We start from the raw sequence: 43,341 nt of genomic DNA on the forward strand, positions 1-43,341 counted from the left end.
TCATCAATAATTCGTGTCTTGACAACGGGGGGCATTACAAAAGCAGTGGTCTAACCGATCAAGGTTCGATGCCAGACAAAACAAAAGTTTCGATTGAAAGCGTAGAGGCATTTACCAAAGAACCGGTTAAATTAACGTTCTTTAATAACGGTGCGGGCATCAATAATGCAAATGATTTGCAAAAAATTATATTGGATCCGGTACAAAAGATGTACCCCAATATTACAATCGAATTGATAACAGGACAAAAACTCGAAGATCTGATCGCAGCCGGAGAAACGCCTGATATAATCTCGACAAGCAACTTTTCTTTGGACACCTTCATTAGTATGGGATTAGGAACGGATTTGAACGAATTCGTAAAAACTTACAAAATTGATCTTGGCCGTTTTGAGCCGGAGACGATCAAAAATCTTCAACTCTACGGAAAAAACGGTGAACTGTATGGGTTTCCGTTCGCGATGAATTACGGCATGATGGCCTATAACAAAGATATATTCAATGCATTCGGCGTTGCTTATCCGAAGGATGGTATGTCCTGGGAGCAAGTAATCGATCTGGTCAAAAAGACGACTCGTACGCAGGGTGCAACGCAAATTCTCGGAATCGATCCGGGATTTCCTCAAGTTTTTTCACGCGCATATTCGCTACCAGTGACGGATAACGGAAACAAGGCGGTACTCGCTACGGATGGATACCAGAAAATGCTCTCCATGCTGCGGGGTATTTACGACATTCCGGGCATGGTCGAATCCAAAACCAATTATTTGAGAGACAATATCGATTTTTTCCTTAAGGAACAGAGAGTTGCGATGAAGCCTTATTGGATCTCCGCCTTTACGACACGCGTTCTGCCGCTTGTCGAGCAAAACCAAAACTTTAACTGGGATCTGGTTTCATTCCCGAGTTTTGCAGACAAACCGGGGTACGGACGAGAGGTCGATTTCCATCTGCTCATGGTCACACCATCAAGCAAAAACAAGGATGCGGCATATCGTGTATTGCAAGCGATGCAGACGTCGGAAGCGCAGACGATGATCAACAAGTTCGGGCGATTGACCGCATTGAAGGACCAAGCGATCAAAAAAGATTATGCAGCCGATCTGAAAATATTCGAGGGTAAAAATCTGGCAGGTATCTTCTCCGTCCAGCCAGCACCGGTTCCGCGGGGAAGCATGTATGATTCCAAAATCTACTCCTATTTGAATGAAGCAAATAGAGATATGATTTTGAACGGCAAGGATATCCATACCGCAATTCGCGAAGCCGAGGAAAAATCGAATAAATACATTGAAGAAGAAAAGCAAAAGCAGTCAAAATAAGCTGTGATACAACCTCCTTCACAGTCGTCCGGCTTCCGCTGATGGCTCGGAACAAGACGATCTCCATTATTCTTGAGCATTGGGCACTAAGGGTGGCTGTAGTGCAATGTGTCAGAAGAGCTTGAAACGATTTGGAATAATAACCGCATATGAAAAAAGCCATGAACTTCTGGTCTCAATTGAAACTGCGGGAAATTATTTGTCTAAAACGTCAGGGGCAATCCCTTTTGGAGTGGAATGAGTCTGTAGCCGCCATCGTGGGTACGATGCAGCACAAACTGCGTGCTATGGTGAAGAACGAATGGTCAACAGATAAAAGTCCGGCTTTAGGGACAAAGATTTGGAACCCATTTGTTTCTACAATTGGGGGGAAACCAAATGTGGGGGGAATCATCCATGAAGCTTGGTGTAATCGGCTACGGCAACCGTAGCAAGCAAGTTATTGAATGCATACAAAAGGAAGAGCCCGCGTGCATCGTGAGAGCGATCGCCGACGTCCGCAATGACAGCATGCAGGCCGAGAAGGACGAAGGGATCGGCTTGTACGATACGCCGGAAGCGATGCTGGCTTCAGAGCAGTTGGACGGCATTCCGGTAAACAGATCGGCACCTATGAGTACTGGTGCGAGCTTATGAACGATGCTGGGTTGCCATCCAGCACAAAGATGTTGGTTAACATTGTCAGCTAAACGATCTGGAACTGGGAGTCGAGCCATATAACGTTTACAAGGAAAGTACTTAACGCGTGTGCAACTTGTTTTCTGTCGCAGATGAACATTATACAGTGTCGTTAGACAAGATACAAAAAGTTACGTCGATCACTAAGTATCCAGGCTTACAATTTAAGAAGACAATTATTATTGTACAATTTTGAACCCAATCGTCAAAATTAAATTGGCGATGGGTTTTTTGTCTGTCGGGAATGGGATAAAGTTCTTGTCATTTATGGTGTCGGCTGACAAGAAAAATATAACATTAAGAGTCGCGTATATCGCCGAAGAATGGATGAAAAACAGCGATGCAATAAAGAATTGCATCGCTGTTTTTCATTATGGTGCTATATCATTTGTCATGACGAGCGTAATATTTTTATCAGTACTACCAGGTGCGAAATGTTTGACATAGAAAAATGGATCAACATTATATAGCTCTTCGCCGTAGCCAATAGTGGCCTGTTTGGTATAACCTGTTCCATCCGTACGTATTTTATTGAGATCAATATGAGAATTGCGACTTATTTTCCCTTGTAAAAAGTAAAGCCACCCATCTCGGTATTGTAAAGAATTAATGGAGCCGTTGCTGTCCCAAACATTAACGCTGTAGAGCTGGATTGAGGTTGATCCGTCAAGACTCGTTTTATAAATCCCAACCCTATAATTTATCATCTTAGTATGATAAATCCAATCATCGACTATTAAGGGATTACTGAATAGGGTTTTATCCGCTTGTTGTTTCCCCGAGCCAGTTAAATCGGTTTGAAATAAGTCAGCTGTTTCGTTTTGCTGGTAAAAAAGCCGATTATCAGTGATAAAAAAGGTTTGAATATGGTTTTCGGGAATGATCTTTTCGCTTGAGGAACCATCCGTTTTCACACGACTGATACCGGAATCATTGGTTTCCAGAAAGTAAATCCACTCTTGGTTAACTACTATCCGAGATGCGGAAACAGGGGATAACTTTGTCTTCTCCGTTCCATCTTGACGAATTTTGTAAACGCCTCCATACTGAAGCACTCCATCGGTGTAGTTCCCTGTAGCAACCGTATAGTACAACCAATCTCCTTTAGCATTTATCGATGTGGCATTGTCGTCGGTCAGTTTGATTTGGGTCGCCCCGTCTTTCGACCATTTTTCCAAGGAAGGTTTCCTATTATAAGGATTCGTGAAAATCCATTCCCCACTCCAGGCAAGATTCCCGCCCATAAACAGATTACGCTGAGCGGCTAACTCCTCTTGCTTTTTAACGGTTGCCTGTGTTTCTTCCGCACAAGCTTCAATGGAATATCCATCTGAAGAATCCCAAGCTGTCTTCCAATTGAATTCGTTATTTGTAAATCTCCAAGTCATAGGGAAATAAACAATATTGTTAAGAAACAAGATGGGGTAAGGCTCTGCATCATTATTGATGGTCTTCCCATTGACTGCAACAGGGAAAGGAGGCAGATCGGCTTGCATAGTTGTAAGTTGGACTGGTTCAGATTGGAGGTTTTGAGCCAACGGTTGGCATGCAGGCAGCTTGGAAATTTCAAGTCCCCGATTCTGGTCCCAGTGCACTTCTAATCCCAATGCGGCAGCGTTATTCCAAGTCATAGGAAAATAAGTTATAGCTTCATGGAGAAATAAGGGATACGGATTGTGTACGTTATCGAGCGGTGATCTATTAACTGTTACAGAAAAAGCAGGAGAGGTAATTCCGTAACGGAGATCAGAGCTGGCTGCAAAAGAGGTTTGGGCCAACAGAGGAAGCGTTAATACAACTGAAAGTATGCACTTAATTAGTTTCATATGTTGAAAAGTCCTCCTGTATTAAGAAAAGTAAGTTTCTTCGTATACAACTACTTGTGTTGATAAACTCACCAACCCACCCTTCCTTACCGTTCCCTTTTCTAACTATTGCTTATTTTTCGAAGGATCAATTACATATTTTTTCATCTTTTCCACTCCTTTTATATTCTCAGTATCTGAGACGTTTTAAGAAAAATAAAGTTGCGGTTTATTAATGATGTTACAAATGGCAGCAAAGAATAACGGATTACGACCATGGGCCTAATTAAAGTAACGAGCACGAAAGCACAATAGGGTATTCAGCAGGCTGCCGGCGATCGGCAGCCTATTGAAGTAACTGGCAGGATTGCGAAACGAATCGACACTTAAAGTTGATAAAAAATGACATATAAAAAATATACATCTATGATAAAATTATGTATAAAATGACTGTTCATTGCCTTTAGCAGGGGTGATTAATACGAGCCAAAGTGCAAAAATGCATTCGACGGAGTATCGAGGGAAAAACTCCGAAGGTTACAAGCCCAGCCTAGTTCCAGCTGCATTCAAAGTGCTTCACAGTAACCAAAGTAGGGAGGAAGCGAATGTGACTGAGCAAATGAATAATGTCATTACCGGATCGCAGAATAAGCTGATCGAGTGCGTAGATCATGTTCAGTTACCGGTGAACGATATTGAAAAAGGAACCGAGTGGTACTCAAAAATGCTTGGATTAGAGGTTATGGCTCCAGGATGGTTAAAATTTGGTCAGGGACCACTATTAATGCTTCATCATAGCAGTAAAGACACGAAAGTTTCTTGGTTATCGGAAGATGACTTTCCAATGCCCGCTTTTATGTTTTTGACCAAAAATATTAAAGCATTGCACGCTGCATTAACCGAGAACAATACGTTGATCAGAATGTATCAAGATGAAGGTTTCGGTTGGGTGATTAAGTTCGTGGATCCGTTTGGAAATGAACTGGGCGCGTATGAACCGAAAGAATAGCTGAGTGCTCATTGAGCTAAAGGAGTACACTAGTTCAACAAATTAGTTCGAAGACGTGGGTTAAACCCTCCCAAACTTAGTGAAGCTAATAATAATTAGCCTTGGGAGGGGTTTTGTTTTATGAAAATGACTGATCTCTGGACGTTGTACGAGGCCGATAAACGCATTTTGGCTTTCGTCATACATATGCTTGTCACTTACTTGATAATGGTGCCCCGTTAGATTTTATTCAAGGAATGCTGGGTCACGAAAAGGCATCAACAACACAGATCTACGCTCAACTACGCGGGGAGCGCCGACGGGAATTATATAGACGGTACTTTTAGGGGCCATAGGCCCCCACTGAACTGCTGGCATTACCGCAACCTGTTCAACTAACTTCCAGAAAAGATTAATTATTCCATATTATAGTCATGTTATGGTTAAGATGTGGCGTCTAGCAGTTGAAATCTTACAAAGGAGATGATCGGAATGGTTGAAAAGGTAAAAGAAGAGGAACTGTCACAGAAACAAGAGTGGAGACCATTATTGAAAAGAGTGTCATGTATTTATTTGCCGTCATCTGATCCAAAGAGATCTCATGAATGATTCGATCATTATTTTGGATTAAACAATAATGGATGGACGAAACTCCGTGATGGGACTCTAATTTTTATTAAGTCGAAAGAAAAACCGCATTTGAATTTTATAACGGAGCGCTGGCCGGGTCATATCAGAAGAAAGGAAGGCGAAGGTCCGGAGTTTGAAATGTTTGTACTTGCGTTTGAAGTGGAAAATACGGAAAAGATCTATCGATCCATGAAAGAGGCCGGTGAACGGGTTGAACTGATCGATAACGGTGGTAATGGTGTTGAGATTCATTTTTACGATCCGGATGGAAACAAATACATAACATGGGAATTACAGGTAATTTTGAAGGCGAATCCCGAGGGAGCCAATAGCACGAATTGGAAAGATAGATTCGAGTTTAGTAATTGTTGTTTTAGATGTGATGTTGATACTTTTTTGAATAAAATTATCGAGGATGCGCCAGGGGCAAGGCACCCACGTATTCAGATTGCTGATCACGACAAATTACGCGAATCCGATCCGGATGGATTAGAAAAGCTTTTGGAAACATTAGAACAGTTTACTGGGCAGCACCCGGAACATACATTTCGGTTCGTTTATGGAAAGTAGGCAGTATTAAACCTCAGTTTAGCGCTTATTGGGGTAAGCAGTTTACCGTAGCGCTAAAGTGCAGCATCATAATTACTTTTTAGCAAACTGTCCGATGCCCTTTAAGCTAACGGGTACAAGAGCTACACGAAGGCAACCGGTCAGATCGATCGGCTGCCTTCGTTCACCTAACGAAGCAGTATTGCTTAGGTAACATTAGGTGGGAAATCGATGTTAGGGAGGAATTAGTACCAAATAACGAAATGTTGTTATTCGCTTAAAAAGCGAGGTTCAGCAACATAGTCGCGATCGGTGGGGAAGCCCCAGTCACGCAGCGGTAGGCTGTAGTTGTAGATTCGAAATCTTTTTTTGAAAATGTCCGATTGCGCTCGGCACTTGTGTCTATGTATTAGGCATATGTGGACAAGAACATATATGCTTTGCCGTATCAATATCGTCGTGTGGAAAGTCAGAGCCGGTGGAAGGACAACAGCCTATGTTGGCATGCGGCGGGATGTGGGGTTTGCCGACTCGGCTTGAACGCGTTCGCCTATTCGGCTGCTGTTGAGCCGACTGTATATTAAGCGGCATTAAGGAAAATAGCCAGCCCCATGAACAATGTCCATGGGGCTACTCGATGAACGGAATATTTGATACCAACGAAGTGGTGAGCAGATTTATGCGACTTCCGAAAGCGCATATGTTTGTATCGTGATCCCTGAGCAACATGGCTCGAAACGCTGCTTCGATGGAGCCGAATATTCTATTGCGAATGCGAATGTTTCAAGAAGCTTAGTTGATCTGCTTCCAGTCTGTCGAAGATGTGGAGCCGGCCGCCATGTACAGGTTACCCGATACGATCGCCTGTTGCCCGGCGTAAAGCGGCGTACCCGTAACGTCGTCGGTGAAATTGACGGTGCCGGGCAAATTGCCGATCAGTACGTTCGCTTCCCGGCTGACCTCCATCAAGGTCGCCCGGTTGCCGATAATCGTGTTGTTGGAGCTTCCGTCCGCCGTCAGGCAACGCAGCAAACCGGAAGTAACCTGCTCCTGCCCGATATTGCTCGAGATTATATTATTATTGCAATTAATTAACTGAATGCCGTACGTGTCGATATCGCGGACATAGTTGCCGGTAATGACGCTATGCGTTACGTATTGAAGCCGGATGCCCTCCCGAGTCTCGGACACGAAATTGTTCATGATTTTCAATCCGCTGACCGGGGCCGACTGCGGGCCGACGATCAAAATGCCGAACGAACCGGAGCAGTGGTGGAACGTGTTGCCGCACACCTCGGTGTCGACCCCGGCGGTCATGCGCACGCCCGCATAACCGCCGCCTTCCGTTGCGCAATTGATAAACGTATTATTCACAATCTTGATATTCCGCGGCAGATACCCGTCCTGGGCGTTCATCAGCACGCCGTCCCTTCGGCAATTTTCCGCCACGCATCCTTCCAGAATCGTGCCGTAGCCATTGTAGCCGAGGGTGTCCGGCGTCGCGCCGTTCCCTGTTATCGTAAATCCGATCAGGCAATCCTGAATATGGCAGTTGCTGACGATATGCCGATGTCCTCTTGCTTTGACGCCCGAGCCCCCGGTTTGCTTGACCGTGACATGCTCTATCAGATTCCCTTTGCCCGACGATACGTAGACCCCGTTGTCCCACATATTTTCAAAATAACAGTCGCTGATATGATGGTTGGTTCCTTCGGCGCCGACAAGAATGCCGGAGCCCATATCTTTGCCGACAAGGCCGCGTACGCTGTTGTTCAATCCGCCGCTGATATAGCAGCAGGAACAATAATTGGCGCCAGCCTTGCCAACGTTCAAGAACCCGACGACGTAGCAGTCGGTCACATGGCATTCCTGACAGACGGACAGCAGGAACGGATACGTTTTGTCTTTCACGGAGCAGCCGGAGATGATCGCTTGGTTGCAGTGGTCCAACTGGATAAAGGCGTTGAACAGACTGCTCGCGCCGGCAAAACCGGCATACGTCTCCGCGCCCTGGCACGACAAGCCGGTTATCGTAGAGCCGTGTGCATGGAGCAGCTTCAGCACGGGGATGCCGAATACGGACGCTTCCTTGATAACTGCCTTCCCGGTCGCGAACAGATGAATTTCTTTGTTGCTAACCGTAAGCTGAGAGGTAATCAGGTATGTCCCCATCGGGAAATAGACGGTGCCGCCGGTTGCGGTCGCGTTCAATGCGCTCTGGATTGCCGTCGTGTCGTCGGTCGTTCCGTCTCCGACGGCGCCGAAATCGGTCACGACGTTCCATTCCAGCGGCAGCGGATTGGCATGCGCGAAACGGGGGGCGGGGGAGAACTGTCCGAGCAGCATGCCGGCCCCGGCCATACCCATTGATGCGACCAGAGTTCTCCTGCTTATCGTTTTCGTTTCAATAGGTTCGGTTGGGTTCATAAACTTTGCACTCCGCTTCGTTTTATATTTGGACTACTTTCCCGACTTGGCCGTTTGAATGCTTTGATTGGTGAATTCCGTTGCCTCGCGGAGCGCCGAGTTGATGTCTTTTTGCTTGAGCACATAATCGATCATCGCGTTGAGCAGCCCGGTCGTCCCGTACCCGTTGTACGCGGTGAACGAAATCGAATCCGCGTATTTGGCAGGGACCAGCGCCTTCACATTTTTACCTTTGTAAAGCGGCGAATCCTGGCTGAACGCCTGAAGGAACGCCGGGTTCTGAAGGACAGGCAGCATCGTGCCTGCACGGGACTGTTGCATCTGGAATTCGTCCGATGTCAAATAAGCGATCGCCTGGAACGCCTCATCGGCATGGGGCGTCAAGGTCGTTATGCTGAACAAGGTCGGATACGCCTGGGGGCCGACGCCGTGAGCTTCCTTGAATGTTGGGATGGCGGCGATGTCCCAACTTAGCGCGTTCGTGATTTCCGGCTGCTTGTGCAGGTTCGTCAGGGCGATCCACATGGCTGCGCGTTGCTCCTTGAAGAAGAAATTCCGCTGGAGCCCGACATCGAGCGCTTTCAAATCGTTGTCGTAACCCGGCAGCAAAAAATTCCGGGAAATATTCGTGATGAACGACTTCCACGGGTCCGTTTGAAAGTTAGCCTTTTCGCTCGCCGGATCGACCAGCGGCAAAGAGAGCGAGTTCAGCGGATTCAACGTGCCGACCGGGGCAGTCAGGCCGAGATAATGCATGCCGCTGTCCGTGCGAGTCAGCTTTTTGCTGATCTCGTACAGATCATCCCAAGTCATATCGTCCTTCGGGTAAGCGACTCCGAACTTGTCGAAGATGTCCTTATTGTAGTAAATGGCCGAAGGGGGTACGTAGATCGGCAGGCTGTTCATGCCGCTGTGCGCCAATGCTCTCGCTACGCTTACAAGTCCTGGATTTAACCGATTCAGATCGTATTTGTACTTTTGAATGAGAGGCATAATGTCGTACTGGATCCGATAGTCCTCCAGCGTTCTAGTCGCCCCCGGCGAGCCGAAATAGATATCGATCCGTTGGCCGGCCGCCAGCAGTTCGGGCAAACTCGCCCCTTTCCCGTATTGCATGAATACTGGCGTAATATGCGGAAATTTTTTCTTGATCGGCTCCCCGAATGTGTCCATAAACGTATCCGCGGTCCAGTCGTTGGCGGAAGGGTAATAAAAGACCAGCTCGACCGGCTCCTTCTTGTCCATCGGGGTAGGGGAATCAGGCGTCTGCGCACCGTTGTCGTCCGCCGAACTGTTGTTTTGCGAGCATGCGCCAAGCACCATGATGGCTAGCGGCAATAGGATCAAAGCCATTGCCCCTCTCTTACGCATCGTTATGCCTCCTCTGATTTGGTGTGTTACGTACTGCTTCAGTATAAGAGCGGTCCGGTCGGAATAACAGGGGAGGCTTATGCGCTTGTCATGTACTAAAATGACGATATTGTAAGCGCTTCATGTATTTTGATGATACCTGTTTGGCAGTTGTGATAAGATGCAGATAGGATAAAATGAATATTCATTCGATTCTGGGGGACTGGTACGATGGATAGGACGGATTCATCTCTGCAATTCGAACTGCCGGGCGGAAACTGGATGCGTGTTGAAGTCCTGGCAGCAGGCACGTTTCGCGTGCGGCTGAGCGATTCAACGTCGTTCGCAGAGCCGCCTTTGATCCGTTACGGCATATTGCGCGAGCCCGGCAGCGGGAGGAGATGCGCGATCCGGCATTTGAGCGACACGGTCGAGCTGGATACCGGGAAAGCCGTTCTGGCGGTCGATCTGCGGGACGGGAATTTGCTGTTGCGCGATGCAGCCGGGACGGAGCTGACCCGTACCGCGGAGCCGCCCCGCTTCGGCCCGGACGGCGGCTTCCGGGTACGGTTCGTTCTCGCCGCCGAGGAGAGATTTTACGGTCTCGGGGATGTGACTCGGGAGCGGTTGCAGAAGCGCGGAACGACGTCGGACATACGGGTGACCAATATTTCGGCATACGTGCCGATTCCGTTCGTGATGAGTAGCCGAGGCTGGGCGCTCCTGATGAATACGACGCGCAGGCATACGTTTGATCTGGGTGCTGCCAAGAGAGATCGTTTGCTTGTCGAAGGACCAAAAGGTGAGCTTGATTGTTATCTTTTTGCCGGCAGCGGATTCAGCGAATTGTTGGACGGGTATACGGAAATAGCCGGCAAGCCGGCACTGCTGCCGATCTGGGCATACGGCCTGACCTTTATTAGCCACGATACGCTGAACGCACGAGAGGTGGTCGACGACGCTCTCCGTTTTCGCCTGGAGGGCATTCCTTGCGATACGATCGGTCTGGCCGGGGGGTGGATGGAACGGCGCTACGATCATTCCACGGTTAAAGCGTGGCACCCGGAGCGATTTTATACGCCTAAATCGGCGCCTACCGGACCGCATACGTTTATCGGCACGCTGCAAAGCCACGGCTTCAAGCTCAGTCTGCTGCTGTACTGCGATTACGACTTGAGCGCGCACGAAGAATTCGAGCTCCGCGACGGCGGGCGTGAAGACGAGGAAGCGCCGGAGCCCTGGTACGCGCATTTGCGACCGTTTGTCGATCAGGGGACGGCTTCCTTTAAATTAATCGGCAGCCGGCAGTTGCAAAGTCATCCCAATCGGCAGTGGGCCAGCGGGTTGAGCGACGAAGACATGCACAATTTGTACCCCGTGCTGCTCGCCAAGCAGATGTTTAACGGGTATTTGGAGCAGACGGGAAGACGCCCCATGATGTATACACTCGCCGGCTATGCAGGCATTCAGCAATACGCGGCCACGTGGGCGGGACAATCGCGCAACGACAAGGAGGCGCTTGTCTCCATGCTCAATCACGGCATGAGTGGGCACGTCCATACGACCTGCGACATGTTTATTCATACGAAGGAAGGCATTCATTTCGGCTTTTTGCAGCCATGGTCGCAAATCAACAGCTGGGCGTATTTTCGCCACCCCGCTTTTCTGGAGGAAGGCGTGAGGGAATTATTCAAAACATACGCCCGGCTTCGCTACCGTCTGCTGCCCTACATCTACTCTGCGGCCCATGTAGCCGCACGAACCGGGATGCCGATTTTACGGGCGATGCCGCTGCACTTTCCCGACGATCCGGCGTGCGGTGATTTGCTGCATCAATATATGCTGGGGCCGTCTCTGCTCGTCGGAGCTTATACCGATTGCGTCTATTTGCCGGCCGGCCACTGGTTCGACTATTGGACGGGAGAAGCGCACGAAGGGCCGAAGCGGCTCGATTGCCAGCTGCCGGACGACGCTGGCGGGCCGTTGTTTGTCCGCGGGGGAGCGATTCTCCCGATGTGGCCGGATATAGACTATATCGGGCAGACGCCGGTCTCGCGCATCGCACTTCATATTTATCCGCACGGGCGCAGCGAATTTGCGATGTATGAGGATGACGGCGTCACGTTCGGATACAAGGAGGGCGAGGTCGCGGTGACCGTCATGCATTGCGAGGAAACCGCCGAATCGGTGAGGGTGCGGATCGAACCGCGTGCCGGCATTTACGCGGGTATGCCGGCCAAACGTGACTATGAGCTGATCGTACACGTCCGGGACAAGCCGACCTGGCTTTCGCTGAACGGCGTCCGGCTGCCGATGCAGCCGAAGCGCCCGAAGCCGGATGCGGCACGGGGCTGGCAGTTCGACCGGCTGCGAGGCACGCTGCGACTTCTGATTGAAGCCAGGGAGGAGGCGGAGCTTTGCGTGGAGGCGCTAATCCCGACGGCTGCGCCTGCCGCGGCGGTGAGAAGATCGATTCCGCCGACAGAAAGGAAATCCGTCTCCTCCGCGGAGTTTGAGAAGCGGCTTGAGGCGGCGTGGAAAGTCGGCAGACATGCCGAGGCATCGGGCGCATTGCGGCAGTGGTGGGCAAGCCGGACCAAGCAAGCGGCTTCTGCCGATGACGAATGGCGTATGCATCTGCTCGAAGGCTGCCTGCTGCTCGCCCGCCAAGCCTCGCATAACGGCTTGCTGGCGGCCGAGGTGTTCGGCGAGGACTATGCCGTCATGTTCAATTTGCAGTCGATCGCCGCGCAAGAGCAAGGGTTGGCGCTGTTGGAGACGTTGGCAGGCCATCTGGTGCGTTACGTGCACCGGCTGTCCGAGTCCGCGGCACATCCGCTTATCCAGGAGGTCATGCACATCCTGGAGCGCGAGCTCGATCGACAGCTGTCCTTAAACGAGGTGGCAGAGAGGCTGCACGTGCATCCGTCCCATCTGAGCCGGCTGTTTAAACGCGAGATCGGCCAACCATTTTCGGAGTACGTCTGGAAACTGAAGATGGAGCGCGGCAAAACGTTTCTGGAAAACGGGCTGAAGGTGTACGAAGCCGCTGCGAAAACCGGGTTCAAGGATGTCAGCTATTTTTCGCGCGTGTTCCGGAAATATTGGGGGGTTCCGCCGGTGGAGTTGCGCAGGTGAGGGCGTCAAAGTCATCATAATCCGGTATGCCTGCTAAAACCGGCATGAGAATCCATCAAACTGTCATCGGCGTCGCCTGTATCCTTGTTCCGGCGTTTGCTATTCTGTACGGGGCCGGAACAAACCGGCAGGTGCGTGTCCCGCCGGTCGGTCCGGAACGGACAATTCCTAGCAAAGGGTGACGAATATGACGGCTCCAGAAACTCGGAAAAAGCTGAACATTGGCATGATTGGTCTCGATACGTCCCACGTATTGGCGTTTATGAAGCTGCTGCACGACAAGGACGATCCGTGGTATGTGCCCGGTGGTAAGGTCGTGGTGGCTTATCCCGGAGGTTCACCCGATTTCCCCTCCAGCATTACCAAAATACCGGGCTATACAGCCACGTTGCGGGACGAATACGGCGTCCGCATCGTGGACAGTCCGGAGGAAGTGGCCGAGGCGAGCGACGCGGTATTGCTCCATTCGGTCGACGGACGTGTCCATCTGTCGCAATTTCACCGTATCGCCGTCTACGGCAAGCCGGTTTTTATCGACAAGCCGTTTGCGGTCAGCTCGGAGGACGCTCGCGAAATTGTCCGTTTGGCAGAGGCGCATCGGGTTCCGCTGATGAGCGCTTCGTCGCTGCGCTATGTCAAGGCGCTGCAGGGCGCGATCGAAGGTGGGGGCAAAAGCCCGGTAATCGGGGCGGACGCGTGCGGGCCGATGGCGCTAGAGCCCACGCAGCCGGGCTTGTTTTGGTACGGCATTCATGCCGTGGAGATGCTGTATGCGGTGATGGGGGAAGGCTGCGTGCAGGTGACGTCCGTCACCTCGAACGATCACGATGTCACTACGGGACTGTGGAACGACGGTCGGATCGGCGTCATTCGCGGCAACCGCAAAGGGAACGGCTCGTTTGGAGTGGCGATACATCGGGAAAAAGGCATCGAATGGGTTCACGCCCAGTCGGACCCGAAGCCGAAGTATGCCAGCCTGCTCGAAATCATCATGGAAATGTTCCGCACGGGCGTCTCGCCGCTGCCCGCCTCGGAAACGTTGGAGGTTATCCGCTTCATCGAAGCGGCCAACGAAAGCAGGAAAACCCGCCGATGCGTGAATTTGGCAGTCGGCAAGGCGGGTGACGCACGATGAGTGGTTCCATTCTGAAGGTGGGGATCATTGGGCAGGGCCGAAGCGGCCGGAACATTCACGCCGAGACGATCCGTAAGCTGCCCGACAGGTTTGCGCTTGCCGCCGTCTCCGACGAGCTGGAGCAGCGTCGGCAAGCGGCTGAACGCGACTATGGCTGCGAGGCGTACGCCGATTATCGCGACATGATGAAGAGGGACGATCTCGACCTGATCGTCAATGCGACGCCAAGCCATCTCCATGTTCCTGTCTCGCTGGAGCTGCTGGAGGCGGGCTTCAATGTGCTGTGCGAAAAACCACTCGCCCGCCGGTCGGAGGAGGTCGATGCCCTGATCGCGGCCCGTGACAGGGCGGGAACGCTGCTGACGATTTTCCAGCAGTGGCGGTTCAACCCCCTGTTCCTGGAAATTCACAAATGTCTGGATTCCGGCGTATTGGGTCGTATTGTGCAAATCGGTCTGACAGTCAACCAGTTTTCACGCAGATGGGACTGGCAGACGCTCAAAGCGTACAACGGCGGCAATCTGATGAATACCGGCGCCCATTTTCTCGATCAGGCGCTTCAGTTTCTCGGAACCGACGACTTGCCTTCCGTGCTGTGCCGGATGGACAACGCCAACAGCTTTGGCGATGCGGACGACTATTGCAAGCTGATCTTGACCGGCCCGCGGCAGCCGACGATCGATCTGGAAATATCGAACTGTTGCGCTTATCCGATTTCCAATTATTACTTGATCCAGGGAACGAACGGCAGCCTGCGAGCGTCCTTGACCGAAGTGGAATGGAAATACTTCAAACCTGAGGAAGCTCCCCGCCAAGAGTTGCAGCAGTCTCCGATGAGCGATGCGGACGGCAATCCGCTCTACTGCAAGGAGCAACTGAAGTGGTATGTAGGAGGCTGGGAAAAGGGCGATGGGAGCTCCTATCCGGCGCCGCAAATCGCTTTCTACGAGTCATTGCACGCTTCCCTTACGGAAGGAAAGCCACCTGCAGTCACGCCCGAGAGCGTTTGGCTGCAAATCCGGATCATGGAGGAGTGTTTCCGGCAAAATCCAATGTTTGCGATTGAACCGCAACACACTCGCCACTAATATTTTCCATACTAATGAGAAAGAAAAACAAATTAATATACAAACTAAAAAAGTAATAATAAAAGTAATACAGTGACATTGAGTAGGAGAAGGCCGAGGAACCGGAACCTCTAATAAAGGGGCGCCATCGTAAAATAGAAATGAAAAGTTTGGAAAAAGAGGCACTCACTAAGAGTACCTCTTTTTTATTTTGGTGGGAATCAGAATCTCTTCTAGAATCGTAACTTATTTTTTTTGGCAAGAATCATGCCTAACAATATATACAAATGTCGGGTGACAAGAACATTGTCCCATTAATTGTCGCGTAAATCGCGGCTTTTTCTTTTTATGGGATAAAGTTCTTGTCAATTTTCCGTGACAAGAACTTTATCCCATTCCCGACAAAACAACTGGTCCATGCGTTTCAGAAGTTGTAGTTAAGCGATTAAGCCCAATAATACAAGGGGCGGCTTGTGTATTCGGACACAGTATTGGTTTCCCGCTTGCAGCTCGGGCGGCATGTTTGTGCGAACACTTACATTCCAAAATGGTATTTCGAAAAAGCGTGGAGGCAGATGCCTGTGAGCGGACCAGGCGCGATTCACAAAAGTCTTATTGCGCCTTCATATTTGCGTGCGAGACTTTCAGATCCCGGGTCGCCGATCGCGCAGTGGCATCCTCATGAAGTTAATGTTTTGTGTCAACTGGCGCCTGATCTTCTCGAATGCCGGACGTATCAAGATCAGATCGTCATACTTGATGGCTTCATACTCCGAGCATGGAGATTACGTGTTGCCCAATTACGTCGACATCCGGATGCAAAAGCGCGATATTGAAGAGCATGGGGAGGATGCCAGTTGCAGGTCCGGACGAACTGAAGAGGCCGAGAAAAGCTCGGTTCTCTGACGAACCGGCTTGTCAAGCAACAAGAGTAACCCGGCCATCGTTGTATTCATTTCCTTCAGCCCCATCCATGCCATCAGCGGCAGCTTGTTTGCGACAACCCTTAGCCGGACGGTTTGCGGACAAGATTGTCCAGCGTTTCCCCTCCTTTTGCCTTTTCCGTCGGACGACGACTAATTGACCGTCCCCGCCCCGTTCGGCCTTAATGGAAAGAGGCGGGACAAGGATCTCTACAGGACGTCGTTGCTATTCCGTCGCTAGGCGCGCTTGTATAGAACACATGCAGCATGAGTGAAGAAAGCCCGCTTGCAGATCGCAGTCAGCGATCCGCAAGCGGGCTTCATTGCATTGCGCGCTAACGAGCGGCGGATGTACGAGTGCCGATGCAGCATTGTTTGCAGTCTGTAACCCTACAGCTTCTTCATAATATAGGAGGGGGGTGTCCCCATCATTTTCTTGAAAAGTCGACTGAAATAATAAATATCTTTGAAGCCTAGGCGTTCTGCCACTGCGGTTATGTTGTACTCTCCGCTTCGCAACAAATCGCTTGCTTTGCCGATTTTGATTCGGTTTTGATACTGAATAACTGTCATTCCCGTTGTTTTTTTAAAGATCAAGCACAAGTAGGAAGGACTGATGCCGATCTCACGGCTCAACTCCGCAATCGAAAAAAAATTTTGTTCGTTCGCATGCATCAGTCCCAACAGCAATTCAACCATCTTCAGGTGAGACGTTTTGTGCTCCAGAGAATCAATAATTAACAAATGCAAGATGTCCATAATGCGGCTACGGCATCGAATCCAATACCCCGTTTGTTTTCCGACCCAGGCCTGAAGGAGCTCTTGAAACAATAGACCAGATCGAGTCTGATCTATATTTTTGAATACAGGATTCAAACTTTCGAGCGCAGCCTGATCCGCGTCTCCTCCGAACTGAACATTAAACCTCACTATGATATGTCTCCATTGGTCCGATTCCCCCAGTATTTTCTTGCGCGGCAAAACTTTTGGAAAAAACAATATATCCCCTTTCGAGATGCTGTAATGATTGTCCGATATATAATAATTTGTCGATCCGTGAGTTGTCAGGGAAAGCACATATTCATTCTGAGAAACCGATTCTTGAGTTGGTTGGACATTGACGGAGCTTTTCGACAGCAAATCAACGACATAATGCAAATTTGTAATGGTGAAATCAAAATTGTCCATCTCATTTGGCAGATTCATTGACGTATTCCTCCATCAGGATGACGCTCATTTTAGTAGAAGATTGTACAAATATAATAGAGGATATTTCATGGCTAGGCAACCTTGCTCAACGATATAATATCGGTGTCGCGACAAATAGGAGGTAGAGATCAATGAAAGATTCACCTGTCTTAATCGATACCGACGTTCATAACCAGATCGGTTCGTTATTGCCTTATTTACCGAAGGCATGGCATGAAAGATATCAAACTGTCAAAGTACCCTACGGCGCGCACTATTACTCGTCCATAGGTACAAACCGCAAGGATGCGTTTCCGGACAAAGGCGGAGTTCCGGGCAGCGACCCGCAGTTTCTGATCAGCGATCATATGGATCGGTACGGTATCGATTATGCTATTCTCACTGGCTCCGGAGTTTTGGGCCTTTCCCTGGACCCGGACCCGGACTATGGAAATGTTCTTGCTGCCGCATGCAACAACGGTATGATCGATACATGGCTGAATGTAAGCCCGCGATTCAAGGGCTCGATCTTCGTCAATGCATCCGATCCCATGGAGGCAGCAGCGGAAATCCGTCGTCATGCCTCCAACCCTAATATGGTCCAAGTGCTTATGGCGAGCGCTGCGCGGATGCCGTATGGACAGCGCTTCTATCATCCGATCTACGACGCTGCGAACGAGTGCGGCTTGCCCGTAGCCATTCATCCTGGCACAGAGGGCAAGGGAATCTCCGGAGCGCCAACGCCTTCGGGTTATCCTACCCGTTACATGGAATGGCACAATATTTTACCAATCAACTATATGACCCATGTGAACAGCCTTGTATGCGAAGGTGTATTCGAGAAATTTCCGAAATTGAAATTCGTCGCCATCGAAGGAGGGATCTCCTGGCTGCCGCACCTAATGTGGCGGATGGACAAAAACTACAAAGCGCTGCGTGAATCGACTCCATGGCTGAAACGATTTCCATCCGAGTATATTAAAGACCACATCAAGCTGACGACACAGCCTGTTGAAGAACCGAATAATCCGGAGTATTTATTGCAGATTTTGCACATGATCGAGGCGGAGAAAACGGTCATGTTCTCTTCGGACTATCCGCATTGGGATAATGATAATCCCAAAATGGCCTTTCCGCGGATGCCGAAAGAAATGAAACAGCGTATTTTAGCGGGGACCGCGGCGGAATTGTACGGGCTGCATACGAGACCCGAAAGAAGGGACGACATTGCCAACGATCTGGCCGATCAAATCGCCGGAAAGTCGAAGCAGTCCCCCGAGCATGTTTGGGGAGAAGATGAGTGAGCAAGCATTGGGTCGGAAAAACAACCGATATCGAGGAAATGAAAAGCAAGATTTTTAAAATCGCAGGAATCGAGTTCGGCTTGTACCAAGTACGAGGAAGCTGGTATGCATGGAGTAATTTTTGTCCTCACCAAGGTGCCTCTATATGCAAGGGACTTGTTTGCGGAACGCGGCTTCCTTCTCTTGTATATGAGTACAAATACGGAATGGAAGAGCAAATTTTGCGTTGCCCTTGGCATGGCTGGGAATTTGATCTGACAAATGGAAAACTGTTGGTCGATTCGCATACGAAATTAAGGGGATACCCTGTGGAAATCGAGAATGACGACTTGTTTGTGATTTTGCCCAAATAGTAGATGAAGATACGTGGCTTAATCTTAGTCAAAAGGGGAAATCAAGCATGTTTATAAAGCGCTTTCAAATGAGGCGATTAATGCTGCTTGCAACCGCATTCACGCTGGTCGTCGGCTTTTTGCCGACGTCAGCTGGAGCGCAGGACAGAAGCACGGACCGTTTTGTAAACGCCGACCAGAACGCGAATTTTGGAAGGGCAGCTTCCGAAAATCCGAATGGCGGCTCGCTTGCCTGGGTAGAGAGCTACTATCTCGACAGCTACGTGACCATGTATGAAACAACAGGGGATCGTTATTGGCTCGACAAAATCGTAGACCACACCGACAGAATGATGGGCAACGCCACCGATTACAACGGTGACGGAGCGCTGGGCTGGAAGGATCATACTGCCGCTCACAATCAGGTGAAAAATGCCACCTTTTCCCTCGCGGGGCCTGCTGATTCTACAGTCCAAATGGACGTATACGGCTCATTCGAAGAGGATGCAAACAACGATCATATACCGGACGGATGGAATGTACAAGGTGCCGCCGGCAAAGCCTACCGTTCAACAGCTGCAGGCGCTGCTTTCAGCGGCTCGGCCGGCGTGATCGTCGAGAGCGACGGAATTAACGAAAACCGGCTCGTGCGGGACCTGTCCTATTCGCCCGGCATAACTTATGCGGTAGAAGCGTTCATGAGCGTGGATACGGAAATGACGCAAGCGCTCGTTGAAATATATAATGCGACTACGGGCGCGGTCGTCGCTTATGCGCGGGCTCATCATGTCGGTTTTGAGCGTTACCTCTTTACGTTCAAAGCGCCGTCCGGCGGCGTCCTTCAGCTTCGCCTTGCGCTGCAGAGCTATGAACAGCCCGGGTACAAAGCTTACTTTGATCACATATCGATCCGGGCTTTGGATGGGACGAAGCCGTTGCCGGAAAATGGCGGCATGGAGAAGCTGAATCCCGCGGACTCGACGTTGCCTGCCGGCTGGAATCGGGTCGGTTCTGCGAATGCATCAACCGTCCATACGAGTGCCGATTCCGCCTCCGGCTCCTTTTCATTGGCGACGACAACGGACGGCACTTCCTGGAAAATTGCGGAACAAATCATCGACTACGTGCCGTCGCAAGCTTACACGCTATCGTTCAAAGGAAAAGTGTCCAGCACAGCAGCTCAAGGAAGAGTGCAAATTTACAATGCGACAGACGGCGCGGTCATTGCCTATACAACCTTTAACTCCACCTCCTGGACATCGGGAAGCGTGTCGTTCACTGCGCCTGCCGCAGCTGGCAAAACCATTAAGGTCCGCTTGTACCAGACAGACTGGACCTTGTCCGGGTTTACAAGTTACTATGACGATCTTGTATTGTCGGCAGTCTCCACGCTTGTGAACGGCGGCATGGAGGAGCTGAATGCGGTTGACCCGACAATGCCGAACAACTGGACCCGAAACGCTGCTGCCAACTCATCCAGCGTATATATTAGCACTTACGCAGCTACCGGCGCCTACTCCTTGGCCACTACAACGGACAATACTTCTTGGAAAATGGCCGAGCAAACGATCGATTACGTGCCTTCGCAAACCTACACGCTGTCCTTTAACGGGAAGGTATCCAGCACCGACGCTTCCGGTAGGGTAGCTGTCTATAACGAAACAGACGGCGTCACGATCGCGAATACTACGTTTAAAACCACATCATGGGCTCCGCACAAGCTGACGTTCACCGCTCCGGAGGTTGCCGGGAAAACACTCAAGATCCGATTGTACCAGAACAGTTGGGCCTTGACCGGGTTCACCAGCTACTTCGACGATTTGCAGCTATACATGAGCTTACCGGCGTCCGCCATAAGCAATGCCGGGTTTGAGACGGTTGACGGATCAGATCCGACTCTTCCGCGATACTGGAGCCGATTGGCTGGCACAACATCTGCCGATGCGTATTTGGCTACAGGGATTAACAACTACTATACGGGGACAACCGGAGTTGTCATTCAGGCATCCGCATCCGCCGTTAAAGGGCTGGAACAGAATGTAGCCTACGTACCGGGAGCCACTTATGTGTTGAGTTACAGGGGGCGGGTCACAAACCCGAACGCTGCGGGGGTTGTGGAGCTGTTCAATGAAACCGACAACGTGGCACTGGCGGCCAGCACCTTTTCCGACCTCAAATGGACGAAGCGATCGCTTGTATTCACTGCGCCAAGCGTAGCGGGTAAGACGATTAAGCTTCGGATTTCGCAGGCTATATCGTCTGGCGGCGGATATGGTTACGTAGACGTTATCTCCTTACAGCGCCTGCTCCATACAGAAGCAGCAGGGTGGACACGCAGCTATCCAACGACGCTTGCCGAGGCTCACCGAACCAATGATTCAACCGTCTTTAGCGATGATGCCGGCCTTGAGCTCATCCATGGCGGCACTGCAGCGCCAGTCATCTTTCAGGAGTTGTACAACTACAGGCCGAATGTGGAATACGGCATTTCGTTCAGCGGGAAAGCCTCTTCCGGCGCATCCGGGCAAGTTCGCGTATACGACAAGTCGACCGCCACGACGCTTGGAAGCTGGAGCTTCAACAATACGAGCAGGCTGACCGGGATAAGCGGCGAGTTCCAAACGCCTGCTGCCGGGCATGAGCTGATCGTCGAGGTGTCCATTCCAACCGGAACAGCAGGGCATACAATCTGGGTCGATTCGTTTGAATTGGGAGAGCAATGGGAATATATGGTGCACGAGGGCGTGATCATGTCTCCCGTTTTGAGATTTGTAAATAAAGTGATTGCTGATCCTTCCTTGCATGCCGTTTACTTATCTAAGGCTCTGACTTATCGCGATTTTGCCGGAAATAATTTGTTTCACAAATGGGACCCGTATTGGAGACAGATAAGCGGAACAGATGGAGCCGATAACGGGACAGGCGTCTATTTACACCCAAAAGGCTTCAGCACAGAATGGTTCCCCGGCCGAAGCCTGCCGCATAATCAGTACCTGGCTTATGCCCAGATGCTGTATTTGCTCTACGATGCTACGGAAGGAGTGGCCTCATACGCTGCGGATCGTCCGTTATACAAGAGCAGGGCCAACGACATGGAGCGTGCGTTTAAAAGCACACTGATTGCACATCCGTTAAATGCGTTACTGGGAACCGACGCCTACTTGTGGAACTATTGGGACAGCTTTGGCGCTTGGGACAACGGGCATTATGCCAACTATCATCAAGAAGACATCTCCCATGCCGGCTTGACCATGGCGGGGGCAGTGGAGGCTTACCATCAAGGGCAAGTTTTTACCTTCGAGGATATGGCCAAACTGACCCGCACGTTTACGGATGTGATGTGGAATGGGAGTTTATCGGAACCTGTACTTTCGTATTATAATTCCAGGCAGCCTCTTGTTACGGCTGATAAAACAAATACGAACCGGTTTCATTTCTGGACTCATTTTGCCGAATTCGACCCTCTGGTCAAGGATATTGCGAACGCCGTATGCGAAGCAGACGGTTGCCCGACGGTAATGGCTTCAGGCGTTGCGAAATGGAGCGGAAACAAAGTCGTGAACTCCGGCTTCGAACAGGCGGATCCGTCAGACGTTACATTGCCGCAGCGCTGGACGAGATATAACTCGACATCGGCAACAGCAGCATTGACCGGCACCGACCCGGGCATGGACGATTCTTCCTTATCGATTACAACCAACGGCACAACATGGCAAATTGTGGAGCAGCGAATAGAGCAGTATGAGCCAAACACGCCTTATACCGTCTCATTTCTAAGCAAGAAATACGGAAGCGTTAACGGAAGAGCTCAAGTATATGACTACACGACTTCAACAAACCTGGGCCAGTTGGTTATATCGAATACAAGTTGGGCCAGAAATGCGTTCACCATACAAACGCCGGAAGCCGGCCATGATGTGCGGGTTAGGCTATACACCTCCGCAGTATCGCCTGCCGGCTCGTCGGTTGGATTTGACGACGTTCATACGTATCCATCGTTGTCGAGCGGAGAGATTGCGAACGCAGGATTTGAGACGCCGGACAAGTGGGATTTTACGCTTCCCCGTTATTGGCAGCGCGGTACGACTACGTTTCCTGCCCATGCAGCCATCGATGCTTCAGACCGATTTGCGGGGATTAACTCGTTCAAGCTGGTCTCCTCAGGCGACGGGGCGGGTCAAGAGCTGTCTTACGCTTGGTCGGGTTATCGCCCAAGTGCACTGTATACGGTTAGCTTTGCTGGTAAAGTGAGCGGAAACGCAGGTGGGAAGCTTCAGATTATCGATACCACTACAAGTACAGTGTTGCTCAATCAAACGATCACTTCAACTTCTTGGGCAACGCAGACGGCTACATTCACTGCGCCTTCCGACTACAAGGATAAGCTGAAAGTGATATTGACGCACAATAACTCAAATGCCGCAGGTACGGTGTGGATGGACGAGTTGAACATTGCTTATTAATTGCCTGCGGGGGAGGCGCAGCCAAGCCGAGAACGCGAAAAAGAAATTGGAGGCTAATTCACATGAAAAAGCAAGCGATCGTATATTCCTTACTCGCCAGTATGATGGCTTTGACTACAGCCTGTTCAAGCGGCAAAACAGATGGAATCGCTTCCATCGACGCCAAGCCGGCCGATAACAAAGCAGCGACAGAAGTGAAAAAGCAGCCGGTCGAGCTCGTATTTTATACGCCGGGAGCCGGCTACGACGAAACATTTATGGATATTTTCGGCAGTGAAATTCAGAGAAAGTTCCCTCATATCACGGTTAAATTTGTCTCTGCCGGAACAACCCAACTGCCCGACCTCGTCGCCACCGGTCAGACAGTCGACGTGCTGTTCATGTCTATCGGCCAAAGCGATATGCTGACGACTTACAACTACCAATACGATATTTCCGAGTTGATCAAATCCAAAAAGTTCGACTTGAACCATCTTGAGCCGTCATCGGTCGAGCTGCAAAAAGGATTTGCCAACAACGGGATGTACGGGCTTCCTGTGTTCACGAATACACTGGGGTTCTTTTACAACAAAGATATTTTCGACAAATTCGGCGTCGCGTACCCGAAGGACGGCATAAACTGGGATCAGCTAAAAGAATTGGCCGCACGGATGTCGCGGACGGACGGCGGCATCACCTATAACGGTCTCGTGATGTCGTCCTCCGCGAACATTGTGCTCAATCCATTTTCGGTGCCATATATCGATAAGGCAACGAAAAAATCGATATTTACCACGGAAAAATTCAAGCAGGCGTTCAATCTGCTGACGAGTGTAGCGCTGCTGCCGGGCAACGGATTAACGAACGATACATGGGCGCTTGCCGGACAGCAAAAGATGTTTTTCCAGGATCAAACGGCTGCGATGATGCTGCACTTCGTCAACACGGGGCTCACCACATTGAAGACGCAGTTCAACTGGGATATCGCCACATACCCGCAGTTGACAAGCAATCCGGGCGTAGGCCCGCAATCGTATCCGACTTATTTCTATATTACGCAGACGGGCAAGAATAAGGAAGATGCGTTTGATGCGATCGCTTACTTGACGACCGACGAGTTCCAAACGAGAATGGCGAAAAAGGGAATGCTGCCGATATTGAAAGACAAATCAAAAGGCTTGAGCGAATTCGGTAAAGACAATCCGCTGTTTAAAGACAAAAACGTTAATGCGCTCATTCCGGACAAGTACGCGCCTTCGGCGTTGATCAGTTCGGAAATCGTGAAAGCGCAATCACCAGGACATGCCGCCTTCTTCGAAGCGTACCAAAGCGTAGTCCTCGGCACGAAAGACGCCAACACGGCGCTGCGCGAAGCCGGAGAGAAATACGACGCCAAGCTGGCGGAACTGTTTAAATAATCGCATCTTACTGGGGCTTCAGGCAAAGCACCTGGAATACATTTCGAAGGAATGCTCCACTTTAGTACGAAAATCAGGCGCCGAAGTGACTTGATGCTGCGCGAGCGAAAGGCTGGAATGAAACTGGAGAAGCGATAGCGTTCGCCTTTGAAATCATGGTCTTTGTGGGGAACCGTAGCGATTGGAGGTTCATTCCAGCCCTGTAGCGGGCTTTTGCTGCGGCTCTATTTACAGTTTCATCCCCGGCGTTGTCAGTCAGGACATAACCGTTTGTGGGATATCGAAAGGAGCGAATCAATACTATGAAGAAGTTCAGAGCGGTCATCGTCGGAGCGGGAGCAATCGCGCGCGACCATGCCCGTGTGCTGGGGCAGGACCCGCGCACGGAATTGGCGGGCATCGCCGATATTGACTATAGTAAGGCGCAAATATTGGCCTCCGCTTCAAATACGGTCGCTTATGCCGACTATAAGACGATGGTCAGCGAGCTGCGGCCGGATATCGCGATCATTACGCTGCCCCATTATTTGCACAAGACGGCGGCGATCGATTGCATCGAGCGCAACTGTCATGTGCTGATGGAAAAGCCTATGGCGTTACATGTTGAGGAGTGCGCGGAGATGAACGCAGCAGCGCGCAAGCGCGGCGTCTATTTGGCCGTCGGCCATATTCAGCATCATTACGCGGCGAACCGCAAGGCGAAGGAGATTATCGCCTCGGGCAAGCTGGGGCAGCTTATATCGATATTTGAGCGCAGACATTATCCGTACTTTTTGCCGGAGCGTCCGGACTGGTTTCTCGATAAGGCGAGGTCCGGCGGAGGCGTCATGATCAATCTCGGCAGCCATTGTATCGATAAATTGCAGTGGATCGGCGGATCGCCGGTTACGAAAGTCAAGGCGTCGTTGACGTATCACGGGACGCGAGGCAACGTCGAGGGGAGCGGCAGCCTGCTGATGCAGACGGCGGCCGGCGTATCGGCGATGATCTCCATATGCGGCTACAAAAATGTGCCGGTCAATGAGACCGAATTTTTAGGCACGGAAGGCCAGCTGAAGCTGATCGGGTCGAATTCGCTCTGGATCGCCGGTGAAGATCGGGCCTATACGCAGGTCGAACTAGGCGAGACGGTGAATGTATTCGACGCGCAGTGGAGCGCTTTTTTGGACGATATCGAAAGGAACGGGCCGATGGACAATTCGGGCGAATACGGGCAGTCGGTATGCGCCGTTATCGATGCGATCTACCGTTCGGATGCAACCGGAACGGAGCAGGACGTCATCACAGTGCCGTCTCCTAACGTGCTTGTGTAGCCGATCCGGACAGCAGCCGGAGCATCGGGGATTCGGAGGAATCCGCCCCGTGCTCCGGCTGCAATCGTTATTACGGCCGCTCCCAGTCGAGTCGCGGTCAGGATTTCTATGAGGCATCGGAGAAACCGATGTACAAAACACCCTAAGGGCAACGACCACGTAAAGGAGCAAGAATCGGACCATAGCCCCATCGTGACATGGGAGGATAAGCCTGTAGGTAAATGCGGAGATCCATCGTGCGATCAATCCTATTAAGAAGCAATCCTGACTAACGGCGGAAGCGGGCTCACCTCACATTCATCATACAGTTTCATTTCCAAGAAGCAGAATCTCGCACAATTAAAACGGTCTTCATGACAACCGATTCAGACTCGCCTTCTTCGTTGCCGTTCAGGCAAACTGCATCAAGTTGTTCGATTATCACGGCGTACCGCAGAAGACGTACTATTCGTTCGAAGCCTTTGAAAAGCTCCGTAAGTCATATACGCGTATCTAAAGTGAAGTATTCATACAGCCTGCAGATGGTTTGTATGGTTTGGCAGGGACCAATGCGGAAGAAGGCTTCATGGTGATGATCAGCAACTTCAATGTAGCCGAGCGCCGGGTTACTTTGAATTTTGAAGGTGAAAACCTAGCGGGGAAAACGTACAAAGTAGATGTGATTGATGCCCAGAAGACTTGTGAGTTAGCAGATACCGGCATACTTAACTCCAACACATTGCTGCTAAGAATGCCGAAATATTCTGTGTTTATTGTGAGTGTACGCTAATGGCAGTCGAGAGCGTATTGGTCGGCGCTATTATACAAGAGAGCAACACTGCAGATGCGGCTGAGGTCCTGTGTGCGTATGAGTGGCGTTCAAAACGACCTTCATCGGATCAATTCCATGGGTGAGCTGCTGACAAAGATCGCTTGCTCCTTGCTGCATGTCGCTTCCTCCTCGTTTCCTGAATTGGTGTTGATTCACTAAAAAATCATGGCAATCCGGTGCTTATTTTCGATTTAAATGAAAAAAAATGCTCGGTAACGCGTCTCGGTGACACAAACATCCCAAATAATCCCATTCACATTCATCATGCCAATCATGAGGTTTAGGAATTAGACGCTTGTTTCGCACTATGCTTCAATGGATATGGTCAACCGACAACTATAATGTCGGGTGACAAGAACATTGTCCCATTAATTGCCGCTTGAATTGCGGCTTTTGCTTTTTATGGGATAAAGTTCTTGTCAATTCCCCGTGACAAGAACTTTATCCCATTCCCGAATTTGACAAGAACTTGATCTCATTCCCAACAAAGTCATCCGATGAATCAAATCGTTTTCGCTGCTCTCCGGTGGCAAAGTAAACTGTTTCATCCCCATTTAACCTAAGCACTAAGAAAATACTTTATTTTCTCAGTACAGCAGCGGAATGCGCGGTCATCGATGCAATCGCTCGGACGCAACCGGAACGGAACAGGACGTCGTTGCTGTTCCGTCATCAGGCGCGCTTGTGTTGGACACATGCAGCATGTGTGAAGAAAGCCCGCTTGCAGATCGCAGCACGTTTCAGCGATCCGCAAGCGGGCTTCATAGCATTTCACGCTAACGAGCGGTGGATGTACGAGTGCCGATGCAGCTTTGTTTGCAGACTGTAACCCTACAGCTTCTTCATGATATAGGAGGGGGGTGTCCCCATCATTTTCTTGAAAAGCCGACTGAAATAATAAATATCTTTGAAGCCTAGGCGTTCTGCTACTGCGGTTATGTTGTACTCTCCGCTTCGTAACAAATCGCTTGCTTTGCCGATTTTGATTCGGTTTTGGTATTCAATAACCGTTAATCCCGTCGTTTTTTTGAAGATCAAGCACAAATAGGAGGGACTGATGCCGATCTCGCGGCTTAATTCCGCAATTGAAAAAAATTTTTGTTCGTTTGCATACATCAATTCCAGCAGCGATTCAACCATCTGCAAATGAGACGTTTTGTGCTCCAGAGAATCAATAATTAATAAATGCAAGATGTCCATAATGCGACTGCGGCATCGAATCCAATATCCCGGTTGTTTTCCGACCCACGCCTGAAGGAGCTCTTGAAACAATAGACCGGATCGAGTCTGATCTATATTTTTGAATACAGGCTTCAAACGTTCGAGCGCAGCCTGATCCGCGTCTCCTCCGAACTGAACATTAAACCTCACTATGATATGTCTCCATTGGTCCGATTCCCCCAATATTTTCTTGCGCGGCAAATCTTTTGGAAAAAACAATATATCCCCTTTTGAGACGCTGTAATGATTGTCCGATATATAATAATTGGTCGATCCGTGAGTTGTCAGGGAAAGCACATATTCATTCTGGGAAACCGATTCTTGAGTTGGTTGGACATTGACGGAGCTTCTCGACAGCAAGTCAACGACATAATGCAAATTTGTAATGGTGAAATCGAAATTGTCCATCCCATTTGGCGGATTCATTGACGTATTCCTCCATCAAGATGACGCTCATTTTAGTAGAAGATTGTACAAATATAATAGAGGATATTTCATGGCTAGGCAACCTTGCTCGACGATATAATATCGGTGTCGCGACAAATAGGAGGAAGCATAACCAATGAATGATTCACCAGTCTTAATCGATACGGACGTTCATAACCAGATCGGTTCGTTATTGCCTTATTTACCAAAGGCGTGGCATGAAAGATATCAAACTGTCAAAGTGCCCTATGGCGCGCAGTACTATTCGTCCGTAGGCACAAACCGTAAGGATGCGGTTCCGGACAAAGGCGGAGTTCCAGGCAGCGATCCGCAGTTTCTGATCAGCGACCATATGGATCGGTACGGCATCGATTATGCCATTCTCACTGGCTCCGGAGTTTTGGGCCTTTCCTTGGACCCGGACCCGGACTATGGAAATGTACTTGCTGCCGCATGTAACGACCGTATGACCGACACATGGTTGAATGTAAGCCCGCGATTCAGAGGTTCCATCTTTGTCAACGCATCCGATCCAACGGAGGCGGCAGCGGAGATCCGCCGTCATGCCTCCAACCCTAATATGGTTCAGGTGCTTATGGCGAGCGCTGCGCGAATGCCTTATGGACAGCGCTTTTATCATCCGATCTACGACGCTGCGAACGAGTGCGGCTTGCCAGTAGCTATTCATCCTGGCACAGAAGGCAAGGGCATCTCCGGAGCGCCGACGCCTTCGGGTTATCCTACCCGGTATATGGAATGGCACAATATTTTACCGATCAACTACATGACTCACGTGAACAGCCTTGTATGCGAAGGTGTATTCGAGAAATTTCCGAAACTAAAATTCGTTGCCATCGAAGGAGGGATATCCTGGTTGCCGCATTTGATGTGGAGAATGGATAAAAATTACAAGGCACTGCGCGAATCGACTCCGTGGCTGAAACGATTTCCGTCCGAGTATATCAAAGACCACATCAAGCTGACGACACAGCCTGTTGAAGAACCGAATAATCCGGAGTATTTATTGCAGATTTTGCACATGATTGAGGCGGAGAAAACAGTCATGTTCTCATCGGACTACCCGCATTGGGATAATGATAATCCCAAAATGGCCTTTCCTCGGATGCCGAAAGAAATGAAGCAGCGTATTTTGGCGGGAACCGCAGCGGAATTGTACGGGCTGCATACAAGACCGGCAAGAAAGGATGACACTGCCAACGACCTGGCCGATCAAATCGCCAGAAAATCGAAGCAGTCTCCCGAGCATGCTTGGGGAGAAGATGAATGAGCAGACATTGGGTCGGAAAAACAGCCGATATCGAGGAAATGAAAAGCAAGATTTTTAAAATCGCAGGAATCGAGTTCGGCTTGTACCAAGTACGAGGAAGCTGGTATGCGTGGAGCAACTTTTGCCCTCACCAAGGTGCCTCTATATGCAAGGGACCTGTTTGCGGAACGCGGCTTCCTTCTCTTGTATATGAGTACAAATACGGAATGGAAGAGCAAATACTGCGTTGCCCGTGGCATGGCTGGGAGTTTGACCTGACAAATGGACAACTGTTGGTCGATTCGCACACGAAATTAAGAGGCTACCCCGTGGAAATCGACGATGGCCACTTGTTTGTAAATTTACCCAAATGATAGGAAAATTATTATTATGCAATTTTGAAACCCAATCGTCAAAAATAAATTGGCGATTGGGTTTTTTGTCTGTCGGGAATGGGATAAAGTTCTTGTCATTTATGGGATAAAGTTCTTGTCAACCGATGTCCAACGACACAAATGTTCCTACATAATTAGAAGTCAAAAAGCTCGGTAAGTCAGGCTTTTCTTTTTTTATGTTGGAACTATTGTGTCGTAACAAAACGCACAAATGTTCCAACATTGTAGTTAAACGACACAAAATCACCCACATTGTAGCGGTCCTGGCATAATGCGTGAATTCGATTAAGAATGGCCCAAATCGTTAAGCTAACGGGCAGTTTTCTTCAACTTATGATGTTAGAATACAGGTAAAGATTTTGCATCAAGAACTGTAGATTTGTTGTTTTTTTAATAGGACGAATGGAGGGAAAGGTATGATGGATACATTGCGTTATCCGATTGACTCGTTCACAGTGGTGCTGGAACCTACCGAAGAGCTGTAATGCTCCCCGTTGTCAAGACACGATTTTCTGAGGAATAAGTTATGTCCTCCTTCTCGTGGGTGGCCTAGTGTTTTAGGATGCGATTTTTACAATAGGGTGGGCGTAAAACTGGTCGGGCTTCGCTTCATTAAGAGATTGGTGAGTGCGTTCCTGGTTATAAAATTGGACATAACGAGCTACCCCTTTGCGCAGCGCGCGAGGGTCTTCGAATTCATTCAAGTAGATGCACTCGTATTTGAGCGAGTCACCCTCAACTGACCTACTCCTCTCAATAATAATTTCGCACTAATATAGTGACAATAACATCGCGGAGATATTTATGGAGTTGTCACTGGATTGATTGCTTTGCTTGTACCGTCTCATTAAAGTAACGGGAACCCGTAGTTCAATAAACATCAATTGAAGGCTGCCATGAAAAGGGCAGTCTTTATTTTTTTGAAAACATAAAATCTAGCTGAGACTTTCTGATAATTTTGAACATATTGGATACGATCTCCTTTGCTATAATAATAACCAAGACGAAATGGACAGCAGGTGAAAAGTATGAGCTACGTGGAGTCCGTGCAAAGGGCGATCGACTATATTGAAGAGCATTTGGACGAGGAGCTTGATCTCTCCAGCATTGCGGAAGAGGCTTATACATCGGTCGCCCAATTGTATCGGGTGTTCTACGCGCTTACCGGACATCCTGTAAAAGATTACATTCGCAAAAGAAGAATAAGCGTTGCAGCCAATCACCTGAGATACTCTAAACGTAAAGTGGAGGAGCTCGCTTGGGACAGCGGATTTGAGTCTTACCATTCTTTTGCCAAGGTGTTCAAGAAGATCGTCGGTTTAACTCCGGCCACCTATCGCAACGCCGAACTGTTCTTCAGCTTCGAGCCGATCCGTCTATACGAGCAAATTACCTACAAGGAAGATAAGGAACAAGCAGAGCTCTTCCCCGACGTCAAAGTGATCCGGTTCCTGCCTGACAAGATGTATACCTATTTGCACATCTCTAAGCATGAAGAAGGAATGGAAAACGAGGCATTCCGGACTGTTTTCGAAAAACTCGGTGTAAGTGAAACTGCTAGGAACAACAAAGTACGTATTTTTGGCTACAATGTGGATCTTCAGGATGAAGACGGCAAGCCCCGGTATGGTTACCGAGTGCTGATTGAGGCTGCAGAGGAATGCATGGTTAATAGTACGTTAACCGAGGAGCCGTTCACTGGAGGGCTGTATGCGGTAAGAAAAGTCGCCGCATTATCCCCAAAGACGATACAGGACGGATGGGACCGGCTATTGTCAGAATGGTTGCCGAAAAGTACATTTGACATTGGCACGCATCAATACATTGAGGAGTTTATTGCGTACAACAGGAAGGTAACGAGGATGAACCTGTATCTTCCCGTGCAGCGAAGTCTCCATAACGAACCGATCGAAGTCGTTGAGCTGACGGAGTCAAAGGCTTTCTTCTATCGGGGATATGGAGCCGAGGCTCAAAAGGTTGCCGAACGACGATTGATCAATTGGTACGAGAGAGGGGCTGGCGGAAATTGGCAGGCTGGCGGAGGAACATATTATATTTCTTATCATTACGGCTTTGAAGAAACTGAAGAATACTGGTGGGAAAACGGGATCCTCAAAGCTGAGCCGGGAGCTCCAGTGTTGGATGGACTTGAAGTAAAGGGCATGGGGGCGGGTTCTTATGCTTGCTGTGTTACTAAGACATACGGGTTGTTAACCGGTGTTCTGGATAAGATACATCGTTGGATTGCGACCAACGGTAACTATTGGCTGGATGAAGAGCGGCAATGGTTCGCGGAATATCACATGTTCGAAGGAATGAATGTAGAGCGGGATTCCGTTGTGAAGGTCTATATTCCAATCCTGCCTGTGGTGAGCACTCAAGGATGAAAACCACCGGTGGAGTGCAATAAATCACATGTAAAAGGGGAGGGTGGATATCTTTGAATAATGCAAGGAAAATAAATAATGATAAAAATCTTGATGGGTACAGACCTAATCATGTGCCTAGGGCATTAAAAGTAATTTATTCTGAAGAAAACTCAAATAAGATTGTGAGGGAGGAAAAGGATATGCAGGTACCCAGTAAGCAAATAATGCGACAACTGCCGCTCTTACCTTTAAGGGGGTTGACCGTGTACCCCGGCATGGTGCTACATCTGGATGTCGGCCGTGAGAACTCGGTCCGGGCGTTAGAGAAGGCTATGGTTGAAGACAGCATGATTTTGCTGTGCTCCCAGACTGAAGCAGATATTGAAGACCCGGCTACTGAAGACATATATCGCGTCGGGATTATTGCCAAGGCGAGGAAGATGATGAAGTTGCCGAACGATAGACGTTAAAGAACGTCTGGAGATGCTCCTGGCCTACTTGAACAATGAATTTACCAGGATGATGGATTATCTGAGCAAATTGAAGTGATATTCAATGAACAAGGATTTTTAGGACTGACGAACAAAGATATGAAATGTGAAACCAGCACACGGGGTAGTACTAAAAAACATCGTCATGAATCTAAATTTATGACGTTGTTTTTTATGTCGAAAATGGGATAAAGTTCTTGTCATTTATGTCATCAAGTTCATGTCAAATGCTAGCGGCTTTTTTGCTGTATGTTACCAAGTTCGTGTCATTGGACAGTGTCAAGAACTTGGTAACATTCCCGATCGATGTCAAGAACTTGGTAACATTTCCGATGGAATAAATATACACCGGTTAGATCTTAGTACACTTGTAGTAAAATAAGGGGAAAGAATTATGCTCCCTCGGTGCGGTGAACCGAAACGGCAAGGTTTACAGAGAAAATGAGGAGAACCCTCAAAGCCATTCCTATATGAATGTTCTTTATACGGAACAAAATTCTTCAATAAAGTTCTTTAACAAGAATAAAAATCCCCCTATAATGAAGAGACGACTGGAACAATACACCGTTTTCCAGAATTACAACTCCACAACTTATATCAAACGCAACAACCTAAAGGGCGGATTTTTTTTGGGCAATAAGGCGGGAATGTCGGGAATGTTATCAAGTTCTTGACATTTATGCAACCAAGTTCTTGACATCCGACAAGTTTGAAGTCATACGTGTTGGTTCGATTTACAGACATATGTATAAAATACGGGTTTTGTGTACATGTCTTAAGAAAAATAACTCTGCCGTAGTCTCATCATGTCGGACGACAAGAACTTGACCCTTTAAACGACAAGAACTTGACCTGCTTGTTGTTTGTGTTGTTGCTTCATCACAAAAAAAACGATCAGGGATGATTCCTGAACGTTTTTTTTGATTCTTTCTTAATTCCTTCTCTTCGGACATATTTAATTTAAATTATCCAGTCGATGAATTATTTCCCCAAACATCCATGATAATTGTCCGTCAATTACTCTTTCGCATTCATTCTCCCATTTTCATGTTCTTGTCATCCGACATCGGACGGCCTGTCACGTGGGTATAGTTTCCGAATATGACCGTGCAACAACTTTATTCCACTAAACCCAAAGAAGCCGCGATTACGCGGCACTTAATGAGATAAAGTTCTTGTCAACCGACACATGGCTGTGACAAGTCAGGTTAAGGGATCCTGAGCTCTTTTCGTTTATAAAATTAAAACGTATTATATACATTTTCACATTCTTTCGCGGTCGGTTCATAAAAACAGTGCTTTTTCCATCGTCCTGCGAGCGGCTGATTATACCAAGTTGGCGGACATGGTCCGGGAGCTTCGAACGTTCCTGGACGGAAATACCATAGGGAGAATTTGGCTGGCCAATTCCGCTCCCCATTCACAGCCCGTTGCGCCAGACGGCGTTCCCTCTCTCTTGCGTTTTGATAGTACAAACCATGTTGCAATGCTTCGAACGCGTGCGGCTGGTTGATCATTTGGGGAATTGTCCGGATTCCTTTAAAATCGGAGCAATTCGCTCTTATTCGGTTAATGCCAACATTTCCAACATGGAGCATACCCATTTCGCCTTCGGTCTCAGCTTCTGCTCGAAGCAACCTTGCCAACATATTAATATCCTGTTGCCTGGCTTTTACGACTGCCATTGGCTCACCTCTTTAGATTTATAAACTTATCATATTGTAGGTGAAGCGGATGTGTTACTCTGGCACAATAGAGAGCGATAATAAATAGCCGTTCCACCACACTCTTCTGCCCTTTAGTTGAGCAAAGTCAGCCGATCATTTCTGGCCCGGCTGCCGTCGTGTTGTCTTTATTAACTATCGTTACCCGTTAGCTCAACGAGCACTCAGCTATTCTTTCGGTTCATACGCGCCCAGTTCATTTCCAAACGGATCCACGAACTTAATCACCCAACCGAAACCTTCATCTTGATACATTCTGATCAACGTATTGTTCTCGGTTAAACGAACGACGGCGGGCAAACGTGGAGTGATCCGGCGTAGATCGCTGGCTATCACCCCTCGGTCTGACCGAGGGTTTCGGTCGGAATTAATGTAACGGAAAACGATAGTGAAATTATGCAGGGAGCAGATCGTCATCTTAATGCGGCCGTTCAGCAGCACCCAGCCGAAGCCGTCCTCCCGTAGGAAAAATTGTGAGGCGTCCTGTAACGGAATGTCCGTTCGGATCGGCTGCCAATCCTCGTGGTTGTACGTATCCATCGTGTAGATGGTTTTGCCGTCGCTCCAAGCTCCACGATCGTCACGGGCTCCGAATCATATCCCTTATTCCCCCGATCTTGAAGAAAACCGAAAATCATTTCTGCGTATGCGGTCGCGATCATCGGATTGCTCGTTATGTATTGCGGCATTTGATCGTTTTTCCAGGCCGTCAATCCCTCTTCTTCGCAATATTGCCTCTGTACGGCCCATTTCGGCGCTTCGCTGAACCGATAACGCTGTTTTTGATTGACTGTCATTAACATTTATCCTGTTCTCTGAGAAAATTGTTGAACCTTGCTTACTTACATTATAACCAAAAAGAAACGACCGTTCCCCGGTAAAATTCCGGGAAGCGGTCGCCTGCAAGGGGGCTATCAAAATGACTAGCATAAATAATCCGTCTAAATTTGGCATACCGTTTACAACCAAATTCAATCTACTTGTATCCCCTCTTATTCCGGAATTTCCCTGCGTTCCATACCTACCGGAATAGGTGCATCCTACTCCAGTGAAACAGGAATTCCATACAAGTATCCCTTTTGATCCATCCGGCCGTCTGACCAAGTTGACCAGGGAGAGCATGGTTGGACATACTCTCCAACGTCCGCTACTCTCATCACAAGAGTGCCCGTTTCACCAGAAGTCCCCATAGTTTGGTACAGAACTGTCCCAGATCCCAATAAATTTGTGCGCCGGAATGAACTCGACTTTGATCTCTGTCGGTTACTTGATTTGAGTTGTACAATAAAAAGTCGAGAGAGCCCTTCTCTCTTACAAGCTCTGTTCGGTCACTCCCATTACCGGATCGAAGGTCAGCATCTTGGTCCCGATCTTATCGATGAAGAAGCGATCATGGCTTACCGTAATGACCGCACCGGGAAAATGGATCAGAGCTTGCTCCATAACCTGTATGCTCGTGAGGTCCAGATGGTTGGTCGGCTCGTCCAAGATAATAACGGCCGCACCCGAGAGAAGACACTTAGCCAGCGCCACCCGAGCTTTCTGCCCGCCGGACAGATTGCCGATCGCCTTGCTTAGATCCGCCTCTGAGAATTGCAGCATAGCTAGGAATTTGTTCACCTTTTTGCGCGGAGCGTCCAGTCCCAATCCATACGTATTCACCGCGTGGCTTACGGTATCCTTAGGATCAAGTTCCTCCCACATCCGGTTGAAGTAGGCATAGTTAACGCCTTTCTCCCAGACAACCTCCCCGGAATCCGGTTTCTCCTGCCCGGAAAGCGCCTTAATGAGAGTGGACTTCCCGCTTCCGTTCGGTCCCACGATGACCAAGCGATCTTCCTTCTGAATATCGAAGCTAACGTTCTCGAAGATCTGTCTACCCTCGTATGTCTGCCCGATCTTCTTCACCTCGCATAGCTTGTCCGGGAAGCGCAACCTCTCGTAGATGTCGGTAATCAGCACGTTAACGGGATGTGGCTCTATCCGCTTCTTGTTATCCGCCAGCTTACGCGAGAGTCGGTCCTTGGAACCGGAATTCCGGTTCGCGCGATCGTCGATCGCTTCGGATTCCATGAGCAGCAGCTCTTCCTCCCACTCGAACTGGCGATCCAGCTCCTTCTTGCGCATCTTCTTCTTACGGACGTAATCGGTGTAGTTGCCTTCGTATTCCTGAAAATGATAGTTCTCGATCTCGATCGTGCGCGTGACGACTTTGTCGATAAATTGCCGGTCATGCGACACCAGAATCATGGCTCCTTTGAATCGGTACAGCCACTGCTCCAGCCATGCGATCCCCTCCATATCCAAGTAATTCGTCGGCTCGTCGAGTAGAACGACATCAGGCAGCTCGATTAGCATCTTCGCGAGCGCTGCGCGGTTACGCCATCCTCCGGACAACTCATCGATTGGCTGGTTGCGGGATCTGTCGTTAAACCCTAGCTTCGTAAGCACCGTATTAATCTCGACGGAAACGTTCCAGCCATCGAGATGATCCATCTGTTCGAATAGCTCCGCTTGCCTTGCTAGCAGCGCATTCATCTCGCTATCGTCTGTAACCATACCCAGCTTATCTCCTACCTCTTGCAGCTCTCGTTCGATTAGTGCAACCTTCTCGAAGCACGCTTCCAGTTCTTGCTGAACGGACAGGCCTCCGCTGAGTTCCGAGAATTGCGAGAAATATCCGATTCGCACTTGAGGGTCTATCTCTAATCTGCCGGACGTCGGCTCTTCCTTGCCCATGATGAGCTTAAATACCGTCGACTTACCGGCGCCGTTCCGTCCGATTAGGCCGATACGTTCCCCTTGCATAACTCGAAAATAAATGTCGCGAAAGATCATGGACCCTTCATACTTCTTTGTGACGTTCTCCAACCGTATTACGCTCATGGCTATCACCCTTCTGATTCCAACACTCTAGATTGATTATACCACCCTCGCCTTACGGATACTTCCCGCTCGAAAGAGATCCCATAAATGAGCTTGCATATTAACACCAATTAGTGTAGCATTAGTGATCTGGCCAACGTTAAAAATCAATATACTTTATTATTCTATCGCGGGGTGGAGCAGCCCGGTAGCTCGTCGGGCTCATAACCCGAAGGCCGCAGGTTCAAATCCTGCCCCCGCAACCAACTTACAATTTTGTCTCGGCACATATATGAGAATGCCTTTAAACCACTGATGTGGCTTAAAGGCATTTTTGAGTTATCTTATATATTTATGGATACTATACATGCCCCACGAGGAATCGAGCCATTTACTCCCCCCTGTGAGCAGTCACGCTGATGATCCAGTCAGATTACCCGAGAGGAAACGAGCATGTTCATTCCGTACCCTTGAACGGCTATGGCAAAAAAGTTGCGTCATTTGTGATATGGTTCAGCGCGAATGATCTTGAAACTATCCTGCCCGTTCGTATTATGTGGTCAGCCTATCATTCTGGCCGGCTGCCGTCGTTTTGTTTTTATTCAGCTCTCGTACCCGTTAGCGGAATGCGTTATTTCCCGAGTACGACCCAATCATCTAATCGCTGAGATTCAAATGGTAATTTTTCAGTCCCTATCCATTCTTTTGCTTGAAGAACAAGTGGTCCCGCAGCCCGTTAACCGGTAAGCGGTCTTACCCCCGTCCATGGTTTCCATCCCGCTGCACGTACTGAACATGATCGCTTGGCCGCCGTAAGAATCGCGGGTTGAGTCAATAAAGTAATGAAATCGTTCTCCGTCATACACGACAGAGAGTGTGGAATGAGATTCAATCCTTTAAGGTAATATAGAGGGACTCGGTCTTCGATTTGCCCCGGCATTCGGTCAATCTGTAAGAGGTTCCGTCCTCGCCCTTCACAGCCTCTATGGAGTTGCAGCTGGTTGCGTATATAATGCGATCATCCAGCGATGACTGCGTATAGTCAACAAAGTAATGATACATATATCCGTCAAAAACGACTGACGTCGGAAGCGGCCCTGAGTCGGTAGTCTCACGAGCGATCCGAATCCAATCGGGCTTTTTCTGCAGGGTGTTAAAGACAAATTCCATGAACCGTTCCCGATCGACGTGACGATTTTGAATATCACCGTTGAGCGGGGCTGTACTATAGCTGTACGTCCTAGGCATAATCGCATAAGGAGCGGCGCTGATCGAAATAGTCCCTTGATCCCCGTCATAATACACCTTCGCTCCAAGCGCCTCGGATACAAACCGCAGCGGCACGTACGCGCTTCCGTTATGATTAAAGATCGCCTGTTCCGTCGGAATATCCTTCTCCTTCCCGTTGACGAACAGCTTCACCGGAAACAACGCCATCTCCAGCGTGCCGGACGCGTAAGCAAACGGGGCCAGCGCCAGCAATATCCCAAATAACGTACCGCAAATAAACTTCCTCATTACCCTATACCTCCTTTTTTACCAAATATACATACCATATGTGATAAAGTTTCGGTTCTGTTTCAACTTTGCAATATTTTCCTAATCCTTCCCATTAATAAAGGTACAATCTGAATGAAACCAAAAGTAGGAGTATACCCGTTGAAAAAAACGATTCTTACCTTCCTGCTTGTACTTGCTATGGCCACAGCTCTAACGCCGCCCAGCAGTTGCCGAGAGGCGACGCGGACGCTACCGTCGCCAGTACGAACGTCGCCAGCCCGATAGCGGCGGCCACTCTTTTCAATAGGCGGCAACTCAGTGATAAATTCTAACATCTCGCTTCCTCCAAGTGCTAAAATTTTTATATTGAACCTATTCTTCGCGAAAAGCCTTCTCTCATTTTTCCTCAATTCCAGTGTTTATCCTGCCTGTTAGGTGAGCAAACGAAAAAGGAGCGGCTGCGTAGGAACTCCTCCACTATCGTGTCCGTTAGCGGAACGAGGCCGTCGAATTTGTTTCGATAGCCTCATCCTGATTATTTGTATATCTTGTATCGTTCGGAATAAGGCTCTGTCAACCGATTGGAAAAGGCAATGATCCGTTTTATTCGAGCTATTTGCCTAGAAATTCGGAACTTCTCTATTTCGCTGAATTTATTGGGAGGATTCAAAATATAGTTCCGAATATCTTTTGATTCTCCCTCCGTCAATGACATTCTTTGAAGCCACTCTGCCCATGGTCCATTCAAATCGCTGAACTCACTCCATTGAGAATCCTTCAACCGCCTGCCCCTCCTTCGCTAATTCGTTCTTTGTTAGAGCGAGCATAACACGTTTCCTGGCCAAACTAATTCGGTATCGAACGGTACCGGCCGGTATCTCGAGCAGACCACCGATCTCTACACTATTCATATGCCCGATCAGATGAAGAATCAGCACGCAACGTAAGTCATCGGGCAGTCGGCTGATCGCATCCTCGATGAGCTGAACATTACTTTTGATTTCGAAAGCTTCCTCCGAGGAACGACCGAATGCTTGCCGAACGAGTGCCTCCTGTTTCATACGGCTTTCCGCTTGCTCACGAGTCGAGCGCCTGCGGTAATAATCCGTTATTAGATTTTTCGTTATCCGGAAAATCCAGAATCGGCAATTATCCAGGCCTATCTCATAACCGAGGTGGATTTGGTTCCACGCCCGAAGAAACGCTTCCTGCATCAGATCTTTTGCAATTTCCCGTTGTCCTACACGCCCAAGGAGATAGGCAAATACTATCTGATGGTACGAATCGTATACTTCATGGAAGAAGGCATCGTATGCCAGATCATCCATGAGTCTCGCCCTCAAGCTTGTCGGAAACTTGGATCATGTTCATCTGTTCGACCGCGAGCGCCGTAAGGATCGGTACCAGCTTCTTGTCTGCCGCCTTCAAGACACCCATCTGAATAATTTCTACAACCTTCTCCCGAAGAATCTCAGCGTTTACGTCGGATTCGATCACAAATTCCCCTATCAGTATCATCGTTATCGGTTCTTTTAAATAATCGAAAAACTCTCGGCCAAACCTTCCATTTCCCATAAACAATCTCGGATTGCGGTGGTCATAAGATATGATTTCCCCAATGGATTGCGTAATAAAAGGTGTTATCACACTCTCGCTTCCTCGTGGGATGAAAAGCTGACCCACTACAATGAGTTGTTTATAACCGAATTTGGTCGGGGGAGAGGTGATGAGCAGCTCGCCCGTTACTAAAAGAATATCCGAGCCGTCAACACCTGGGTTCTCGAGGAACTCGCCGCCGAGTTTCATCGTACCGCTGATGTGGTTCACTTTATTACCTTCAGGTAGCGTTATGACTGAACAACGCTTTTCATCGGAATACTGGCGAGCGTGCCTTGGAACGAGTCGGATAGGAGAATTACCCCGACCGCTGAGATTCCCGTGATGTTGCACAGCTCATCGACCGACTTCATCTGCCTTAAGTCCAACACAGCGACAGAAGAAATACGCCCTTTTAGTTCCTGGTTACGTGGTCCAGTAGCGTTCATTCGGGATCAACCTCCGCTTGTATACGAATTGTAATTCTATACCTAAAGACGTACGAAGGTGAAAAGTGTTGGCCAAAAAAGTTTATTTGTTAGCGCTTTGAACCTCTAAGAATGACTTGTTTAAACTATGCTGCCCGTTACTTCAACGAGTAATCAAAAGAGCTGCCCTTGCGGCAGCTCCATACTATCGTTCCCGGGAGTGCTTCTTACGTCTGGTTAACAAGAGCATAATAAAGGAAATGAAAATCATTGAACCTGTCCAAGCCTACGCCATAGGCGTGTTACCCGTGTCGACCGCAACATAAATTGCAGTTGGTAATTAGATTGGCGGTGTATGTCTTCTGCAACCTGCAGGTTCGATAGATTACCCGATGCGGGACTAGGCTTTCACGAACTGTGTACCGTCCCACAAATGCTGGTGCGAACCCTGAAACTTCTCCACGGTTACAAGCAGGTCGCCCGGCTGCCATGACGTTCCTGCGACGTGCGATACACTGTACGCCTTCATGGCGCCGAGCGGCTGCGGACGAACCGATTCGGATAAATAGAACTGATAGATGTTTACATTCGGGCCTGCAAACGTCACGCTTCCCGACGAAGCTACGGCGTACAGCTCCACAATACCGTTCACCCGGCTGCCGTCCGCATTGTGTACCCCGATCAGTTGCTCCACAGGTCCGGAATCGTACCGGATAGCCGCTCCCGCGGCAAGCTCCCAGTCGAAAAGCAGGTAATACCTTTTCCCGATCGTTAGGCCGGCAAAGCGCAAGCCCTGGTCCGGCGCTAGAAAGACGAGTCGCAGCACCTCTCTTCCAAGCTGGATGGAAGAAAGCGATGCGGGATCGAGCTCGCTGCCGCAGCCGATTCCGCCGCCGAACGCAAGTATGGGAGTTGAAGCGTATTGAGAATCTGTTAGCACGCTTTTCGAATTGACGGCGCTTCTTGAGCCGCTATTTACCGGCACGATTTTTATTTTCTCAGCCCTTCTGCCAAATATCGAGATGGTAGGCCGGACCGGGCTATTCTGGAAGATGTAAGGCTCGTTTGTATTCACGACGGGCGAGAAAATCGTCACGCTGCTCGCGGACACTTCGAAAGCGCTTCCGATCAGAATCATCCCGTTGGACGGCTTTTGTTTGTGAGTTTCGAAGTAGGGGGTATTCAGCGTCACATCGGATTGGTAAATAAACAGATTGACCCCGTAATTCTGAAATTGGGGAGCACTGAACAAAATACCGTGGCTGTTGCGCAAATCCGGGAGGGCGTTGCAATTGACGCTTTTGAACAAATCGAAATGGCAGTTCTGCATATTCGTTCGGCCAACAAGCGATACCTGGCAGTAACGGACCATCAGCGAATGGAACGTGTTGCTCCAGCCATCCACATAAACGCCGCGGTAATATTTCTCGACAATGACGTTGTCCACCCGGCAATGCTGGCCGCGAAAATCGATCCCGACCGTACCGTCATCGGCGGTATTCGGGGCGCTGTAATCTTTAGGGCCGTTCAAGATTAAATTTTCGATAATAAGTCGGGTTCTCGTGTTATCGACGGTTACTCCGTTACAGCGAATCGTCGGCCTGTCGCTCGATCCCCGTACCGATTTGGTAATATTAAGCACCCCGCTATAAACGTAAGGCTGAGAGGCTACCGGGATCAGCACTTCGTTCAAAACCGCGAACGCGGCATTGATCGCTGCCGTATCGGCGGCGGCGTCCCCGCCCTTGGCCCCGAACTCCCGTACGCCCGCGTGACTCGTATCGATCCGCAGCAGGCATCCCGTACCGCCTGGACTCGTTTCCCCGACGCCGGACAAATAGTCCGCTACGCTGCCGTTAAACGGTACGGTCAAGCTTAGAACAGTGCCCCCGTTATGATGCGTCTTGGGTCGGTTCGAGTCGTAGACGAATACACCTCCCCCGGCGGTAACCGGCTGCGAAGACAATGCCGAGCCGGGATGCCATCCCGCCAAGTAATACAGCTGCCCCCGTTCCATTTGGGCCGGCTGAAGCGCCGCGATATCGGCCACACTGCCGATCATCCGCACATTGTCGCCATCGTGGGGCACCTCCGCGCTGACGTCTGCGCCTGGCGGTGAATAAGTTTGGGACATCACGGTTCCCGTCGCTCCCGTCGCTCCTGCCGTTCCCATTGCCATCAATCCGATCCCTGCCATGCCGAGCGACGCCAGCAGCTTCCGTCTGCTTATCGCGCCCTG

At 49.3% G+C, this 43,341-nt stretch carries 30 protein-coding genes, 1 tRNA gene and 4 pseudogenes; 19 read left to right on the forward strand and 16 right to left on the reverse strand.

Translation table 11 applies throughout. The features are described from left to right. Together FE784_RS34960 and FE784_RS34965 are read left to right on the forward strand one after the other, a co-directional pair. A partial coding sequence (locus tag FE784_RS34960; protein ID WP_139606883.1) for an ABC transporter substrate-binding protein occupies window positions 1-1,322 on the forward strand: 1,322 nt, incomplete at its 5' end. 396 nt (window positions 1,323-1,718) lie between these two features. Then, window positions 1,719-1,958 carry a Gfo/Idh/MocA family oxidoreductase gene (locus FE784_RS34965; RefSeq protein WP_139606884.1) on the forward strand — a complete coding sequence of 80 codons (240 nt, stop codon included), beginning with the start codon at window positions 1,719-1,721 and terminating at the stop codon, window positions 1,956-1,958. Between the two features lie 413 nt (window positions 1,959-2,371). Here FE784_RS34965 and FE784_RS34970 read toward each other — a convergent pair whose 3' ends face one another. Further along, complete coding sequence (locus FE784_RS34970; protein WP_139606885.1) at window positions 2,372-3,826, reverse strand: DUF5050 domain-containing protein; 1,455 nt, start codon at window positions 3,824-3,826, stop codon at window positions 2,372-2,374. A 586-nt stretch (window positions 3,827-4,412) separates the two neighbouring features. Between FE784_RS34970 and FE784_RS34975 the strand changes: the two genes are divergently transcribed. From FE784_RS34975 to FE784_RS34985, 3 genes and pseudogenes are all read left to right on the forward strand, one after another. Next, window positions 4,413-4,814: a VOC family protein gene (locus FE784_RS34975; RefSeq protein ID WP_139606886.1), complete on the forward strand. Its 402-nt coding sequence runs from the start codon at window positions 4,413-4,415 to the stop codon at window positions 4,812-4,814. Window positions 4,815-5,038: 224 nt separating this feature from the next. Continuing rightward, window positions 5,039-5,140 (forward strand): annotated as a pseudogene (locus FE784_RS34980) (integrase); the annotation flags it as partial. A 352-nt stretch (window positions 5,141-5,492) separates the two neighbouring features. Continuing rightward, a complete protein-coding gene (locus tag FE784_RS34985) occupies window positions 5,493-5,993 on the forward strand; it encodes a VOC family protein (RefSeq protein WP_139606887.1) in 501 nt (166 codons plus the stop codon). 771 nt (window positions 5,994-6,764) lie between these two features. On the opposite strand, the gene FE784_RS34990 is transcribed toward FE784_RS34985, so the two are convergent. Next, window positions 6,765-8,399, reverse strand: a complete 1,635-nt coding sequence (locus tag FE784_RS34990; RefSeq protein ID WP_139606888.1) for a right-handed parallel beta-helix repeat-containing protein — start codon at window positions 8,397-8,399, stop codon at window positions 6,765-6,767. Between the two features lie 33 nt (window positions 8,400-8,432). Further along, on the reverse strand, window positions 8,433-9,770 hold the full coding sequence (locus FE784_RS34995) for an ABC transporter substrate-binding protein (RefSeq protein WP_139606889.1): 1,338 nt from the start codon (window positions 9,768-9,770) through the stop codon (window positions 8,433-8,435). Window positions 9,771-9,980: 210 nt separating this feature from the next. On the opposite strand from FE784_RS34995, the gene FE784_RS35000 reads away from it, so the two are divergent. From FE784_RS35000 to FE784_RS35010, 3 genes are all read left to right on the forward strand, one after another. Further along, complete coding sequence (locus FE784_RS35000) at window positions 9,981-12,887, forward strand: TIM-barrel domain-containing protein (RefSeq protein WP_139606890.1); 2,907 nt, start codon at window positions 9,981-9,983, stop codon at window positions 12,885-12,887. A gap of 187 nt (window positions 12,888-13,074) precedes the next feature. Then, window positions 13,075-14,022, forward strand: a complete 948-nt coding sequence (locus FE784_RS35005; RefSeq protein ID WP_139606891.1) for a Gfo/Idh/MocA family protein — start codon at window positions 13,075-13,077, stop codon at window positions 14,020-14,022. Next, window positions 14,019-15,110: a Gfo/Idh/MocA family protein gene (locus FE784_RS35010; protein WP_139606892.1), complete on the forward strand. Its 1,092-nt coding sequence runs from the start codon at window positions 14,019-14,021 to the stop codon at window positions 15,108-15,110. Before FE784_RS35005 ends, FE784_RS35010 begins: the two co-directional genes overlap by 4 nt. Window positions 15,111-16,402: 1,292 nt before the next feature. Here the strand turns inward: FE784_RS35010 and FE784_RS35015 are convergent. Beyond that, window positions 16,403-17,218, reverse strand: coding sequence for an AraC family transcriptional regulator (locus tag FE784_RS35015; RefSeq protein ID WP_139606893.1), 816 nt, complete (start codon window positions 17,216-17,218; stop codon window positions 16,403-16,405). Between the two features lie 134 nt (window positions 17,219-17,352). Here FE784_RS35015 and FE784_RS35020 point away from each other — a divergent pair, with 134 nt between their 5' ends. The 6 genes from FE784_RS35020 (at window position 17,353) to FE784_RS35045 (ending at window position 26,778) form a co-directional block, all read left to right on the forward strand. Further along, entirely contained in the window at window positions 17,353-18,504 is a 1,152-nt protein-coding gene (locus tag FE784_RS35020; RefSeq protein ID WP_139606894.1) for an amidohydrolase family protein, read from the forward strand. Next, the gene (locus FE784_RS35025) at window positions 18,501-18,857 is read left to right on the forward strand and encodes a Rieske (2Fe-2S) protein (RefSeq protein WP_139606895.1); all 357 of its coding nucleotides are present in this window, start codon (window positions 18,501-18,503) and stop codon (window positions 18,855-18,857) included. The genes FE784_RS35020 and FE784_RS35025 overlap by 4 nt, the downstream gene beginning before the upstream one ends. A 47-nt stretch (window positions 18,858-18,904) precedes the next feature. Further along, the gene (locus tag FE784_RS35030; RefSeq protein ID WP_139606896.1) at window positions 18,905-23,299 is read left to right on the forward strand and encodes a carbohydrate binding domain-containing protein; all 4,395 of its coding nucleotides are present in this window, start codon (window positions 18,905-18,907) and stop codon (window positions 23,297-23,299) included. Between the two features lie 62 nt (window positions 23,300-23,361). After that, window positions 23,362-24,696 (forward strand): ABC transporter substrate-binding protein, encoded by a 1,335-nt coding sequence (locus FE784_RS35035; RefSeq protein WP_139606897.1) that lies wholly within the window; start codon window positions 23,362-23,364, stop codon window positions 24,694-24,696. Window positions 24,697-24,998: 302 nt separating this feature from the next. Further along, the gene (locus tag FE784_RS35040; RefSeq protein ID WP_139606898.1) at window positions 24,999-26,009 is read left to right on the forward strand and encodes a Gfo/Idh/MocA family protein; all 1,011 of its coding nucleotides are present in this window, start codon (window positions 24,999-25,001) and stop codon (window positions 26,007-26,009) included. A 535-nt stretch (window positions 26,010-26,544) separates the two neighbouring features. Continuing rightward, on the forward strand, window positions 26,545-26,778 hold the full coding sequence (locus FE784_RS35045) for a hypothetical protein (protein ID WP_139606899.1): 234 nt from the start codon (window positions 26,545-26,547) through the stop codon (window positions 26,776-26,778). Window positions 26,779-27,651: 873 nt separating this feature from the next. On the opposite strand, the gene FE784_RS35050 is transcribed toward FE784_RS35045, so the two are convergent. Further along, window positions 27,652-28,467 carry a helix-turn-helix domain-containing protein gene (locus FE784_RS35050; RefSeq protein ID WP_139606900.1) on the reverse strand — a complete coding sequence of 272 codons (816 nt, stop codon included), beginning with the start codon at window positions 28,465-28,467 and terminating at the stop codon, window positions 27,652-27,654. A gap of 352 nt (window positions 28,468-28,819) precedes the next feature. Between FE784_RS35050 and FE784_RS35055 the strand changes: the two genes are divergently transcribed. Continuing rightward, entirely contained in the window at window positions 28,820-29,755 is a 936-nt protein-coding gene (locus FE784_RS35055; RefSeq protein ID WP_246132325.1) for an amidohydrolase family protein, read from the forward strand. Next, on the forward strand, window positions 29,752-30,108 hold the full coding sequence (locus tag FE784_RS35060) for a Rieske (2Fe-2S) protein (RefSeq protein WP_139606902.1): 357 nt from the start codon (window positions 29,752-29,754) through the stop codon (window positions 30,106-30,108). Before FE784_RS35055 ends, FE784_RS35060 begins: the two co-directional genes overlap by 4 nt. Before the next feature lie 578 nt (window positions 30,109-30,686). Here the strand turns inward: FE784_RS35060 and FE784_RS43020 are convergent. After that, window positions 30,687-30,893 carry an integrase core domain-containing protein gene (locus FE784_RS43020; RefSeq protein ID WP_139606910.1) on the reverse strand — a complete coding sequence of 69 codons (207 nt, stop codon included), beginning with the start codon at window positions 30,891-30,893 and terminating at the stop codon, window positions 30,687-30,689. A 264-nt stretch (window positions 30,894-31,157) separates the two neighbouring features. Here FE784_RS43020 and FE784_RS35070 point away from each other — a divergent pair, with 264 nt between their 5' ends. Next, window positions 31,158-32,516: a helix-turn-helix domain-containing protein gene (locus tag FE784_RS35070; protein WP_139606903.1), complete on the forward strand. Its 1,359-nt coding sequence runs from the start codon at window positions 31,158-31,160 to the stop codon at window positions 32,514-32,516. 182 nt (window positions 32,517-32,698) lie between these two features. Next, a pseudogene (locus FE784_RS35075) lies at window positions 32,699-32,956 on the forward strand (LON peptidase substrate-binding domain-containing protein); the annotation flags it as partial. 1,274 nt (window positions 32,957-34,230) lie between these two features. Here FE784_RS35075 and FE784_RS35080 read toward each other — a convergent pair. From FE784_RS35080 to FE784_RS35095, 5 genes and pseudogenes are all read right to left on the reverse strand, one after another. Continuing rightward, a complete protein-coding gene (locus tag FE784_RS35080) occupies window positions 34,231-34,674 on the reverse strand; it encodes a cell wall hydrolase (protein ID WP_139606904.1) in 444 nt (147 codons plus the stop codon). A gap of 207 nt (window positions 34,675-34,881) precedes the next feature. After that, a complete protein-coding gene (locus FE784_RS41295; RefSeq protein WP_176706734.1) occupies window positions 34,882-35,253 on the reverse strand; it encodes a hypothetical protein in 372 nt (123 codons plus the stop codon). Window positions 35,254-35,267: 14 nt separating this feature from the next. Further along, a pseudogene (locus FE784_RS42230) lies at window positions 35,268-35,510 on the reverse strand (tetratricopeptide repeat protein); the annotation flags it as partial. 246 nt (window positions 35,511-35,756) lie between these two features. Continuing rightward, window positions 35,757-35,970, reverse strand: a pseudogene (locus tag FE784_RS42720) (AraC family transcriptional regulator); the annotation flags it as partial. Window positions 35,971-36,024: 54 nt separating this feature from the next. Continuing rightward, window positions 36,025-37,599, reverse strand: a complete 1,575-nt coding sequence (locus FE784_RS35095; protein ID WP_139606905.1) for an ABC-F family ATP-binding cassette domain-containing protein — start codon at window positions 37,597-37,599, stop codon at window positions 36,025-36,027. Window positions 37,600-37,767: 168 nt separating this feature from the next. Here FE784_RS35095 and FE784_RS35100 point away from each other — a divergent pair. Next, a tRNA-Met gene (locus tag FE784_RS35100) sits at window positions 37,768-37,844 on the forward strand. A gap of 622 nt (window positions 37,845-38,466) precedes the next feature. Here the strand turns inward: FE784_RS35100 and FE784_RS35105 are convergent. The 5 genes from FE784_RS35105 to FE784_RS41305 form a co-directional block, all read right to left on the reverse strand. Continuing rightward, window positions 38,467-39,096, reverse strand: coding sequence for a stalk domain-containing protein (locus FE784_RS35105; RefSeq protein ID WP_139606906.1), 630 nt, complete (start codon window positions 39,094-39,096; stop codon window positions 38,467-38,469). Between the two features lie 62 nt (window positions 39,097-39,158). Further along, complete coding sequence (locus FE784_RS35110; RefSeq protein WP_139606907.1) at window positions 39,159-39,413, reverse strand: hypothetical protein; 255 nt, start codon at window positions 39,411-39,413, stop codon at window positions 39,159-39,161. 423 nt (window positions 39,414-39,836) lie between these two features. Beyond that, the gene (locus tag FE784_RS35115) at window positions 39,837-40,406 is read right to left on the reverse strand and encodes an RNA polymerase sigma factor (protein ID WP_139606908.1); all 570 of its coding nucleotides are present in this window, start codon (window positions 40,404-40,406) and stop codon (window positions 39,837-39,839) included. Then, window positions 40,399-40,905, reverse strand: a complete 507-nt coding sequence (locus FE784_RS35120; protein WP_139606909.1) for a hypothetical protein — start codon at window positions 40,903-40,905, stop codon at window positions 40,399-40,401. The genes FE784_RS35115 and FE784_RS35120 overlap by 8 nt, the downstream gene beginning before the upstream one ends. Before the next feature lie 597 nt (window positions 40,906-41,502). Beyond that, the coding region (locus FE784_RS41305) for a hypothetical protein (protein ID WP_218103863.1) at window positions 41,503-43,341 on the reverse strand (1,839 nt) is incomplete at its 5' end.

It is taken from the genome of Paenibacillus hemerocallicola, from assembly GCF_006265175.1.
Classification (GTDB): Bacteria; Bacillota; Bacilli; order Paenibacillales; family NBRC-103111; genus Paenibacillus_AB; species Paenibacillus_AB hemerocallicola.

What these genes read in the sequence shown, in the direction of transcription:
- FE784_RS35010 (WP_139606892.1), top strand. Translation starts at nt 14,019, where the DNA reads ATGAGTGGTTCCATTCTGAAGGTGGGGATCATTGGGCAGGGCCGAAGC.
- FE784_RS35115 (WP_139606908.1), bottom strand. Translation starts at nt 40,406, where the DNA reads ATGGATGATCTGGCATACGATGCCTTCTTCCATGAAGTATACGATTCG.
- FE784_RS35095 (WP_139606905.1), bottom strand. Translation starts at nt 37,599, where the DNA reads ATGAGCGTAATACGGTTGGAGAACGTCACAAAGAAGTATGAAGGGTCC.
- FE784_RS35055 (WP_246132325.1), top strand. Translation starts at nt 28,820, where the DNA reads ATGGATCGGTACGGCATCGATTATGCCATTCTCACTGGCTCCGGAGTT.
- FE784_RS34995 (WP_139606889.1), bottom strand. Translation starts at nt 9,770, where the DNA reads ATGCGTAAGAGAGGGGCAATGGCTTTGATCCTATTGCCGCTAGCCATC.
- FE784_RS34970 (WP_139606885.1), bottom strand. Translation starts at nt 3,826, where the DNA reads ATGAAACTAATTAAGTGCATACTTTCAGTTGTATTAACGCTTCCTCTG.
- FE784_RS41295 (WP_176706734.1), bottom strand. Translation starts at nt 35,253, where the DNA reads ATGGATACGTACAACCACGAGGATTGGCAGCCGATCCGAACGGACATT.
- FE784_RS35035 (WP_139606897.1), top strand. Translation starts at nt 23,362, where the DNA reads ATGAAAAAGCAAGCGATCGTATATTCCTTACTCGCCAGTATGATGGCT.
- FE784_RS34990 (WP_139606888.1), bottom strand. Translation starts at nt 8,399, where the DNA reads ATGAACCCAACCGAACCTATTGAAACGAAAACGATAAGCAGGAGAACT.
- FE784_RS35015 (WP_139606893.1), bottom strand. Translation starts at nt 17,218, where the DNA reads ATGAATCTGCCAAATGAGATGGACAATTTTGATTTCACCATTACAAAT.
- FE784_RS35060 (WP_139606902.1), top strand. Translation starts at nt 29,752, where the DNA reads ATGAGCAGACATTGGGTCGGAAAAACAGCCGATATCGAGGAAATGAAA.
- FE784_RS35080 (WP_139606904.1), bottom strand. Translation starts at nt 34,674, where the DNA reads ATGGCAGTCGTAAAAGCCAGGCAACAGGATATTAATATGTTGGCAAGG.
- FE784_RS35070 (WP_139606903.1), top strand. Translation starts at nt 31,158, where the DNA reads ATGAGCTACGTGGAGTCCGTGCAAAGGGCGATCGACTATATTGAAGAG.
- FE784_RS35040 (WP_139606898.1), top strand. Translation starts at nt 24,999, where the DNA reads ATGAAGAAGTTCAGAGCGGTCATCGTCGGAGCGGGAGCAATCGCGCGC.
- FE784_RS35030 (WP_139606896.1), top strand. Translation starts at nt 18,905, where the DNA reads ATGTTTATAAAGCGCTTTCAAATGAGGCGATTAATGCTGCTTGCAACC.
- FE784_RS35110 (WP_139606907.1), bottom strand. Translation starts at nt 39,413, where the DNA reads ATGTTAGAATTTATCACTGAGTTGCCGCCTATTGAAAAGAGTGGCCGC.
- FE784_RS35020 (WP_139606894.1), top strand. Translation starts at nt 17,353, where the DNA reads ATGAAAGATTCACCTGTCTTAATCGATACCGACGTTCATAACCAGATC.
- FE784_RS35005 (WP_139606891.1), top strand. Translation starts at nt 13,075, where the DNA reads ATGACGGCTCCAGAAACTCGGAAAAAGCTGAACATTGGCATGATTGGT.
- FE784_RS35105 (WP_139606906.1), bottom strand. Translation starts at nt 39,096, where the DNA reads ATGAGGAAGTTTATTTGCGGTACGTTATTTGGGATATTGCTGGCGCTG.
- FE784_RS35050 (WP_139606900.1), bottom strand. Translation starts at nt 28,467, where the DNA reads ATGAATCCGCCAAATGGGATGGACAATTTCGATTTCACCATTACAAAT.
- FE784_RS35000 (WP_139606890.1), top strand. Translation starts at nt 9,981, where the DNA reads ATGGATAGGACGGATTCATCTCTGCAATTCGAACTGCCGGGCGGAAAC.
- FE784_RS34965 (WP_139606884.1), top strand. Translation starts at nt 1,719, where the DNA reads ATGAAGCTTGGTGTAATCGGCTACGGCAACCGTAGCAAGCAAGTTATT.